Raw genomic sequence first — 56,950 nt, forward strand, 5'->3', positions numbered from 1 at the left:
TGCGCCTGCTGGTCACCACCTCCCGGCTGGCGCCCAACATGTTCGACCTGCACCCGCCCTTCCAGATCGACGGCAACTTCGGCGCCACCTCCGGCATCGCCGAAATGCTCCTGCACAGCCACACCGGGGAACTCCACGTCCTCCCGGCGCTGCCCTCGGCCTGGCCCAGCGGCAAGGTCGCCGGGCTGCGCGGGCGCGGCGGCTACACCCTCGGCGCCACCTGGAGCTCCGGCCGGGCCACCGAGATCCTGATCAGGTTCGACCGGGACGGCGCCGTCCGGGTCCGCAACGCCGTCTTCACCGGCACCGTCGACGTCACCGACAACGGCACGGCGGTGACGTTCACCAAACCCGAGTCCGACGTGGTGTCCTTCACCGGCCAGGCCGGGCGCACCTACCGCCTGACCGGCACCGGCACCCCCCAGCAGCCGACCTCCTGGGTCCGGATCGTCAACGGCACCACCGGGCTGGCGCTCGACAGCGGCGGCAGCGTCGCCTCCGGCTCGGTGGTCAAGCAGTGGACCTCCGGCAGCTCCACCAACCTGCAGTGGCAGCTGGTCGACCTGGGCAGCGGCTGGTACCGGATCGTCAACCGCACCAACGGGATGGTCGTCGACAGCTGGGGCAACACCGCCAACGGCGCCAACGCCCGCCAGTCGGCCTGGAACGGCGGCAACAACCAGCAGTGGCGGCTGGCCGCCACCGGCAACGGCCGCTACCAGATCATCAACCGCGGCACCGGCACCGCCCTGGACGGCATGGGCAACGCCACCTCCGGCTCCACCGTCTGCATGTGGGCGCCGAACACCAACACCAACAACCAGTGGACCCTCGTCCCCGTCTGATCGGGAACCGCCGACTCCTCGCCGCCGCGGGTGCCACCGCGGCGGCGAGGCCGTTCACGGGAGCGTCAGGTTTCGCGGTTGTTACGGGATCTTGCTCGGAGACTCTTGTCTGAAGTGTCCGGTCACTTTACAGTTTCAGACGAAAGGTTCAGAAAATAACCCGAAAATAACTGCCACCTTCTTGACCGCATGCCCGGTTGAGGCATTCCCCGCCTCCCGTCCATACGAAGGGTGCTTTCGTGTCCTGACCGAATCCACGCGCGTACATCCGCCCCGATTTGTTAGCGATAACACTTCATGTACGTGCGCCGATCCCAACAGGAGCATCACCGCCGACCATCGGCAAAGGTGGATGACGCATGCCCGTACGCGAATGAACAAACGTCCCCTCTCCCCGAAATGTTAGCGATAACACCTTCGTAACCTTTCCGTCGGTAACCGACGGGCGCCCGCTCTACCTCCGTGTCTGGAGTTCGCAATGCCCGTGTCCCCCCGCCTCCGCTTACGTTTCCCCGCCGCCTCGAGAATCGCGGTGGCGCTCGTCGCCGTGCTCGCCTGCGCCGGCCTGGTGACCACGAGCGCGACCGCCGACGCCTGGTCGCCCGCCTCGTCGTACACCTCCACCGACAAGGGCGACGGCACCTACACCGTCCCGCTCCTGCGCTCCGACGTGCCCGACATCAGCGTGGAACGCGTGCCGGCCGCCGAGAACGACGAGGGCCGCGACCTCTATTACATGATCAGCACCACGATGCACATGAGCCCGGGTGCGCCGATCATGAAGTCGTACGACCTGGTGAACTGGGAGATCGTCAACTACGTCTTCGACCGGGCGAGCATCGGGGACGCCTTCTCCCTGCGCAACGGGCAGAACTCCTACGGACAGGGCCAGTGGGCGTCGTCGCTGCGCTACCACGACGGCATGTTCTACGTCGCCTTCAACACCAACAACCTCGGCGGCGCCTACCTCTACCGGACCGACGACATCGACGACGGGAAGTGGGAGCGCACCGCCCTCGGCCGGGGCCTGCACGACCCCTCGCTGTTCTTCGACGTCGACGGCACCGCCTACATCTTCTACGGCTCGGGCGGGACGAGCGCCGTGCGCCTCAACACCGACCTGACGGCCATCGCGCAGGACTACCCGAACATCTTCACCGCGAACGACTACGCGGGCCGGCCCTTCATCGGCGGCCTGTTCGAGGGCGCGCAGTTCTACCACATCGACGGCTGGTACTACGCGGTCATCATCACCTGGCCGTCCGGGCAGGGCCGCCAGGTCGTCATGTTCCGCTCCAAGGACCTGCTCGGCCGCTACACCTCCGCCGGGGGCGTCAACACCTACGAGGCGCGCGGGGTGCTCAACTCCAACGGCTTCGCCCAGGGCAGCCTGGTGCCCATCTCCCGGGAAGGCGGCCGCACCGACTGGTGGGGCATGTTCTTCCGCGACACCTTCCCCGTCGGCCGCATCCCGGCGCTGATCCCCGCGACCTGGCAGGACGGCTGGCCGACCTTCGGCGACAACGGCGTCGTGCAGGTGGACGGGGCGTTCCAGAAGCCGATCGCGCTCGACCCGGCGCAGGAGACCTTCGAGCGGCAGAAGAGCATCGTCGCCTCCGACGACTTCGCCAACGACGCCCCCGAGCGGGCGTACACGGACGAGAACTGGACGATCCCGGAGCCGCCCGACGTCGACGAGTCGCTGATCGGCGTCGAGCTCCTGCAGAACCCCGGGTTCGAGGCCGAGGCGACCGCGCCGTGGGCGGCGCAGTTCGGCGCGACCCTGAGCCGGGACACCGGTGACCCCGCCGCGGGTTCGGCGGCGCTGAAGGTCGGCGGCCGGACGCTCAACGGCTCGGGCCCCAACCAGTTCCTCAACGGCAGGATGCAGCACGGCGTGACCTACACCGTGTCGGCGAAGATCAAGTACACCTCCGGCCCGAGCAGCGTGCGGTTCAACCTCGTGGCCGACTGGGGCAGCGGCGTCCAGGTCATGACGTTCGGGAACGTGCCGAGCGGCCAGTGGACGACGGTCTCCGGGCGCTTCACCGTGCCGACGACGGCGAACCTGAACAACTTCAAGTTCGCGGTGGAAACGCCGTGGGCCAACCCGCAGCCGCCGTCGTCCAGCGTGGAATACCTGATCGACGACGTCTCGGTCGTCGGGCTCCCGCCGACGGCGGAGTACCCGACCGAGGCGGAGATCGCCCCCAACGGATCGCGGCTCGACGTCGCCTGGGAGTGGAACCACGCCCCCGACAACCGCAACTGGTCGCTCACCGACCGGGACGGCTGGCTGCGGCTGACCACGGGCAAGCCGGTGACCGGCCAGTACGTCTACACCAAGCTCTCCAACCGGGCCGAACTGGCGTGGCTGGAGGAGGCGCGCAACACCCTGACCCAGCGCACGTTCGGGCCGCGCCAGTCGGCGGAGACCCGCATGGACGTCTCGGGCATGAAGAACGGCGACGTCGCGGGCCTGGCCGCCTTCAACCGCGGCTTCTCCTACGTGGCGGTCAAGCGCTCCGGCGGCGTGAACACGCTGGGCGTGGTGAACCGGCCGCAGCCGTTCGGGGTCGACCTCGACCAGGCCGCCCTGGAGGCCTTCGTCCCGGGCACCACCGTGCCGCTCGGTGACGCCACCGAGGTGTCGGTCAAGGCCGACCTCGACTTCGCCGCGCCGGTCGGGCAGCTCTGGACGACCTTCTACTACAGCCTCGACGGCCTGACCTGGACCCGGCTGGGCAACCGCGTCGGCCCGCAGACGCTCGACGGCAGCCTCGCCCACTTCATGGGCCACCGGGTCGCCCTGTTCAACTACGCCACGCAGGAGAAGGGCGGGCGGGTCGACTTCGACCACTACCTGCTCAGCGACACCCTGACCGCGCAGAACCTCCCCCTCGACACCACCCGCCTCGACGCGGCCATCGCGCACGCCGGGACGCTGAACGAGCACTCCTACCCGGCCGGCGCCTGGGCCGACGCGCAGAAGGCGCTCACGGCGGCGAAGGTGGCCCGGGCCGGCGCGTTCGGCACCCAGAACCAGATCGACGCGCCGGAGCGGGCCCTCAGCTACCAGCTGGCCCGGCTCGGCACGCTGGAGATCGAGGACGTGACCGGCCCGGTCGTCGAGGTCTCGGGTGTGGCGGACAGCGGCGACAGCCGGGATCTGCGCATCGGCTGGGAGGCCACCGACGCGGGGTCCGGAGTCGCCGCCACCACCGCGACCCTCGACGGGCAGCCGGTCCAGCCCGGCACGCTCACCCTCTACGAACTGACCCTCGGCGAGCACGTACTCGTCGTCACCGCCGTCGACCACGCCGGGAACCAGACGGTGGAGACCGTCCGGTTCACCGTCTCCACCTCGGTCGAGGACGTCTCGGCGCTCATCGACCGGTTCGCGGCCGAGGGCAAGACCAACGCCGGCAGCGCCGTACGCCTGCACAAGGAGCTCGACCGCGTCGTCGCGGCCATCGAGAAGGACAAGGACCCCAAGAAGATCGTCAAGGTGATCGAGAAGTTCAAGAGCGGGGTGCAGGACCACCGCGTCGAGGCCGACGAGATCGTCCGCACCACCCTGCTCCGCGACGCCGACGCCCTGATCGTCCAGTGGGGCGGCACCCCGAGGAACAAGGAGAGCATCTCGTGAAATTACGCTCGCGCTTCGCCGCGATCGTGACCGCCGGAGCGATGCTGGGCGCGGTGGCGACCGTCACGGCGGCGCCGGTCCAGGCGGCCGGCCCGGACATCATCGTGAACGGCGGCTTCGAGTCGGGCCTCACCGGCTGGTTCCCGAACAACGGGAACGCGGCCGACACGGCCACGCTGACCCCGACGACCGACGCCTACTCCGGCTCGGCCGCCGTCGCGGTCAGCCAGCGGATGACGACCGGCTCAGGTCCTATGCAGGATCTGTCGGGCAAGGTGCAGGCGGGGAAGACCTACTCGGTGACGGCCCGGGTGAAATACGAGAACCCGAACAGCCCGGCCACCAAGCAGTTCTTCATCACCATGCACTACGGCGGGGGGACGTACACCAACCTCGGCACCGTGACCACCCCGCGCGGACAGTGGGGCCTGATCCAGGGCACGTTCACCATTCCGGCCGCGCAGAGCGTGGCCACCGCGCGGATCTTCGTCGAGACCCCGTGGACGCAGACGCCCTCGTCGGCGCCCGACACGCATCTGATGGACTTCAAGGTCGACGACGTGACCCTCCGGGAGTTCACCCCGTCGACCACGATCGAGGTGCTCGGCAAGAACCCCGGTGAGGGCAACCCGCTCATCTCGCACAAGTTCGGGGCCGACGGCAACGCCTTCGTCCACGACGGCCGCGTGTACCTCTACATGACCAACGACACGCAGGTGTACAACCCGGGCCCGAACGGGATCTCCCCGACCAACACCTACGGCGGCATCAACACCATCACCGTCATCTCCTCCGACGACCTGGTCAACTGGGTCGACCACGGCGAGATCCCGGTGGCCGGGCCGAACGGCGTCGCCAAGTACGCCGGCAACTCCTGGGCCCCGGCGATGGAGAGCAAGGTCGTCGACGGCGTCGAGAAGTTCTTCCTCTACTTCGCCAACAACGGCGCCGCCACCGGCGTCATCGTCGGCGACTCGCCGGTCGGCCCGTGGCGGGACGAGCGCGGCAGCCTGCTGATCACCGGCGCGACGCCGGGCGCGTCGAACGGGATCAACTGGCTCTTCGACCCGGGTGTCTTCATCGACGACGACGGCCAGGCCTACCTCTACTTCGGTGGCGGCGGCGACGACAACTCCGACAGCTACGAGAACACCAACCACCCCAAGTCCACCCGGGTCATCAAGCTCGGCGACGACATGACGAGCACCGTCGGTTCGGCCGAGGTCATCGACGGGCCGCTCATGTTCGAGGCGGGCCACGTCTTCAAGCGCGAGGGCAAGTACTACTACTCGTACTCCTCGAACTTCGGCTTCGGCGGTCCGATCGACCCCGCCGGTCCCCCGACCGGGGCGATCGCCTACATGGTCGCCGACCACCCGATGGGCCCCTGGACCGCCGACAAGTACAAGGGTGTGATCTTCCGTAACCCCGGCAACTTCTTCGGGGCCGGCGGCAACAACCACCAGTCGGTGTTCCAGCTCGGCGGAGAGTACTACTTCACCTACCACGCCCAGACGCTGAACCGGCGGATCACCGGCGGCGCCACCCAGGGCTTCCGCAGCCCGCACATCGCCAAGCTCGAGTTCAACCAGGACGGCTCGATCAAGGAGGTGCTCGGCACCTACGACGGCGTCGAGAAGATCCGCGACCTGGCCCCCTACCGGGTGATCGAGGCCGAGACCATCGCGTGGCAGCAGGGCATCGCCACCAAGAAGGTCGAGGGCTCCTCGGCGGAGTTCGGCGCCCAGGCGCCCAACCTCGTGCTGCACGACGTCGACAACGGCGACTGGACCTCGCTCGCCTCGGTCGACTTCGGTGAGAAGGGTGCCACCGCGCTCACCACGAAGGTGCGCCCCCTCGTCGCCGGCGGCCGGATCGACGTCCGCCTCGACAACCGCACCGCGCCGGTGGTCGCGACGATCCCCGTCGACGCCCCGCTCAACGCCTGGACGGAGCTGACCGCCGAGGTCGACGGCCTCACCGGCGTGCACGACGTCTACTTCACCTACGCCGGACCCGCCAACGCCGACCTGTTCGAGGTCGACTCGTGGGCCTTCGAGAGCCAGGCCGAGGACGAGACCGCCCCGTCGGTCGAGATCACCGGTGTGACCGACGGCGGCGAGTACGGCGACAGCGGCGACCTCACCCTCGGCTGGACCGCCGAGGACAGCGAGTCGGGCGTCGCCACGACCACCGCGACCCTCGACGGGCAGCCGGTCCAGCCCGGCGCGATCACGCTCTACACGCTGGCCCTGGGCGAGCACGAGCTGGTCGTCACGGCCGTCGACCACGCCGGGAACCAGACGGTGCGGACCGTCCGGTTCACCGTCACCACCTCGGTCGAGGACGTCTCGGCGCTCATCGACCGCTTCGCGGCCGAGGACAAGACCAACGCCAGCAGCGCGGTCCGCCTCCACAAGGAGCTCGACCGCGTCATCGCGGCCATCGCCGAGCAGAAGGACGACAAGAAGATCATCAAGGTGATCGAGAAGTTCAAGAGCGGGGTGAAGGACCACCGCGTCGAGGCCGACGAGATCGTCCGCACCACCCTGCTCCGCGACGCCGACGCGCTGATCGTCGGTTACGGAGGAACCCCCCGGACCTGACGCTCAGCTCCAGAGGTTCAACAGGGTTCGAGCCGGGTGCGGTGGCCGTCCAGGTGCAGTCTGACCAGGGGGGCCACCGTCCCGCCGAAGTGGGCCCGGTCGGCCGGGCCCCGGTAGTCGAGGAAGCTGACCACCCGCAGGTCGTCGAGCACCATCCAGGCGTAGGCCTGGTCGGGCTGGGTCTGCGGGTTCCCGATGACCAGGCCGGAGCCGTTCAGGGGCTCGTAGGGTCCCTCCAGCGCCGCCCCGACGAAGCCGTAGAGGCCGGTCGGGGCGGCGTCCGCCGGTTCGAACGACTGCCGGTGGGTGCAGAAGAACAGGTAGTGCAGGCCGCCGTGGACCACCACGTGAGGGCGTTCGATCTCGCGGTTGATCCCGTCGGCGACGAGGAGAGGCCGGTTCCCCGACCCCGAGTCGGTGAGGGCGATCGCCCCCATGTGGCGGTCACCCCACGGGACCGAGGCGGCGATCAGCAGACGGCCCCGGAACCAGGCCGGGTCGCGCCAGCCCTTGATCTTCCCCGGCCCGCCCTCGACGTCGTTCGCGGGCAGGAAGTACCGCTCGTCCGGCCGCGTGATCTCACGGTGGACGCCGTCGCGGGCCTCGAACACCCGCTGCGCGAAGGTGGGACGCTCCTCGCCGCGGAAGCCGGCCGCCGTGTAGAAGACCGAGATCGTGCCGTCGGCCCGCCGGATCGCGGTGCCCGACCACTCACGGCTCCCGGGGGAGGCGCCGTCGGGGAAGACGTCGCCGAGGTCGATCCACTTGCCGTCGTCGAGGGCGAGCAGGCGGATGCGGGCGACGTCGTGGCGCTCCTCCGGGTGGCCGAGCGCGGGGGCGGTCAGGCCCATCCAGAGTTCGCGGCCGTCGAAGAGGGCGGTGGCGCCGTCCTCTTCCTGGATCGGCCACATGTCCCACAGATCGAAGCCCGGCAGCGCCGGTTCGACGGGGCCGAGGATCAGCGGCGCGGTCGTCGCCGGGTCTTCGGTGATCAGGTCGAGGTGGTGACGGGTCCACCGGGTCGTCGTCACGTTCATCCCTTCAACGAGCCCTGGAGCAGGGCCGTCACGAAACGGCGCTGGAAGATCAGAAAGACGAGGAGCGTCGGCGTCAGGATGAGCAGCGAGCCCGCGCAGAGCAGCGGGATGTCGGTGCCCCACTGTCCCTGGAACGCCCCGAGGGCGCCCGACATCGTGCGCTGCAACGGGTCGTCGACCAGCACGATGGCCAGCAGGAACTGGTTCCACGTCCACAGGAACAGCAGGATCGCCAGCGACGAGGTCGCCGGGGCGGCCAGCGGCACGTGCACCTTCCAGAACAGCTGCCAGGTGCTCGCGCCGTCGATGCGGGCGCTCTCCGACAGCTCCTCGGGCATGTTCACGAAGTGGGCCCGCATCCAGAACACCGAGAACGGCATGAACAGCCCGATCAGCGGCAGGATGATCGCCCACCGGGTGTTCAGCACGCCCATGTCGCGCACCAGGTAGTAGAGCGGCGTGATGATGCCCTCGAACGGCAGGGTCAGGCCGAGCAGGAACGCCACGAAGACGATCCGCCGGCCCGGGATGCGCAGGTGCCCGATGGCGAACCCGGCCATGGTGGCCACGACCAGCGAGATCGGCACGACCCCGAGCACGATCAGCACGCTCGACTTCAGCAGCTCGGTCATCCGGGCGGCGGTGAACGCGGTGGCGAAGTTGCCCCACTGCGGGTCGTCGGGCCACTCCAGGCCGAGCGGGTAGCTGCCCGACGGGTGGAGCGCGGTGACGAAGAGGCTGAGGAACGGCATGAGGGTGGCCGCCATCAGCACGATCAGCAGCACCCGGCCCGTCCAGGCCTCACGACGAGCGGTTTTCATGATGAGCGGTCCCTGGTGAGCCACTGGATCGGCAGCGCGCACGCGATCACCAGCACGGTGAGCACCACCGCGAGGGCCGAGGCGAGGCCGACCTCGCGTTCGGAGAAGGCCAAGTAGTAGATCTCCAGGCCGGGCACCATGCTGGCGTTGCCGGGCCCGCCCTGGGTGGAGATGTAGACGATGTCGAAGCTGGCCAGCGCGGCCACGACGGTGACGGTGACGCAGACCCCGATCTCCTGCCGGAGGCTGGGCAGGGTGATCGAGACGAACTCACGCAGCGGGCCCGCTCCGTCGAGGCGGGCGGCCTCGTACAGAGCCGGATCGATCTTGCTCATCCCGGCCAGCAGCAGGAGCGTGCACAGGCCCAGGAGCACCCAGGCGCCGATCACCCCGACCGCCGGCAGCGCCGTCGAGAAGTCGCCCAGCCAGGCGCGGGTGATCCCCTCCAGTCCTATGTACGACAGGAGCTGGTTCACCAGCCCGGTCGACGACAGCAGCCAGCTCCAGGTGATCCCGGCCGCGACCAGCGGGATCACCTGCGGCAGGAAGATGACCGTGCGGGCCACCAGCGCGAGACGGCTGGCGGCGATGCGCCGGATCGTCGCCGCGATGGCCAGCCCGAGCACGACCGGGACCGCGCTGAAGAAGGCGATCAGCTTGATCGCGTTGAGGATCGCGGCGAACAGGTCGGGGTCGGTGAAGACCCGCAGGTAGTTCTGGACGCCGTTCCAGGTGGCCACGCCGATGCCGTCCCACGAGTAGAGGGAGTACTGCACCGTCATGGCCAGCGGCTGGATCACGAACACGACGTAGAACGCGGCCGCGGGCAGCACGAACAACCAGCCGGCCCACCTCGACCCGCTTCGCCGTTTCACGGCCGCCTTCACGTCAGCCTCCCTTGACCTGGGACACGTAGTCGGCCTGCACGCTCTTGAGCAGGCCCTCCGGGGTCTGCTCCCCGCCGACCAGCTTCTGCAGGTTGGGCGTCCAGCTCTTGGCGTAGATCGCGCCGGTGGCGTTGGCGATGAAGTCCATCGATCCGTTGTCCTCGGCGATCTTCGCGCCCGCCGCCAGGGTGCTCTCGGTGACGGTGCCCGGTGCGATCGGCGGCATCGGCGCGTCGGCCGGGCCCATCGGGTGGGAGCCGCCGATCTGGACGCCGATCGTGCGCGCCTGGGTGTCGGTGGCGACCCAGTCGAGGAACGTGGCGGCGCAGTCGGCGTTCTTGGCGTTCGCGCCGACGCCGAAGGTCAGCGGGGCCGACATGGCCGCCTGCTTGCCGCCGGCCTGGACCGGGGGCATCAGGAAGAAGCCCACGTCGCCGGGCATCTGCTTGTCGAGGTTGCCCGACTCCCAGTCGCCGTTGAACATGAACAGGCCGTCGCCCTTCATGAAGCGGCTCATCATCGTCGCGTAGTCGACGGCGTTGACGTCCTTCCAGAAGTAGCCCGCCTTGATCCACTTCTCCAGGTGCTGGGTGGCCTGGAGGTTGGTCGGCGTGTCGATGGTCGCGCCGGGCTTCTGGAAGATCCAGTCGTTGATGGGGGCGGCCGGGCCGTAGGAGGCCATCAGGTCCTGGAGCGGGAAGGCCAGGCCGCCGGTCGCGCCGCCGTTGAACTGGGCGATCGGGGCCAGGCCCGCCTCCTTCGCCTTGGCCATGGCCGCGTCGAGGTCGGCGAGGGTCGCCGGGGGCGTGGTCATGCCGATCTGGGCGGCGAGCTTCTTGTTGTAGAAGACGCCGGTCATCGAGAAGTTGAGGCCCATGGCGTAGAGGGAGCCCTCGCCGCGCACCGCGCCGCCGGGGGCCATGCGCATCTGCTGGAGCTGGGAGGGCGGCCACTTGTCCCAGCCGAAGACCTTGGCGTACTCGTCGAGGTTCTTCAGCAGGTTGTTCTTGACCAGCTCGGAGACCTGCGGGAGGCGCATGAGGTCCGGCGGGTCGTCGGCCAGCACGCGCGGGGCGTTCTGGGTGATCACCGCGAACTGGTCTTCGCGGATGTCGAAGGTGACGTTCGGGTGCTGCTTGGTGAACTCGTCGGTGAGCGCCTTCGCGATCGGGAACCCGGTCTCGAAGTAGCCCTTCATCGTGACGGGCTCGGTGCCGCAGGTCGGCGCGGACGACAGCGCCGGGGCCGACGACGCGGCGGCCGTGGGCTGGGCGTTTCCGCTGCCCGGCGCCGCGCAGGCGGCGGCCAGGCTTCCCCCCAGGATGACCACCATCGCCACGCGGCTCCGGCGGGAGTGAACTCGATGAGACATGGTGCGTCTCCCTTTGCTAAATCGGATTAGCGATGCGATAGTCTCACCGTGCGTATCCGACGCTGTCAAGGCTCCGTAATGCTGTTGGAATGTGGAGGTCTCCCCCGTGAGTCGACGTCGGGTCACCTTGGCCGACTTGGCCCAGGCGGCCGGAGTCTCCCGCACCACCGCCTCGCTCGTGATGACGGGCAGGGCTCGTGAGCTGCGCATATCCCACGACGTCGAGCAGAGGGTACTGCGTGCCGCAGACGAGTTGGGCTACCGCCCGAACGCCGTCTCGGTCGGACTGCGCACCGGCACGAGCCGGACGATCGGCTTCGTCTCCGACACCGTCGCGACATCCCGCCTCGCCGGAGACATGATCAAAGGCGCCCTCGAAGCCGCCCGCGAACGCGGCGTGATGCTGTTCATCGGCGAGACCGAGGGCGACCCCGAGCTGGAGCGCGGCCTGCTCCACGCCATGCACGACCGCCAGGTCGACGGCCTGATCCTGGCCGCCATGTACACCCGCACGATCAAGGTCCCCAAAGACGTCGGCGGCCCCGCCGTGCTGCTCAACGCCCTGCCCAAGACCCCTTCAGACCTGCCGTCGATCGTCCCCGACGAGGTCGAGGCCGGCCGCGCGGCCGCGCGCGTGCTCCTCGACGCCGGCCACCGCGACGGCATCTACACGATCGGCGCGGGCCCCGCCCTGCGCAACGTCCCCCCGCAGAGCGTCGCGGCGGTGGAACGCCTGGTGGGCATCCGCGAGGTCCTCGGCGAGGCGGGTGTGAAGATCGCCGGCGGCCGGATGTGCGTCGACTGGCTGCCCGAACTCGGCTTCGCGGCCACCGCCGACCTGCTGAAGAAGCACCGCCCCAAGGCGCTGATCTGCCTGAACGACCGGGTGGCCCTGGGCGCCTACCAGGCGCTCGGCGACGTCGGGCTCGACGTGCCGGGCGACGTGTCGGTGGTCTCCTTCGACGACCACCCGATAGCGTCGTGGATAAGGCCCAAGCTGACGACGGTCGCGCTGCCCTACTACGAGCTGGGCCGCAAGGCGGTGGAGGTGCTGTTCGCCCAGATGGGCGAGGAGGCCAAGCCGGGCGAGGTCCACCGGGTGGCCATGCCGGTCATGCACCGCGATTCGGTCGCCACGAGGTCGTGACCCCGAGGTCGTGAGGCCGCCCCGCGTCAACGCCGCAGGCGCACCGGCTCGCCCGGACCGCCCCGGCGGACCAGCCAGGCCTCGGTGATGTGGGTGAACATCGCCTCGGAGGCGCCTTCGGGATCGGCGAGGGCGACGCGCTCGTAGATGCGCCGGTGGCCCAGGTTGGAGGCCACGCACAGCGCGCGTTCGGTGCGGCCCGTGTAGCGCGAGGTGTTGATCACCTGGCTCTCCAGCTGCCGCACGACCGCCCGCGCGATCCGGTTGCCGGACGCCCGCATGATCGTGTCGTGGAAGGCGCGGTCGTAGTCGGCGTAGGCGACCGGGTCTCCGACCAGTTCGTCCATGCGATCGACGAGGACGCGCAGGCGTTCGACGATCTCGCCGTCGGCGACGCGGGCGGCCACGTGGGCCATGTCCGACTCGAGCAGGCGCCGGGTGACGACCAGGTCGTCGAGGACGGTGATGCCGTCGTCCTGGGCGATGGTCGCGCCCAGGACGAGTTCGTCGAGCATGTTCCACTCGGTGGGCGGCGTGACGATCGTGCCGCTGCCCTGGCGGACCTGGACCAGCCCCTTCTCCTGCAGGACCTTGACCGCCTCCCGGACCACGGTCCGGCTGACGGAGAAGGACTCGCACAGCGCCGGTTCGGGCGGCAGCGGGGTTCCGGGGGCGTGCACGCCACGGACGATGCGGTCGACGAGCTCCCCCGTGAGCGCCTGGGCGAGGTTGGCCGGGCGCTTCGTCCAGTCCGGAGACGGTCCGGTGCCCGCGGACGCCCTCCGTGATGCCGCCATGTCCCCTCCAGCTGACCCCCACCGCACGTGTGCGACGAGTCTAGACGTCATACGAATCACGTGGTGGACAGGCGGTACACCCGCTCGGCCGTCCCGCTGAAAACCGCGTGCCGTTCCGCCTCCGACAGCCCGGCCAGCAGGGTCCGGACGGTGTCGGTCCACCGGGGCAGCGACCCCGCGAGCAGGCAGACGGGCCAGTCGGAGCCGAACATCAGCCGGTCGGGGCCGAACGCGTCGACGGCGACCTCCACATAGGGTCGCAGGCTCTCGGCGTCCCACCGCTCCCGGTCGGCCTCGGTGATGAGGCCCGAGAGCTTGGCGGTCACGTTGGGCTCGGCGGCCAGCTGCCGCAGCAGCGCCTCCCACGACCGCAGCTCCCCGGCGGCGATGGCCGGTTTGGCCAGGTGGTCGAGGACGAAGCCGAGGTCGGGCAGGGCGCGCACGGTCTCGATCGCGGCCGGCAGCTGGTGCGGCGCCACCAGCAGGTCGTAGATGAGCCCGGCCGAGGCCACGTGCCGCAGGCCCGCGCGCACGTCGTCGCGGGAGAGCCAGGCCGGGTCGGGTTCGGCCTGGACGAGGTGGCGGATGCCGCGCAGCGTCTCGCCGCCGGGAGAGGCGGCCAGCGCGGCGAGCTCCTCCGGGAGGTCGGGCCGGGTCAGGTCGGCCCACCCGACCACGGCGGCGATGGTCGTCGACCCGGCGGCGGTGGCGAGGAACTCGCGCGTCTCGTCGGCGTCGGCCAGGACCTGCACCAGCACCGACCGGTCGACGCCCGCCTCGGCGGCGGTGGCGTCGTAGTCGGCCGGGGAGAAGTCGCGATAAAGGATCTTCATCTCGGGGGAGGTCAGCCAGTCCTGCGGACGGCGGGACAGGTCCCACAGATGGTGATGGGCGTCGACGACGGAGTTGCTCATGCCTGCCTCACACTGAAGTCGCTGAATCCGAACCAGCCCGCGCGGGATGCGGCCATGAGGCCGGCGTCCTGCCGGTGGGCGACGCCCGCCAGGTCGGCGGTCGGCCCGACCTTGATCCATGTGGTGCCGCTGCGGGAGTAGTAGCCGCTGACCTGGCCGCCCGAGCGCACCAGCCGCACCCAGACCGGCGCCCCGATGTCCGGGACCGACCCGGCCGAGTCGAGCCGGCCGTCGCCGTCGGCGTCCCAGCGGAAGGCCACGCCCTCGCCGGGCGTGGCGACCATGGCCGCGTGACCGCGTGAGCAGCCCGAGAGGTCGTCGCGGAGCACGACGCCGGCCTCGGCCCGGGGGTCGGTGGCGTCGAGGTGAGTGACCCGGGCGGTGATGACCGCCGAGGGCCCGGCCACGCCGTCGCGGTAGACGACGCCGTACTCGCCGGACGCGTCGTCGCCGTGCGGTCCGGCGCCGGCGATCAGGATGGCGTACCGGGAACCGGCCTCGGCGAACCGGCTGGACACCGAGCCCTGCGACTTCAGCGACGTGAGCGGGTTCAGCGCGGTCAGCGTGAGCGACCGGATCGCCTCCGCCCCGGCCAGGTCGGCCCAGCCCGACACGACCGCCCTCACGACGGCCGTGCCCACCGGGACCCGGACCGACGCGGGCGCGGTCACCTTCCAGGTCTCCGTGCCGGACGCCCCTGAGTCGAGCCCGCACCTGGCCGGACGGCCGGAGCGTTCGGCCTGCCAGCCGTCGGGGACGACCAGCGCGACCGTCACCGCCGACGCCCGGCGATCACTGAGGTTCCGCACGGTCACCGTGACGACCGCCGTCTCGCCCGCGTCGAGCACGGGCTGGTCGGCCGTCAGGGTCACGCCGAAAGGGGGCCGCCCCGGGTCTGGCGCGCCGCGGTGGTCTCCGGTGGGGCCGGCGTCGTAGATCACCCGGGTGGCCTCCACGGGGAGGGTCTCGGGAGTGACGGTCACGTTGTCGCGCAGGACGTCGCCCCGCAGGCCGTCGGCGATGCCGGTGACGGCCGGGTTCGTGACGTGGTTGCCGGTCAGGGTCAGGTCGCCGGTGCGGTTTCCGTTGGCGATGTTGGCGTGCGCCCACGGGCCTGCGGTGTTCACGAAGACGTTGCGGCGCACGGTCAGGTGGCGGGAGGCCTCGTCGAAGTAGATGCCGTACTGGCCGCTGTTCTCACAGTAGTTCTCCTCGATGACGCCGCCCGGGATCGAGGAGAGGGTGTAGAGGGCGCCCCCGCCGGACATCGCCCGCACCACGTCGCGCACGTGGTTGCCGACGACGTGGACGTCGCTCATCGTCGTCGGGGTGTCGTAGACGGGGCGGTGGTCGTACAGGCCCCGGGCGAGGTAGTCGGGGCTGCCGCCCGGGTCGTTGGCGCCCCAGCCGTAGCCGAGGGCGATGCCCGAGTAGGGCAGGTCGGCGACGTGGTTGTGCGCGATGGTCAGCCGGGTGACGTAGCTGGCGAAGACGCCGGCGTGGTCGAGGTAGTCGACCGCCGTGGCGAAGACGCGGTTGTCGCTGATCACGATGTCGCTGTTGACCATGCGGGGGTCGGCGGGGTGGTGCGCGTCCGGGCGCACGCCGCCGACCGTGATGCCGCCTCCGGCGTTGGCGGTGAAGGTGCCGCCGCTGACGGTGATCCGGCGCGCGCCCAGCCCGACGCCGGTGGCGTGCGCGTTCGCGTCGTTGCCGATGCCGAGGGCGACCGAGCCGAGGTTGACGAACGCGCATCCGGCGAACGCGACGTCCTCCGCCGCCGACACCTGGACGGCTCCGGGCACCTGGAACCAGCCGTCGCGGGAGGCCTCGAACCCGGCGCAGCCGACCGCGCACGAGGCGAACGCGTCGGCCGGGCGGTGCGGCTGCGGGCCGGCGATGTAGGCGCCGGTCTGCTGGTTGGCGTACCCGTCGGAGGACGACGGGCGCAGCCACGTGGTGCCGGTGAAGGTCAGGTTCTCGAACCGCAGGTGGCGGGCGGGTTCGTCGTACGTGCCGCCGACCTCCAGCAGCGACTCCAGGCGCGGCAGTTCGACCCGCGCCGTGGTCAGGTCCTGCCCCGGGAGCGGCCGGTAGTAGAGCGTGCCCGAGGTGGGATCCAGGTACCACTCGCCGGGTTCGTCGAGGAAGCTCCGGGAGTTGACCAGGAAGTACTCCGGGGTGCGCATCGGCGCCTGGAGGGTGTCGTAGCCGTAGGTGTTGTTGTCCCACGCCGGCTGCCGCATGACGACGGCGGTCGCGGTGATGCGCTCGACCGGGGCGAACCGGTTGGTGAACGCCGACGTCGCCTGGAACTCGACGCGCCCCTGATCGGGCAGGTCGGCGAGCCACGCCAGCGCGGGGTCGTCGAGGGTGAAGCCGGTGGCGGTCAGCGTGACGTGCTCGCGCGGCAGCGCGATCCGGGCCCGCCGGGCGAGCGCGCCCTCGACGTAGAGCTGGCGGGTGTCGAGACCGGCGTCCACGCGGGCCCGGAAGACGCCGGTCGCCGGGTCGTCGGGCCGCCACCCGGTGACGGAGACGGCGCCGCTGATCACGGGTTCGGCGCCGCGCGCCGCCGTCCAGGTCACGGGGTGGCCGTCGCGGCCGGAGTCGGCCGCGTCCAGCCGGAGGGGCTCGGTCAGCCGGTGGACGCCGTCGAGCAGTTCCACGGTCACGTCGAGATGGCCCTGGGCGAGGGCGGCGCGCACCCGCCGCCGCGCCTCCCCCAGTGTCGCGAGCGGGCGGTTCCGCCTGCCGGGCCCGGCGTCGTCGGCGTTCCCGGCGCCGGTGGGGGCGACGGTGACGACCACGGGTGAGAGAGACACGGCAGATCCTTTCTTCCGGCGCGGACGCGCGGACGTCAGTGCACGCGGGGAGCCAGCAGCCGCAGACCGGCCTGCCCGGGACGGACGGCCGGGCTGTCGTAGGCGCGGGTGACCGGGCCGCCGGTGATCGCCTTGATCGCGTCCTCGTCGAGCGTCAGGCCCGCCCCCGGCGTGTCGCCGAGGATGAACGCGCCGTCCTCGACGGACACGTCGAGGACGAACCCGGTGGGCGGGCGGAGGTCCTGCAACTCGGTGGCCAGGTGGTTCGGCACCGCCGTGGCGGCGTGCAGCAGGCCGAACGGGGTGGTGCCGATCGGGCTGACGGGCAGGTCGTAGGCGTGCGCCAGCGCCGCCACGCGCAGGAAGTGGGTGACCCCCCAGACCGCCGCCGTCTGGACGACGTCGACGGCCCCGGCCGCGATCAGCGGCCGGAACTGCTCCAGCCCCGTGAGGTTCTCCCCCGTGGCGACGGCGGCGCGCACGCCCCGGCCGACCGCCGCGAGGCCGTCGGCGTCCCAGCGCCGGACGGGCTCCTCGATCCAGGTCAGATCGAGGGTCCGTTCCAGTTCGGCCACGTGGCGGACCGCTTGCTTGCGCGACCAGGCCTCGTTGGCGTCGAGCATCAGGCCCGGCCGGGCGCCGTTCCCGGCGTCGGCGAGCACGTCGCGGACGAGGGTCAGGCGCTCGCGGTCGCGGTCGACGTCCAGGCCGCCCTTGAGCTTGGCGGCGCGCAGGCCGCGTGCGGCGTACTCCTTGTACAGGCTGACGAGCCCGGCGTCGTCCACGCCGATGTCCAGGCCGGAGGCGTAGGCGGGCACGCGCCGGTCGCGCCCGCCGAGCAGCCGCCAGAGCGGTTCGCCGGCCGCCTTGGCCTTGATGTCCCACAGGGCGGTGTCGAGCGCCCCGATGGTGCCGAAGACGGTCCCGGCGTGACCGGCTTTGAAGGTGTGGCGCAGCATGCGGTCGTAGAGCGCCGTCACGCCACGCGGATCCTCCCCCTCCAGCGCGGTGAAGATCGAGTCGATCTCCACGTGCGGGCCCATGCCCACGCCCGTGATGCCCTCGTCGGTCTCGACGACGACGAGCGGGACCTTGACGACCCCGTCGGCGTAGAGACCGTTGGCGTCCCCGACGGGACGCCCCCAATCATGGACGGTGGTCAACGCGCGATACCCCGAGATGCGCATGTCAGCCCTTCGTGGAACCGGCGGTCACACCGTCGGCGATCTGACGCTGGAGGAACAGGTAGACGAGAAGTACGGGTACGGCGGCGATCAGGACCCCGGACGCGAAGGTGGGAATGTTGTCGGTGTACTGACCGCGCAGGGAGGTGACCCCGACCATGAGTGTCCGGTGGTCGGCCGACGGCATCATCAGCAGCGCGATGAGCACGTCGTTCCAGCAGAACAGGGCGTCCAGGATGCCGACCGACAGCAACGCCGGCCGGCCGATGGGCACCATGATCCGGCGGTAGACGCCGTAGACGGTGTTGCCGTCGATGCGGGCAGCGTCCACGATCTCCCTGGGGACCGATCGGTAGTAGCTGGTCATCAGGAACACGGTGAACGGGAGGAACTGCGCCACGTACGCGAGGACCAGCCCCGGATAGGTGTCGATGAGGCCGGTGTCGGCCATGACCCGCGAGAGCGGCACCATGATCACCTGGAACGGGATGAACAGCGCGGCCAGGCAGCCGATGAACAGGGCCTTCGACCCGCGGAACGGCAGCCTGCTGAGCGCGAAGCCCGCCATCGAGCCCAGCCACAGCAGCAGGAACACCGACGTCCCCACCACGAGGAGCGAGTTGGCGAAGTAGCGCGCCATGCCGACGCTGTTCCACGCCGCCGCGATGTTGTCCCAGTGGAGCGTGTCGGTCAGCGAGAAGCGGTCGAGCACGTACTCGCGCCGGGTCTTCATCGCCACGTTGGCGGTGAAGATGAGGGGATAGATCGTGGCCAGGGCCAGGATCGCCATCGGAACGGCGACCACCCACTTGGCGACGCGCCGCATCAGTCCTCCCGTCCCGCGCGGCGCAGCACGCTGATCTGCAGCAGGCCCACCACGAGCATGATGAGGAACAGGACCGTGGAGGCCGCCGAGGCGAGCGCGGGCCGGTTCATCTGCCCCTGCTGAATCCAGATGTAGTACTCCGGCAGGTAGGTCGACCCCTCGGGCCCGCCGCTGGTCATCACGTAGAGCAGGCCGAACATCGAGGTCAGCATGCCGATCATCGTCGTGACGAAGACGAACTGGATCGTCTGGCTCAGGCTCGGGATGATCACGTGCCAGATGCTCTGGCGCAGCGACGCGCCGTCGACCCGGGCGGCGTCGAGCAGCGAGGCATCGAGGGTGGCGAAGCCGGCCAGGAAGACCACCAGGGCCATGCCGAACGTGGCCCAGATCTGCACCCCGACGACGGCGAACTTCGCCACGCCCGGGTCGCCCAGCCAGTCGACCGGCCCCAGGCCGATCACGCCGAGGAACTCGTTCAGCGGCCCGTCGAAGGCGAGCATGAGGTTGAAGATGGCCCCGACGATCACCGGCGACAGCACTGCGGGGAAGAAGTACACGCTGCGGAAGAACCGGTGGCCCGGCACCTTCAGGAAGATGAACGTCGCCAGCAGCCCCGGGATCGCGACCGCGACCGGCAGGAGCAGCACCAGCAGCCCCACGTTGCCCAGCGCGGTCTGGAACAGCGGGTCGTCCAGCAGCTCCAGGTAGTTGGCGAAGCCGACCGCCGTGCCGTTGGCGTCGCCGTCTCCGGTGAAGGAGAAGTTGACGCCCAGCGCCAGCGGGTAGAGCCGCAGCGCCACGATGATCAGGACCGCCGGGGCGATCAGCACGTACGGCGCGAAGCGTTCGGAACGCCCTCTGCGGCGGGCCGCGCCGTGGCGGGACCGCTCCTTCGTGCCTCCCGCGGCGGCCCGCCCGGATATTTCCGGGCGGACCGTCGGTGAGGTGTTCCTCGTCGACACCGGCTCAGTTCTCCTGGTCGGAGGCGGCCAGTTCCTCCACCGCCTCGTCGACGGTCGCCGAGCCGCTCAGCAGCTTCTGCGACAACCGGCCCATCAGGTCGATGGTCTTGGAGTCCATCGCGACGTGCAGCGCCGGCTTGCCCGCCTTCAGCTGCGCCACGATCTCGCCGACGACGGGGGCGTCCTGCGGCGCGGAGATGGTGGTGTCGGAGGCGATCGCGCCCGCCTCGGCGGAGAAGGACGACAGGGCGTCGGTGGTGGTCAGCGACCGGACCAGATCAGCGGCGGCCTTGGGGTCCTTGGTCCACTTGGCGACCGCGTAGCCGATGCCGCCGTCGTAGGGCAGGCTCGGCGTGGCCCCATCGGTGACGACCGGGGCGAGCATGATGCCGACCTTGTCGGGGCCGATGAACTCGCCGAAGTCCTTCCAGTGACCGATGTCGGACATCAGGCCGATGATGTGGGCGGCCTTGCCGGTGTTGAACACCGAGAAGATGTCGGTGAACATCGCCGTGGAGTTGGCGCCCTCGTTGTTGAGCTTCTTGTCCCCGGTCTCCTTGAACATCTCGAAGATCTTCTTGACGTGGGGGGACTTCCAGTCGCGCTTGCCGGCGATCCAGTCGTCGTACTCGGCCGGCGTCAGGACGCCCGAGCCCATACCCGAAAGCCAGAACTGCGGCCCGATGCCCTCCTTGTTGCCGAGGGCGAAGCAGGCGGCGCCGGTCGCCTTCTTGAGCTTGTCGCAGTTGGCGAGGAACTCGTCCCACGTCGTGGCGGGGGCGGTGATGCCGGCCTTCTCGTAGAGGGCCTTGTTGTAGTAGATCGGGTGGCCCTGGAGGGTCACCGGGGCGCCGTAGGTCTTGCCGTCCTTGGCGAAGGCCTCCCAGCCGGCCAGGCGCGACTTGTCTTCGGCGACGTACTCGTCGAGGGGCAGGAGCGAGTCGGCGCGGTCGCGGATCTGGCCGCCGCCGTTGAAGAGCATGACGTCGGGCCCGGTCTTGGTCTGCATCGCCGCGCCGAGCAGGGTGTAGTACTGCTCGAACGGCTGCGGCACGAACTCGACGGTGACGTTCGGATGTTTCTTGGCGAAGTCGGCCTTCGCCTTCTCGATGTATGTCTTGGCGTACGGCTCACCGGACTTCCAGTCCCAGACCACGAGCTTGCTCGCGGGGGCCGCTGCGGCCGATCCGGTCGGCGTCGACGCGGGACGCGTCGCACTGCCGCATGCGGCCACAGTCAGCGCTAGGACCACGACGCCCGGCCAAAGGGTTCGCTTCATCGCTGTTCACTCTCCCGGCGGCGGCCGGTCGGCCCGGCCGCTCATGTGAACCGGAACGTAATTCGTATGACGTCTTACGTCAATACTTATTCGGTCGCCGAGAAGATGCGTTGCTGAATCTCCTTGCGGTAGTCCTCCAGCGTGTTGTCGATGTGGGCGGCCGCCGCCTTCGCCGCGGTCTCGGCGTCGCCGACGCGAATCGCCTGGAAGATCGCCTCGTGCTCCTCGACCGCCTTGGCCGCGTGGCCGCCGATCGAGCCGCTCATGCCGATCAGGCTCGACTGCGCCTGGAGCCGTCGAGCCTCTCTGACCGCCACCTGAAGGAACATGTTGTGCGAGGCGGTCGCGATGGCGGTGTGGAAGGCGTCGTCGCCCTCGTTGAACGTGGCCTCGCGCCCCGTGTCGAACCCATGCCGACAGAGACCCGCGGCCTTCTCGATCTCGTGCAGCTCCGCGGGCGTGGCCCGGTGGGCGGCAAGGCGGCTGGTCTCCATCTCCTGGGTACGCCGGAATTCGAACAACATGTAGACGTGGTCGAGGTCGGCAGGGAGGAAGAACGGCGCCCACCGGCCGGTGCCGAGCATGCCCTCGTCGTCGGCCACATAGAGGCCCCGGCCCTTGTGCGCCCGCACCCGGCCCAGGGCGGACAGGATCTTCACCGCCTCACGGACCACCGTGCGGCTGGTGCCCAGCCGCTGCGCCAGGTCTATCTCCGTGGGCATGCGGTCACCCGGCCGCAGCCGCAGCCGGCTGATCAGCTCCAGTACCTGTTCCGCCGCCACCTCGTATCCGGGCCGATAAGGACCCGTCGCCCGCTCCACGCCGCTCGTCTGCTCTGCCACACCCCCAAGAGTACGACTGATCGACCTCACTATGAGGCCGCACATCCCAGGCCAGAGGGGGGCCGGGCGCCGAGTCCGGCCCCCCCGGTCCTGGCTACCCCCGCAGGGTCCAGCGCTGGTTGGCGCCGGCGTGGCAGGTCCACAGCGCCAGGCGGCTGCCGTTGGCCGTGGCGTTGCCGGACACGTCCAGGCACAGTCCCGACTGGACGCCGGAGATGGTGCCGTTGGCGTTGACGGTCCACCGCTGGTTGGCGCCGCCGTTGCAGTCCCAGATCACCACCGGGGTCCCGTTGGCGGTCCCCTGGCCCGAGGCGTCCAGGCACTTGTTCCCGAACACCGTGAACTGGCCGGACGACGTCCGCGACCACCGCTGGGTGGACACCCCGGAGCAGTCCCAGATGTGCGTCGGAGATCCGTTGGCGTTGCTGTTGTTCTGGACGTCGACGCACCGGTTCGATTGGACGCCGACGAGCTCCACGGTCTGCGGATTGGTGGTGCCGCCCTGCGGCCCCGCGGCGTTCATGACGGCCTGCGCGCCCGAGGGCCAGGCGCCGTTGGAGACCACGACGTTGTTGTTGACGACGTTGCCCCGGTCACCGTTGGTCACGTTGGTGGAACTGCTGCTGGTCCAGTTCCCGGTGACCGTCCAGTTGCCCATGTTCTCTCCACCCCAGTAGTTGGCGGTGGCCCACACCCCGATGGAGGAGAAGACGTTGTTCCTGACCGTGTAGTACTTGGACCCCTCGTCGAAGTAGACGCCGAAGTGCCCGTTGGTGCGCAGGCAGTAGTTGTCGCTGATGACCGCGCCCGGGTTCCACGACAGGGTGTAGATGCAGCCGCCGTCGTTCATCTGCTGCATCACGTCGTGGACGTAGTTGCCGATGAGCCGGTTGTTCGAGGCGGTCGTCGGGGTCGTGTAGCGGGGCTGGTAGTTGTACAGGCCCCGGTTGGCGTACTGGGTGTTGCCGCCGGTGTCGTTGGCGCCCCAGCCGTAGCCGATCGACATGCCGGTGTAGGGCATGTTGTAGACCTCGTTGTACGACACCGTCGCGTCGCTGACGTAGGTGGTCAGCACCGACACGATGCCCCGGTAGTCCAGGCCCAGGTCGTGGATGCGGTTGTTGCTGATCGTGATGTTGCGGTTGACCATGCGCTGGTCGCTGGGGTGGTGGGCGTCGGCCCTGACCCCGCCGACCACGACGCCGCCGGCCGAGCTGCGGGCGATCTCCGACCGGGTGATCGTGATGTTGCTGGCGGCCAGGCCGACGCCGCTGGTGTTGGCGTTGGCGTCGTTGCCGATCCCGATGGCGGTCTGCCCGAGGTTGACGAACTGGGAGTCGCCGAAGGTGATGTTGTCGGCCGCCGAGATCTGCACGGCGGCGGGCATCTGGTTCCAGTTCGGACGGGCCGCCTCGAACTGCGTGCAGCCGTTGTGGCAGGTCGAGAAGCCGGGCCAGTTCCAGTTGCCGTAGATGTAGGAACCGGTCTGCTGGTCGACGAAGCCCTGGTTGCTGCTCGGCCCGAGCCACGTCGTGCCGGTGAAGGTGATGCCGGAGAACGCGATGTGGTGGGCGGGCGCGGACAGGGTGCCGCCCACCGACACCAGCGACTGCAGCACCGGCATCTCGACGCTGACGCTGCTCATGTTCTGGCCGGAGGCCGGGATGTAGTAGAGGACCCCGGTGCCGGTGTTCAGGTACCACTCGCCCGCGGCGTCGAGGAACTCGTAGGCGTTGGCCAGGTAGAGCGGCCCGGCCCGGTGGGGCTGGGTGAAGGTGTCGTAGCCGAAGTTGTTGTTGTTCCAGGCCGGCTGCTGCATCGTGATCTGGCCGCCGCTGATGCTCTGCACCGGGGAGTACCGGTCGGTGAACGACCCGACGCTCTCCATCTCGACCCGGCTCTGGTTGGCCAGGTTGTTGAGGTAGTTCAGGGCGCTGTTGGTGAACCGCATGCCGGTGCTGCTCGCGGTGAAGTCGGCCCGGTTCACCTGGGTGCGCGCCCTGGTCGCGGCGGCGCCGTTGACGTAGAGCTGGCGGGTGTCGACGCCGGTGCCCACGTTGGCGCGCCAGATGTTCCTGCCGGAGTCGGCGAGCGTCCAGCCGGTGACGGCGCGGGCGCCGGTGATCACCGGCCGGGCGCCGGCGGCGGCCTGCCAGCGCACGGTGTATCCGTTGTTGCCCGAGTCGGCGGCCGTCAGCCGGAGCGGCGCGGTCAGCCGGTAGGTGCCCGCGGCCAGTTCGACCACGATGTCGCCGGACATGGCGGCGTTCTGCGATCGCACCGCCGTCTGGGCCGCCGAGATCGAGCACGGCTGCGCCGAGGTGCACGCGGTGCCCGAACCGGTGGCCGAGACGTACAGGGTCGTGGTCGCCGCGGCGGCCGGGGAGACCGGCGCCGCGACGGTGACCGCGACGGTCAGCCCGAGCGCCGTCGTCGCGGTGGACAGCACCCTTCTCAGGGCGGCTAAGGAGCGTGGGAGCATGGGATCTTTCCTTGATGGGGGGTGTGTTCGGCGGGAGGCCGCTTTCTCAGGCGCGCGTCCAGCGCTGGTTGGTGCCGCCGTGGCAGGCCCAGATGTGGACCCTGGAGCCGTTGGCGGTGCCGTAGTTGGACACGTCGAGGCACTTGTTCGCCCCGAGGGCGGTGATGCTGCCGTCGGAGTTGAGCCGCCACTTCTGGTTGTTCTGGCCGTTGCAGTCCCAGATGATCACCGCGGTGCCGTCGGCCGTGCCCGCGCCGTTCACATCGAGGCACTTGCCGCCGTAGACCCGCAGCTCACCGGCGGCGGTGGCGGTCCACTGCTGGTTGGCCTGCCCGTTGCAGTCCCAGAGCTGGATGGTCGCGCCGTTGGCCTGGGAGGCCCCGCTGACGTCCAGGCAGCGGCCCGAGCCGACCCCGCGGAGGGGAGCCGTGGTGCCGGGAGAGGTCGTGGGCGTGGGAGTGGGCGACGGCGAGGGGTTGGGGCCGCTGCCGAACTGGGAGAAGAACTTCCACACCTCGCCCTTGGTCCAGGTCGTGATACCGCTCTCCGCGTAGGTCCCGTCGACCGGGCCGGGCATGTGCCCGTTGTCGAAGGCGGCCCACACGACCGGGTAACCGGCGCGGCAGCCGGAGTAGGACGTGAGGGTGTGGGTGCGGCTGCCGGAGGCGGGCTCGGGCGGGTTCTGCGCGGTGCATCCGTTGTTGCGGACGAACCGGTCGCGCAGCGACCGTCCCTGGGAGATGTTGAGGACGTTGTCGGTGATCCCGTGCAGGCCCATGTACGCGATGGGCTGCGTGCCGCCCTCACACCCGCTGAGCTGGGCGCCGGCGAAGACGGCGACCGCCCGGAAGACCGTGGCCCGCGTGCAGGCCAGGGCGTAGCTCATGCCGCCGCCGTAGCTGAACCCGGTGGCGAAGCGCTGGGTGGTGTCCACGCAGAGGTCGCCCTCGATGCGCGTGATCATGTCGTCGACGAAGCGCACGTCCTCGCCGCCGGAGTTGGCCCAGCCGTTGCCGAGGCCCTGCGGCGCGACCAGGATCGCGCTGTTGTTCGACTGCTCCTGCTGTCCGTAGTAGGACCACGCGGTCCCGCTCGTGCCGCCGGAGGCGACGTCGTTCATGGTGCCGCCCCGCCAGTGGAAGGCGAAGATCAGCCGGTACTGCCGGTTGCTGTCGTAGCCGTCCGGCACCCGCAGGATGAACTGCCGGCTCTTGCCGCCGCTCGTGATGGTGTGGGTACCGCTGCGGAGCGTCGGCGCCTTGCCGCACCCCGCCGTCGCGGCGGCGCCGGCCGGCGGCGCGAGTAACCCGGTGGCCAGCACCAGCCCGGCGGCGGCCACGATGGCCGCGAAGATCGATCTGTGCTTTGACATCGTGCGACTTCCTCTGCGCTCGGGTAGGACGATGAGGTCGCTCAGGACCGGCTCAGGGCAGGAGAACAGGGCAGGCGAACAGGGCCGGTGCGTCCGGCGTGCCGTTCAGGGAGATGGAGCGGCCCAGCCGGTGACCGGAGTGGCACCACCGAAAACCGGCGAGGGCCGCCATGACATCTGTGTGGCGCATATCGGTCTGATCAGGAACCCGGGAGACAGAAGAGCCTTCTCACCAGGCAGCTCCTCATCGACGACCTCTGCGGAGGGATGCGGCGTCCATCCTCAGACGATGCACAGTTCACCGATATGTGAGCGCTAACAAGCGCACACGTCGCCACCGCTCCTTTCTTCCTGTGAATCCACCCTGACAGGTCTTGCGTAGCAAACAACAGTCGACACGGCAGCGTCAAGAGTATGAAACATGCAGACAATCTCGGTGGCGTGCCGCCGGCCCGTGGGCGCTGGGCTTTCGGGCTCCGCCGCGCCGCCCGCGGAGATCGCGGCCTGCTGAAACCTTCATCTGGGGACGCCGAGAGCGCGGAGTTCCGGTTTACGAATCTTGCCGGAACCCGTCTTCGGAAGGGCGTCGACGACGTCGAAATACACGGGGATCTTGTATTTCGCGAGCCGGGCGCGTAGAAAGGCGGTCAGCTCCCCGGCGGTCACCTCCGCGCCCGCCGCGGGCACGAGGAAGGCGCGGCCCACCTCGCCCCACCGGGGGTCCGGCACGCCGACCACGGCGGCCTCCGCCACCGCCGGGTGGGTGAACAGCACCGCCTCGACCTCGGCCGGATAGACGTTCTCGCCGCCGGAGATGTACATGTCCTTGACACGGTCGACGATGGTCAGATGGCCCTCGTCGTCCATGACCCCGATGTCGCCGGAGTGGAACCAGCCGTCCTCGGTGAGCGCGGCGGCGGTCGCCTCGGGGTTGCCCCAGTAGCCGGGGGTCACGTTCGGCCCCTGGATGAGCACCTCTCCGGGCGTTCCGGGGGGAGCGTCCACCCGCACGTCGGCGAAGAAGACCGGGACCCCGGCCGAGCCGGCCCGGCGTTCGCTGTCGGCCGCCTCCAGGAAGGTGGCGCCGGGGGCGGTCTCGGTCAGGCCGTAGCCCTGGCAGAACACCAGGCCCCGTTCCTGGTAGGCGCGGATCAGCGCCACCGGGATCGGCGCCCCGCCGGACATGAGGGTGCGCAGCGACGACAGGTCGGCGTCGGCCCAGCGGGGTGAGCGGGCGAAGGCGGCGAACATGGTGGTGACGCCGAACATCCAGGTGACGCGGTGTTCCTCGATGAGGTCGTAGCAGCGGTCGACGTCCCACGACGGCATGATCACCGAGGTGCCACCCTTGAGGAAGGTCGGCAGGAGGGTCTGGTTCAGCGCCGCGACGTGGAAGAGCGGCGCGCTGATCAGCGTCACCTCGCTGCTCGTCAGGTCCACCCCGATCATCATGTTGACGCAGTTCCACACCAGGTTGGCGTGGGTGAGCATGGCGCCCTTCGGGCTGCCGGTGGTGCCCGAGGTGTAGAGGATCAGCGCCACGTCGCCGGGCGCGACCGCGACGTCGATCGGATCGGGGTCGCCGCCCTCGATCCACGTCTCGAGCTCGTCGAGACCCACGGCCGGCACGTCCATCTCCGCCGGGGCGAAGGCGGGGTCGTAGACGAGGAGCGAGGCCCCCGAGTCGCGCAGCATGTACGCGATCTCGGGCGCGGCCAGGCGGAAGTTCAGCGGGACGAACACCCCGCCGAGCAGGTGCGTGGCGAACATGGTCTCGGCCAGCGCGACGTGGTTGGGGCCGAGGTAGGCGACCCGGTCGCCCGGCCGGATGTCCAGCCGGGAGGCCAGGCGGGTGGTTCTCTCGTGGAACTCGGCGTAGGTCACCGGCCGGCCCGCCTGCACGAACGCGGTCCGGCCGGGGCTCATCCGGGCGCGGCGGGCGGGCCAGCCGCCGAGCCCGGCGTTACGCATCGGTGGCGGCGAGGTCTCGGGTGCTGGTCTCCCGCAGCGCCAGCACGCAGCCGACGGTCACCAGGCAGCAGACCGCGATGACGATGGAGATCGCCGTCGTGCCGCCGCCGCCCGACGAGGCGTCGAGCTGGGCGAACAGCAGCGGTCCGAGACCGGCGCCGAGCCCGGCGAACTGGTAGCCGAGCGAGGCGCCCGTGTACCGGTTCCTGGTGGGGAAGAGCTCGGCGTAGAGGGCGGCTAGCGGGCCGTACATGAGCGGGTGGATGATCGCCTGGCCGAGCACCAGCGCCAGGGTGAGAACGACCACGCTCCCGGTGTTCACCATCGGGAACAGCACGAAGGCGAAGACGGCCATCAGCAGCGCGCCGACGAGCACGACCGGCCGACGCCCGGTCCGGTCGGAGAGCGCCGACCACCCGATGATGCTCACCACGGCCAGCGCCGACGAGAGCGTCAGGCCGTTGAGCACGTCCTGGCGGGCGAAGCCGGTCCGCACCCCGTAGGCGATCAGGTAGGTGGTGAGGGTGCCCTGCGCCACGAAGGCCGACAGGCCGACGCCCACGCCGAGCAGCAGGGTCCGGGGATGGTCGCGGAGGACCTCCAGCAGCGGCATCCGGGTGGTGCGCTCGGCCGCCGCGAACACCGGGGTCTCCTCGACCCGCAGCCGGACGAACAGCCCGACGGCCAGCAGCAGGATGCTCAGCAGGAACGGCACCCGCCAGCCCCAGCTCAGGAACGCCTGCTCGTCGAGCAGGGCGGCGGTGCCGCTCAGCGCACCGGTCGAGAGCACCATGCCGAACGGGGCGCCGGCGTTGGTGAAGCTCGCCCACAGGCCGCGCCTGCTGGTCGCGTGCTCGGCCGACATCAGCACGGCCCCGCCCCACTCGCCGCCGATCGCCAGGCCCTGCACGATCCGCAGCGCGACGAGCGCCACGGGGGCGAGCACGCCGATCTGGTCGTAGGTGGGCAGCACGCCGATGAGGAAGCTCGCCAGACCCATCAGGGTCATGGTGAGGACCAGCATGCGCTTGCGGCCGAGCCGGTCGCCGAAGTGACCGAAGATCATCCCGCCCAGGGGCCGGGCGAGATAGCCCGTGGCGAAGGTGCCGAAGCTGGCGACCGTCGCCGTGAGCGGGTCGAGGGTGGAGAAGAAGACCTTCCCGAAGACCACCGCCGAGGCGGTGGCGTACAGCAGGAAGTCGTAGTACTCGATGACGCTGCCCAGGAAGCTTGAAGCCACCGCGCGGCGGAGCTGAACCTGGCTTCCGGGTAAGACCGATGGGTCCGACATGACTGAGCTCCTCGATCAGGAGAGTGAGCCGCTGCGCCTGCTGCCCGGAGGTTAGGCACATTCATGACGGACGTCAATCCTTTGCCCACTATCAACTCAGGCCGAGCAGCCGGGCCGCGTTCTCCTTGAGGATCTTCGGCCGCACCTCGGGCTTGATGTCGAGCTTGTCGAAGTCGGCCAGCCACCGGTCGGGCGTGATCATCGGGTAGTCGGAGCCGAACAGCACCTTGTCCTTGAGCAGTGTGTTGGCGTACCGGACGAGGATCGGCGGGAAGTACTTCGGCGACCAGCCCGACAGGTCGATGTAGACGTGGGGCTTGTGCGTGGCGACGGCCAGGGCCTCGTCCTGCCAGGGGAACGACGGGTGGGCCAGGATGATCCGCAGCTCGGGGAAGTCCACGGCGACGTCGTCGACGAGCATCGGGTTGGAGTACTTCAGCCGGATCCCGCCGCCGCCGGGCAGGCCCGCGCCGATGCCGGTCTGGCCCGTGTGGAACAGCGCCGGCACGCCCAGTTCCTCGATCGCCTCGTAGAGGGGGTAGGCCGCCCGGTCGTCCGGCGCCATGCCCTGGACGCTCGGATGGAACTTGAAGCCGCGCACCCCGTACTCGCCCACCAGCCTGCGGGCCTCCCTGACCCCCGCCCTGCCCTTCCACGGGTCGACGCTGGCGAACGGGATCAGCACGTCGGGATGGGCCGCGCAGCTCTCGGCGACCTCCTCGTTGGAGATGCGCGGATGCCCGGTCGCGTGCTCGGCGTCGACGGTGAACACCACGGCGGCCATGCGGCGTTCGCGGTAGTGGGCGGCCATCTCGGGGATCGTCGGGCGGGCGCCCTCCTTGAAGTACTTCGCCGAGGCGGCGTTCAGGTCGTCGCTCAGCGAGGCGTGCCCGTCGGCGGAGACCTCGGCGTGCGTGTGGACGTCGATGGCGACGAGTTCGCCGACGTTCATGAGCCCTCCTTGGGCACAAATCTGACTTTCGTCAATTATGTGCCTGACATCTGGCCCGTCTACGCTTTCGCTGTGACCATCGGCGGTGACGACGAACCGGCCGCGCCCTCCGCGCGCCCCCAGTCCCTGATCTTCAGCTTCCTCGGCGTCTACGCCCTCGACCGCGGCACCGCCATCTCCTCGGGCAGCGTCATCGAAGTGTTCGCCCGCCTCGGCGTCTCAGAGGAGGCCGTCCGGTCGACGCTCGCGCGCATGGTCAAACGCAACCTGCTGGTGCGTCACCGGCTGGGCCGGCGGGTCTACCTCGGGCTCACCCCCCACGCCGAGACCGTGCTGCGCGACGGCCGCCGCCGCGTCTGGGAGACCGGCGCGGTCAACCGCGACTGGGACGGCACCTGGACCGTCGTCGGCTTCTCGCTGCCCGACAGCCGCCGGAGCACCCGCCACGACCTGCGCTCACGTCTCGTCTGGGCCGGATTCGGGCCGCTGCAGAGCGGGCTGTGGATCACGCCGGGCACCAAAGACGTCACGGGCGTCCTCGACGGGCTCGACGTCGACGACCACGTCACGGTGCTGACCGCCCGCGCGTACACGCCGACCGAGGCCGCCGACCTGGTCGCCAAGGCCTTCGACATCGAGCAGATCGCCCGCCGCTACCGCGCCTTCCTGGCCCGATGGGACGTGCCCGACCCGCTCCCCGACGCCCCCGACGACCTCGTGCGGCAGCTCCTGCTGCACACCGACTGGCTGCAGCTCGTCCGGCAGGACCCGCACCTGCCGGCCGAGCATCTCCCTGACGACTGGCCGGCCATCCGGGCGGAGCAGGTCTTCCACGCGCGCGCGGAAGAATACGTGCGCCCCGCCCGGACGGTCGCCGACGGCGTCCTGGACGAACTCATCCCATGACGCAGGCCGTGCCGTTGAGCGTGAACCCGGTCGGGTTCGCGTTGGTGCCGCTGTAGGTGCCCTGCACGCCGAAGCCGGCCCGGCCCTGCGGCGCGATGGTGCCGTTGTAGTTGACGTTGCGCGCGGTGACCTGCGTGCCCGACTGCGTCACGGTGGCGTTCCACGCGTTGGTCACCCGCTGGTTGCCGGCCCACGACCAGGTCACGGTCCAGCCGTTGACGGCCGTGCTCCCGGTGTTCGTGACGCTGACCTCGGCGGTGAACCCGTTGGGCCACGTGTTCGGCACGTAGGTGACCCGGCAGCCGGAACCGGGGTTCGGCGAGGGACTGGGCGACGGCGACGGGCTCGGGCTCGGCGACGGCGACGGGCTGGGCGACGGGCTGGGCGACGGGCTGGGCGACGGGCTGGGCGACGGGCTCGGCGACGGGCTCGGTTCGCTGGTCAGGCCGAAGAACTGGATCGCGGCCGCGGCCATGCCGCCGCTCGGGAGGCTGTGCCCGGCGCCCTGGATGCTGTAGGCCTCGACCCGCACCGTGCCGGACGAGTCGGCGTAGCGACGGCGGTTCCAGTTGGCCTGCGGCGTGTCACTGCTGGTGGGCGTCTGGCTCAGCCCGAACACGTTCGTCCACTGGTCGATCGCCTGCTGGTGGGTGGCGTAGAAGACCAGGTTGTCGTTGGTGCCGTGCCAGAGCTGGACCCTCGGGCGAGGGCCGCTGTAGCCCGGGTAGGCCGCCCTGACCAGGTCGCCCCACTGCTGCGGCGTCTTGTTGATGCGCCCGGAGGCGCAGTCGCTGACCCCCGGCGAGGGGACGTAGTCGGCCTCGTTCGGGAAGCACGCGAACGGCACCCCCATGAACGCCGCTCCCGCCTTGAACACGTCGGGGTAGTTGCCGAGCATGATGTTGGTCTCCATGCCGCCGGCGGAGCTGCCGGTGACGAAGAGCCGGTTGGCGTCGCCGTTGTGGCGCTGCCGGGTGTAGTTGACCATCGACAGCAGCGAGACGGGGTCGCTGCCGCCGTTGCGCACCTGCGAGGCCGCCGACCACGAGTCGAAGCAGTTGCCCTTCTTCGACGCCGACGGGTAGATGACGATGAAGCCGTACTGGTCGGCGAGGGACCGGAACTCCGAGCCCGAGAAGAACCCCGGTCCGGAGCCTCCGCAGCCGTGCATGGCGAGCACGATCGCCGGGCTGGGCCGCACGTTGTCCGGCACGTACAGATGCATGCGCAGGTTGCCGGGGTTGCTGCCGAAGTTGGTCACCTCGGTCAGCGTGGCAGCGGCCGCTGGCTGTCCGGCCGCCAGGATCGTGGCGGCGTACACCACTCCGGCGGCGACGACGGCGGTCAATCGCTTCATCGGCCCTCCTCTGGTCGACGTCCTGACGCCAGCCGGTATACGAGCGGCACGAAGGGCCGGTCAAGCTTCGCCTGAAAGGGATCACGAACGAACGATCATGGAAATGCGCTGCTCATGCTGGTCATCGGGCCATTGCTTATCAAGTAGCTTGATATAGAGGCCCGGAAACTTACATCGCCCGTTATGGTCGTGCGGTGACCTCGCGCCCCATCGCACCGGACGCCCCTCGGCTGAGCTATCTGGTCTACCGGCTGGAGCGGCGCATCCGCGCCCGGCTCGACGAAGCCCTCGCGCTCTACGGCATCACGACGACCGAATACATGGCGCTGGGAGAACTGCGCGTACGTGACGGCCTGTCCTCGGCCGAACTGGCCCGGATCGCCTTCGTCACGCCGCAGGCGATGAACCTGGTGGTCCGCGACCTGGAGAAACGCGGTCTCATCCACCGTGACGCCCACCCCGACGGCGGGCGGATCCTGCGCGTCCATCTGTCGCGTCAGGGCCGGGCGGCGCTGCGGAGGTGCGACCGCGCGCTCGACGGCATAGAAGACGACATGCTCGCCGACCTCGACGACAGCACGCGCGTCACACTGCTGGAGGCACTCATGCGATGCACCCGGGCCCTGCACCCGCCCGGGCCTGGGTGATCTCCCGAAATCACCCAGACCCGGTGGTGGACTCAGGCGCCAGTGGCGCGGCCTCGCCGTCGTCGCCTGGGGTCCTCCAGGCGGGTCAGGATGGCGATCGAGGCCGCGCTCACCGATGCGATCAGAAGCGGGTCGTGCTCAGGTGCGGGACCACCTCTGGTTGGCGCCGCCCCAGCAGGAGTAGAGCTGGATCAGCGCGCCGTTGCCGGAGCCGGCGGCGTCGAGGCACAGACCCGACTGCACGTTCCTGATCGAACCGTCGGAGTTGAGGGTCCACTTCTGGTTGGAACCACCCCAGCAGGAGTAGATCTGCACCTTCGCGCCGTTGCCGGTGCCGGCGGCGTCGAGGCACTTGTTGCCGTAGACCCGCAGCTCCTGGGCCGAGGTGTAGGTCCACTGCTGGTTGGAGTTGGTGTGGCAGTCGTAGAGCTGGACCTGCACGCCGTCGGTCGTCGATGCGCCCGGCACGTCGACACACCGGTTGGACTGCTGGCCGCGGATCTGTGTCCCGGTACCCGTGGTGGGCGTGGGGGTCGGCGTCGGCGAGGTGCCCGGGCTGGGCGAGGTGGTCGGCGAAGGCGACGGGTTCGGGGTCGCGGCGTTGAGCGCGTTCAGAACCGAGTTGTACGCGGCCTTCTTGTTGCCGCTGGTGTCGAAGAGCAGCGGGGAGGTGTTGGCGCCGAGCCAGGAGTCGCTGTCGCGCACGCCCCAGACGGTGATGCCGGTGCAGCGCGCGACCGCCAGGCAGTCGTTCACGACCGCGGCGTAGGTCTGCGCCGAGCCGCCCTGGATGTCGAGCTCGGTGATCTGCACGTCGACGCCGAGAGCCGCGAAGCTCTGGATGGTCGTGCGGTAGTTGCTGTTGTAGGGGCTCTGGCTGTTGAAGTGCGACTGCAGGCCGACGCAGTCGATCGGCACGCCGCGCTGCTTGAAGTCGCGGACCATGTTGTAGACGCCCTGCGTCTTGGCCCAGCTCCAGTTGTCGATGTTGTAGTCGTTGTAGCAGAGCTTGGCGGCCGGGTCGGCGGCCCGGGCGGTGCGGAAGGCGACCTCGATCCAGTCGTTGCCGGTCCGCTGGAGGTTGGAGTCACGGCGTCCGCCGGAGTTGCCGTCGGCGAAGGCCTCGTTGACGACGTCCCAGGCGTAGATCTTGCCCCGGTAGTGGCCCATCACGCCGTTGATGTGGTCGATCATCGCCTGGCGGAGGGAGCTCCCGGACGTCTGCTCCATCCAGGTCGGCTGCTGGGAGTGCCAGGCCAGCGTGTGGCCGCGGACCCGCTTGCCGTTCTGCACCGCCCAGTTGTAGATGCGGTCGCCCTGGGTGAAGTTGAACTGCCCTCGGTTGGGTTCCGTGGCGTTGATCTTCATCTCGTTCTCGGCGGTGATCATGTCGAACTCGCGGTTCGCGATCGTCGTGTACTGCGAGTCGCCCAGTTTGCCCGCGGCGATGGCGGTGCCGAAGTAGCGTCCGCTCTCCTGCGCGGCGGCGGCCAGCGTGCTTCCGTCCGCTTCCGCCGGAACTGTCACCATCAGCGCCGCGCCCACGATTCCGACGACGCTCACGACACCGGCGCCGAAGATTCTGCGAAGGCCGAATGAGGGTAATGCGTTCATACCCATGCCTGACTCCATAACTGAAATCACCGAAAGAGGGATATGCGGGAACCCGGCGGACGACGCCGCACCCAGACCGCTGGCGCGCACCACGATGGCGTCATGGCCGGCGACCCTCTGATCACCACATCAGGCTGGGCCGACCGCCTCGGAGACTTAGTGTGGAAACCCAACCGAAACATGTCAACACCGGAGCGAAATTTTCGGCGGCCATGCCGCCTGGCCTGATGGGCCACACATCGGTCCGGACAGGGAGCGACGAGGCATCCCGATCCCGGCGGGCGGCGAAAATTTAACGACGACGGACCGCTGCAAGTTTCATGCTCACGCCGTAATTTACGGAAGCCGAAACGGCTTGTCAGCACGCGGCGGCGCGCCGTCAAGGCCCCGGGAGGCCCTTGACGCCGTCTCGCCCGCTGTATTTACTCACCGCCAGCACCACCAGACGCCGGGACGCCGAAGGGAGGTCGCACTACGATGTGCTAGCGCTAACAGGGCCGAGCCTGTTCAGCGCGACGTCGTAGGGCCTGGGTGGCACCACACTCCTGGGTCCCCGTGTCGGTCGCTCTGCCTTCGCGAAGAAGGCAGAGCGACGCAAGGACCGTCAGCCGCCGGCGACCAGCCGGCCGCGGAACTCCGCGGTCGCGCTCTGCAGCAGCTGGTTCAGGTGCTCGATCTCGGCCTCGGTCGGTTCGCGCCTGAGGTCGACGTTGATCGCGAAGTCCCCGTTCTCGACGGTCACGGCGAGATCGGCCAGCAGATCCCCCGGCAGCCTGCCGAGGACGAACTCCCGGAACGCGTCGGCGATCGCCCCCTGGACGTCGCCGCAGCCGCACGACCGCCCGGCCGCGATGGCCGTGAGATGGCTCCGCCCGGTGATCGCGTCGGGATGGGCGACGTCCAGCGTCGCCAGCCCGGCCTCCACGACGTGCCGGGCCTCGTCGAGCCGGTCGGCGTGCTGCAGGAAGAGCCCGAGCGCGATCCGCGATCGGCCGAGGATCTCGTGGTCGGTGCCGAGGTCGGCCACCCCGACGGCCGCCCGCAACCGTTCCTCCGCCTCGGCGGGCCGACCGGCCGCCGCCAGCGCCAGCCCCCAGTTGCGCAGCAGCTGGGCGTGGTACTCGGGACGGCCGAGGCCGTCGGCCCTGGTCTGGACCCGGGCGTAGGTGTCGAGCGCCCCGGTCGTGTCCCCCGCGTCGTCCTGCGCCATGGCCAGGGCGAGCGCCGCCATGAACGCGTCGTGCTCGCGGCCCTGCCGGTCGTAGGAGGCGAGCACCTTCTTGATCGTCTCGATCCGTCCGGCCTCGTCGCCGGCGTCGCCACCGATGTTGGCCAGCTGGGAGAGCGCGTTGAGCGTCGCCTGGTGGTCGGGCCCGAGACGCGCCTCCAGGGCGTCGACGAGCCGGGTGAGCACGGCCTTCCCCAGCACCGGGTCGCGGCCCGACCGCTCGACGGCCGCGTACGCGATGCCCTCGACCACCTCGTCGGGCAGCTGGTCGAGCGCGGAGAACGGGGGCTCATCGGCCCCGCCGAGCACGATGATCTCCCCCCGCACCGCCAGCGCGGCGGCGACCCGCTCGTGGCCGCTGCGCCAGAAGTTGCCGACCGCCTCCTCGATCACCTCACGGGCCCGCGCGACGTCGCCGCGGCGGAGCAGGAGGTCGGCCAGCGGTTCGAGCGCGAAGGCGTAGCCGGGGTGCTCCCGGCCGTAGAAGTCCTCGCGCTCCTGAAGGTTGCGACGCAGCTCGGTCTCGGCCTCGTCGAGCCGGTCGGCGACGGCCAGCACCATGCCGAGGTTGAGCCGGTAGGTCAGCTGCTCCTTGCGGGTCTCGTGGTCGGCGGACGGCGTACCGGAACAGGCGGTTCGAAAACAGTCGACCGCCCGGTCCAGCTGGCCGGAGGCGAAGAAGACGTTGCCGAGATCGCACTGGACGGAGGCCCATTCGTGGCTCCCCCTGCCGTGCCGGCGCTCGACCTTCAGCGCTTCCTTCCGCATGACCTGCTCGGCGTCGACCAGCCGGCCCTCGCGCAGCAGCCCGAACGCGATGTCGAACGACGACGGTGATCTTGACATGCCCGGGAGTATAGGGACCCCCGTTCGCGCGCCTCAGCCTGATCGCGGGCGCCCACACGGTCCACAGCATGTCGGGGGCCCGGTCGCCGGGATGAAACTTTCACGCCGCACGGCCGCCGACCTCGCGGGGATTCGACGGGTTCGCCACCCCGCCGCAAAGGTAATGCAAACTTCAACCATGAGCGACGAGTGGGCGGCCGCCCGGGAGCTCGGCAGGTTCCTCCGCTCTCGGCGCGAGAAGACGGCGCCGGGAGACCTCGGGCTGGAGCCCGGCCCGCGGCGGAAGGTCGACGGACTCCGCCGTGAGGAGGTCGCCGTGCTGGCGGGCCTGAGCACCGACTACTACCAGCGCCTGGAACAGGGCCGGAGCGCCCACCCCTCCGACGCCGTCCTCGACTCGATCGCCGACGCCCTCGACCTGGACGAGGTGGAGCGACGCCACCTGATGAGACTGGCGCGGCTCACGCGCCGGACGCGGCCGTCGCCCGGCCGCGCGGCCGACCGGGTGCCGAGGAACGCCCGGCTGCTGCTCTCGGCGGTCGACCTGCCCGCGTTCGTCGCCAGCCGGCACCTCGACATGCTCGCGTGGAACGGCATGGCCGCCGCGCTGCTGGGCGATCCGCGCCGGCTTCCGCCCGACCGGCGCAACGTGCTCCTCACCCTGTTCCACGAGATCCCCAGGCCGCGGTGCCCGGCCTGGGAATCCGTGGCCCTCGACTACATCGGCATCCTGCGCGCCGCCGTCTCCACCGACCCCGACCACCCCAGGGCGCGTGCGGTCGTGGACGAACTCAGCGTCACCAGCTCCGAGTTCCGCCGGATGTGGGCCCGCCACGACGTCAGGGAGGGCGTCCACGGCACCAAGACCTTCCGGCACCCCCACGTCGGCGACATCGCCGTCGAGTGGGACGCCTACCCGCTGGAGCCCCCGCCCGGCCCCCTGATGGTCGTGTTCACTCCCCAGCCAGGCCACGAGGAGCGGCTACGCCTCCTGAAGGTCGTCGCGGACGCCGACGGGTCAGCGCTCCCAGACCTCCCACGCGGTTGAGGTGTTCACGCAGTAGTACCAGTCACCCACGTGACCCTCCTGCTCCGCCTTCCGGTTCTCGTAGTAGCGCTCTACGCCCACGCAGTAGAGCTCGCCCACGTAGGAATTGACGAAGGAGTGGAGCAACGTGGCGGCCTGCGCCGGGGCGGCGGACAGGCCGACGCCGGCGAAAGCGGCCACTGCCATGACGGCGACGCGTGTTCTGAGCTGCACGGTACGGCTCCCATCTGGATGTCGTACCGCCGACCGTAGGCCCGGCGTCCGGACGCTCCCTGGGTCTGGCGCGCCCACCCACGGTCACCCGTTCTGCGCTATGGCCGCCAATTGCGCGGCGTCGCGGCCGGGGGACGCGCCGAACGCCTTGCGGTATTCGCGGCTGAACTGAGACGCGCTCTCGTAGCCGACGAAGTAGCCGACCTCCGCCACGTTCCCCGCCCTGGTCATCAGCAGGGTGCGGGCCGCCTGGAGCCGGATCTGCTTCTGGAACTGGACCGGCGTCATCGACGTCGCCGCGCGGAAGTGCCGGTGGAAGGACGACGCGCTCATCTCGCACAGCCCCGCCAGGTCGGCGACGACCAGGTGCTCCCGGTAGTGCTCGCGGATCCAGCGGATCCCCCGGGAGATGAGGGCGAGATTCCCGTCGACGAGGCCGATCTGCCGCACGAGCGCGCCCTGGTCGCCGCTGAGCAGCCACCAGAGGATCTCCCGCTGGTATCCGGGCGCCAGCACCCGCAGGTCGTCGGGGCGGTCGGCGACGCGCAGCAGACGTACGACCGGATCGAGCAGTTCCGGTGTCGCGTCGCTCACCGCCAGGCCGGTGAAGGCCGGGGGCGGCCCGGTCACGGCGGCCTCCAGCAGCAGCGGCGCGACGACCGCCGGGCTCAGCGACATGCTGAAGACCGCGAACGGCTTGTCCCGCGTGGCCTCCAGGGCCTGGCCGACCACCGGGAGGTCGACCGACACGACGACGTACTGCCCGGCGCGGTAGTGGTACGGGACGCCGTTGAGTACCGTGCGCTTGACCCCCTGCGCGACGATCGCGAGCGACGGCTCGGAGATCGTGGCGACCGGCTCGGGCGAACACGCCACCGACGCGATGGTCACCCCGCCCGTGATCGTCCTCTGACGGCCGTCGGCGGTGTGGCGCATGATCAGGCGCCGCATCTCGTCCAGGAGCTCCATGCGCGCCAGTCAACCACCTCGATTGACAGGATCGGGCAAGGCGGCGGCAGGATCGGGCTCACGGCCCGGCCGCCCCGCTTGGTGGACTGACCACATGAAACGCAGAACTCTCGGCGCGACCGGGATCTCGGTCAGCGAACTCTCCCTCGGCGCGATGATGTTCGGCAGCATGGGGAACCCCGACCACGACGACGCGATCCGCATCATCCACCGCGCCCTCGACGCGGGCGTCAACGTGATCGACACCGCCGACGTCTACTCCAACGGCGAGTGCGAGGAGATCGTCGCCAAGGCCGTCAAGGGCCGCCGCGACGACCTCGTGATCGCCACGAAGTTCGGGCTGCCGATGGGCGAGGACCCCAACCACCGGGGCGGCTCCCGCAGGTGGATCGTCAAGGCGGTCGACGACAGCCTGCGCCGCCTGGACGTCGACCACATCGACCTCTACCAGATGCACCGCCCCGACCACGAGACCGACGTCGGCGAGACGCTCGCGGCGCTTACCGACCTCGTCCGCGCCGGCAAGATCCGCGCCTTCGGCTCCTCCATGTTCCCCGCCGAACTGATCACCGAGGCCCAGTGGTCGGCCCAGCGCGCCGGGACCCACCGGTTCCTGACCGAGCAGTCGATGTACTCCGTCTTCACCCGCAAGCCCGAGGCGGCGGTCTTCCCGACCGCCCAGCGCCACGGGCTCGGCGTCCTCACCTTCGGCCCCCTCAACGGCGGCTGGCTCTCGGGCCGCGCCGACCTGGAGTCGGGCCACCGCGCCACGCTCCTGCCGGGCCGGTACGACCCGACGAGCCCGACCGGCCGGCTCAAGGCGGCCGCGCTGGCCGAGCTCTCCACGCTCGCCGCCGAGGCCGGCCTGACCCTGCCGCAGCTCGCGATCGCCTTCGCCCGCGCGCACCCGGCGGTGTCGTCCGTGCTGATCGGGCCGCGCACCGCAGAGCAGCTCGACGGGCTGCTGCCCGGCGCGGACGTCGACCTGACCGACGACGTCCTCGACCGCATCGACGCGATCGTGCCGCCGGGGATCGACCTCAACCCCGACGACAACTACGGCACCACCCCGCCGGCTCTGCAGGACGCCCGGCTCCGCCGCGTCAGAAGGTGAAGACGGCCCCCGTCACCGCGATCATCTCGCACCGGTTGCCGAAGGTCTTGGCGTAGCGGATCGGCTTGCCCGCCCAGACGCCGACGGCAATGACCTGGTGCGGCAGGTACTCCTTCGTGCAGATCCGGTGGGGGTCGTACGCCAGCCTGCCGGGGTCACCCTGCACCGGCCGGAGCAGGTCGCAGGCCTGCTTCGGGGTGGTGTGCGTGCCCCCGTCCGGATCGCAGAAGAGCGTGACGATCGTCTGAGGTCCCCCCGCGACGCTCCTGCTGAGCGACAGGGCCCCCACGGGTGTCTCGGCCACGGCCGGGCCGGCGGCGAACAGCGGGACGGCCGCGACGGCCGCGGCGAAGAAGGCACGCATGTGAACTCCCCATTCCTTGATCACCACGAATCGTATCGATCAAGGCACGGAGAGTCACTCACCGGCCGACGCCGAAGGCCCGTGGCCGGGATCGGCCACGGGCTGACGGACGCACCTATATATCAGGTGGCGGTGCAGGTGACGGTGGCCCCCGCTCCGGTTCCGGTGCCCTGGAAGCCGAGGGTGGCACTCTGCCCGGCCGGCAGTCGCCCGTTGTAGCTCTGGTTGGTGATGGTCACCGACCCGCTGGTGCCGGTGTTGACGCCGTTCCACAGCGAGGTGATCGTCGCGCCGGAGGGCAGGGTCAGGGCCAACCTCCAGCCGTTGATCGCGGCGCTGCCCGCGGTGACGTTGATGGACGAGACGAACCCGCCGCCCCACTGGTCCTGCACCGTGTAGGTCGCCGAGCAGCCCTGGCCGCCGGGCGACGGGCTGGGGCTGGGACTCGGGCTGGGACTGGGACTCGGGCTGGGGCTCGGGCTGGGACTCGGCGACGGGGAAGGACCGCCGTCCAGCACGAGGTTCTTCCGCTGGATCTGCCACTGCGTGTTGCACAGGCCGCAGTTGTTGCCCACGAAGGCCGCGCCGGCCGTGGTGTCGCCCTTCAGGCGCCACTTCAGCCACAGCACCGCCACCCGGCCGAACTCGCCGCCGTTGGTCTGGCCGTAGGTGCCGCCGTGTCCGACGTTCAGGTTGCCCATGAACGCGGGCAGCCCCGAGGGCAGCTTGCCCCAGTCGTCGATGGCGTTCGGGTAGGCGATGTCGCCGGTCCCGCCGATGAAGTAGGCGATCGGCTTCGTCAGCCGCCTGAGCTGGTAGTCGTCACCGTCGTTCAGCAGCCCGCTGCTGAAGATGGTGGTCGTGGAGATGCGCGAGTCGTTGGAGACCGCGTAGGCCTCCAGCCCGCCGCAGGAGAAGCCGCCGACGGCGATCTTGCCGGTGTCGAGCTTGTTGTAGAAGACGCTGCCCTGGCGGCCGTTCTCCGAGATCGCCCAGTCGATCGACTGGGTGAGCATCTGGGAGGTCGTCGAACCGGAGCCGTTCGGGCTGCCGTTCGCGATGACCAGGAACCCGTGCGAGGCGATCTCGCGGAGGAAGTTCGCCTGCGACAACCCGTTGGCGGAGCAGGCGCCGTTGCCCCACACATATATAGGGAGTCGCTGCGACGGGATGGTCACCGGCCGGTAGACGGTGTGGTTCGACAGGCTGCCGTCCCAGTCGGCGGGGTAGGGGCCCGAACCCCCGACTGCGGCGGAGGCCGGCGACATGGTGAGCGCCACTATTCCGGCCAATAACGGAACGACCGCGGCCGCCAATCCCGCGCTGATGATCGAGCGTTTTCTCATCTCACCCTCCGAAGGTGTCACATACGGCGCCCCGTCGGGGGTGGCACGCGACGGAGCCCGAGAACGTGCAGTTACTATCACTGCGGTGATAAAAAGTGTCAAACAATCGCACTCGGCCCGTTGATCGATGGTCTGTTCTCGTGGACGGGCAAAGGCGAGCACACGCAGATCACCCTGCCGACGGGCCCGAGTCCGGTGATGTTCCGGCGGCCGGGCGGGCAGCCGCCCGGAGAATGAAAGTTTCTCGGCCGCGCTCGCGGGCCGAAACGGAGAGGGAGTCCGCCGACGCCCGGAAATGGGTGATCCAGGACGCGGCGTCCGGCCAGTATGGCGTGGCGATCTCGACGAGCCGCGCCTCGGCGAGCGAGCCGAGAGCCGAGTGGATCTCCAGCAGCAACTCCCTGGCGGCCTGGCGCGGCCACCGCGCCGGCAGGAGATGCTCCGGCAGGTCAGGGTCGACGTCGGGGAACTTCCGCCAGGAATCCATCACCGAGGTCCGGGCCACCAGCGCCCGGGTGGCGTCGATCCGCCCGTCGCGGACGGCCACCCGCAGGTCGGAGTACCGCTCGATGAACTCCTCGTACGCCGAGGCGAGGCCGGCCAGGTCATAGGCGGCGGCCGGACCGTGCGGCCCGGCCTCCTCGTCGAACCGGGTGTGCATCACCGACCACCGGCCCCCGTCGACGCCGTCGAGGATCTCGCGCAGCACCGTGTTCACCGCGCCCGACTCGGACCCGGGCCGGATCCACACGCTGTCGTACAGCCGGGCGAACCCCAGCGCCCCCAGCGCCTTGCGGATTGCGTGCCGCTGCGCGTGGCCTGACTGGGGGAGCGAGAAGGAGACGGTCACCCAGTCGCCGGTCCACTGGGGCGGCCGCGCGCCGAAGCTCAGGAAGTGGTCCATCCGGGAGCGATGCCGGGCGATGGCCTGCGGCGTGAGGTGGTAGACGGGCGGCCGTGCCGATCCCCGTACGGCGATCAGCCCACGCTTTGTCAGCCGGGACAGCGCGGCCCGCGCACTCGACTCGCTGATGCCGAACTCCGCGAGCATCGCGACCACCGCCGCCGACGGCAGATCGGCCTCCGAGGAGTCGAGGTACTCACCGAGCAGGGTCGTGAGCAGGTGTTGCGGGTTGGGGCCGGCCTGCGTCCGCGGGGCTCTGAGGTCGTCCGCAGGTGTCGGGGCAGTCACGCCACAAGCTTGCCGCACGGCGCGACCTATGGCCGCAAGACCAAACCGCACTGAGCGCCACGGCGACTTTCAAGCCCGGATCACGTGCTCAGCAAGTACATTCCCGAGGCCCCGCAGGGCAACGAGGAGGTTCCGGTGAGCTGGGTGCTGCAGAACGGCTACCTCCCCGGTGACACATATCCTGTTGAACAGGATATGCTGCCTTGCATGAACTCACGGGGCATGACGGAGCAGGCGTTCCTCGTCCTCACCACGCTGGCCGACGCCGCGCGCCACGGCTACGGGATCGTCCAGGAGGTCGAGCGGCTCTCCGAAGGTCGCGTCCAACTCAAGATCGGCACCCTGTACGGCGTGCTCGACCGGCTGGCCGCCGACGAACTCGTCACGCTCGACCGCGAGGAGGCCCATCAGGGACGGCTGCGACGCTACTACCGGCTCACCGACCAGGGCGTTCACGCCCTGGAGGCGGAGGCGGCCCGCCTCACCGCGACCGCCCGCTATGCGACGGAGCGGCTGCGCGCCCGCCACGCGGGAGGGACGGCGTGACCGCCCTGGAGTCTCGCTACCGGCGCGTGCTGCGGCTGCTGCCGGCGGCCTACCGCGCCGAACGCGAGGAGGAGATGGTCTCGGCGTTCCTCGACGGCGCCGGACCGGCCGACGACGACGCGCGGCCACGCTGGCCGGAGATCGCCAGCGTGGCCGCGCTCGCCCTGCGCATCCGCCTAGGCGGCACGGGATCGACACCGCGAAGCCGGGCCTGGGGCCGGACCGTCCGGCTGACCGCCCTGATCGGTCTGGCCTTCCAGGCGGCGATGAGCTGCGTCTACCTGGCGCAGACCCTGGCCGTCTACGGCGTCCTCCCCCTGCCCTACCCGACCGGCGAACTCCCCCTCGGCGAGCCCGCGTCGGCCGAACGGCTGTGGCACCTGACCAGGGATCTCTCGTCCGCCCTCTGGATCGTCGCCTACGTCGCGCTGGTCCGCGGCCGTCCCGGCATCGCGAAGGCGACATCGGTCCTCGGCCTTGTCGTGTACGCCCTGTCCTGGACGGACGCGCTCCTGCTCGTCATCCCCACGCTCGCCCTGCTGACCGGCTATCACCGGGACGTCCCCGCGCACCGCCATCGGCGACGACTGGCGGCGCTCCCCCTGGCCGCCGGAGCGGCGCTCTTCCTGATCATGACGACGGCGACCTGGGCCATGACGACGTCGCACCGCTCGCCGCAGTGGCCCGGCACGTGGGTCTGGGCCTGGTCATGGCTGCCGCCTTCCGGCCTGTTCTGCCTGGCACTCCTGGTGGCCTGCGCCGGATACGTCGTGACACACCTGACGGCACCCTCGCGGCGCTCCCCCTCGGTGCCGCTGGCCCTGGCGATCCTGACCGTGCCCGTGATCCTGTCGCGCCTCTCGTCCCTGAACCCGGCCGCCGACCAGGTCACCGAGACGCTGAACGCCGTGACCGTCGCGCAGGCCGTCGCGCTCGTGGTGAGCGGCGTCATCCTCGCCGTGATCGGCGCCAGGACACTGCCCGCGACGGTCCGCGAAGCAGCGGAATGACCTCGGCGAACGCTGATGCAGCTGATGCCGGGTCACCAGCGGATGTCGGAGATCTGCTCACCCGCCGCACCCGGGCGACCCACTCCGAACGGGAGAAACCGGAACTGACGCGAGCGGCTCCGAAACGGAACGAAGAAGAGCTCACGGCGCGAGAAGACGATCTGGCGGTCTGGCTCAGGCCATGGATCGTTCCTGCCCGTTCAGAAGGGCTGCATCTGATCCACTACCTTCGCTGCGATCTCGATGATCGCTTCTACTTTCGGGATATCCCTCTGCACGTCTACCTCGCGGACGGGACCGCACAGATGCCCAGGAACGGATCGCCGTCTGCGGACTCCCAGTAGACCCGGCTCATCCGGCGGATGTTCACCTCCCGGCCGAGGCTCCGCTCCGCCTCCCGGGCGACGCCGTAGAGGTCGTCCTCGTCCGCCTCACCGACGACGAGGACGTCGAGGTCTCTGGGAACCCTGCCGGGCTCGCCGCTGTAGCGCGCCGCCCAGGAACCATAGATGTACGCCTCCTCCACCCCGAATACGCCGCCGAGTAGTTCGGGCAGAACCGCCAGGCCAGCAGTTCTCCCTGGAAGGCCGAACGCAGCAGGGGAAGCAAGACCGAAGGCGGCTGTTTCATAAACTGAAACGTATATTGCAGCTTACGCAGGTTCCACGCGTGGCCTCAGCGAAGAGGCGTAGACGGCGCAACAGTCTCATGGGTCAGAGCCGAGAACGCGTACCGAGCCGAAGCCATGGGGCACCTGATGTTCGCACCCGAACTCGCCAACGGCGGCCGTGCCGGTCGGCGGACGCCCCGCGCCGCGTCGTCCGGGAACCGGCCCAGGCCGCAGCCGGGACGGCTGAGGGCCGAATACGGGTCAGTATTGGATGTCGACCCCTGCTTGAGATGCGATCAGCATCTTCAGGGTCTTCGCTCGGCGCCATTCGAGGCTTTCCATTCATTTCGGAAGTCTTCAAGCGACTCGTTCGGCAACCGAGCGGGCGTCCTTCCAGCTTTCGAACACGGGGCCGGGCGGGTAGCCATCGACATCCGTCCAGGTCATTCCACGCGGCCCGGGCCGCTCCATCCTATGGAGAAACTCGTCGCCGCCAACACGTCCGGCCAAAGATCGTCTCCCCGGGGGAAGCCAACCAAGGACCAGCAGTTCAGGCCACAGGCAACCCCCGCCCCGATCCCGCAGATCCCCGGGTTTTCGATCGAGGTACTGCTGGTCGCGGTGCACCTCACGCAGAAGATTCGCTACAGGCCCGCCTTCGGAGCGCGGGGTGGCAGATTGACCGGTCCTACTGATGCACCTTCCGTGTTCGCACCGACCAAGGACAACGGAGGCATGGGAAGAATTTCGTGTTCCTCTTCGGACTCTGGCGTCCAAGCGTAAACACCATGGTAGACAGCATCAATATGAAGAACTTCGCCAGGGTCGAGCGGAGAATGTCGGACCGATGCAATGACGTCGTCGATCATCGCATGGCGGCCCGGCGGTTCCAGAATCCCAATCATCGGAATCCCGTTGAGTGAGCGCGCATACTCGTGCCACTGCCGGGCGACATTCGTCGAACCCGCAAAGGCATAGCCGATTCCCACTCGACGACAGATATCCGATGGAATGCGTCCATATAGCTGCTCGTCCTCGCGAAGCCTGAGAGTCAACTGGAGGCGATCATCAAGGCCGGCCGCCTGTTGCAGTGACTCCGAGCCTTCCGTTCGCAAACCTCGCAAGAGCAGAAGTATCCCCAGCTCAAAGGCGGCGAGGGGTTGACCCCGCTTCGCCCAGTCAAGAAGCTCCGCCCCCCTCGGACCAAACCAGCGGTTTACCCGTATGTGCTCGTATGTTGCAAGGAGCCTTGAGTCGGAGGCATGCCTGGGGACGTACGCGACCTGGGACTCGGCGCTCAGCCCGTTGACCGAAGCAGATTGCCCGATGGCTGCAGTGGCATTGCCAAGATGAAGATCATTAAGATGCTTCCAGCGGGCATGCCACTCCTCCAAGGTCCCGATCTCGACGTCAGCGTTCACATCGGTGCTCTCCAGGGAGTCCCGGCAGACTCGGATGAAGTTGGCGACCGTTCGCCAACGCGGAAAACGAACACACTGCCCTTTTAGCAGTCGCGTGAGCGTGGCATTGCTCATCTCGTGAGGATCCGGCCAATCTCGGACAATTTGCCTATATGTGAGATTTCCGGATCTTTGATAGATATCGCGAAGCTCCGCGCTCAGCTGGCTGAGCGCGGAGCTAGAAGAAGGAGCGTCCACTTGGCGCACCGCCTGTAGTCGTCGCCGATGACGAAGTACCAATTGTCTCGTAAGTCACGAGTGGTTCAGCACGCCTCGCAGGCGTCAGAACTCGTCGCCATACACCTTCATCTTGTTCCAAGTTGTTCCGCGTGGACCCGCCTTGCGCCAGAGTAGCCATCCCGCAACCTTGGCCCCATCTCCCCTGGTAGATAAATCGCCAAAAAACGGAACACGGGCCGTTGGCCCCATACTTCGGGAGTTGTCGTGAACTGGACCATGGTGATCAAGATCTGCATCGCCGTAGTCTTCGCCGTTCTGACCGGAGGCGCCACCGCCATCGCGGCGCGCCGCTCCGGCAAGACCTCGCCGGCCGCTCTGCTCGCAGGCATGACGGTCGGGACTGCGGCCCTGGGCGGCATTACACCGATCCTTTTCAGCTGACCAAATCCCGCCGCTGAACTAGCCGATACGCCGCCGACGATCTCCTCAGATATCTGCGGCCATCATTTATTCAAAGCACTGAGAAGACGGAAGGCCCGCGATCAATCTCGGTCTGACCGAGAGATCACGGGCCAACCTATCGACCTTCTGTAGGGGTTATGCGTCGAGCGCGAGGAATGGCACGTCTTCCGGACCGATCCTCTTGCGTTGCGCCTGACGAACCGCCTGGCTGGGTCATGATCGGCTGTCTCGTCCAGGTGAGACTTCGCGCAGGTCGGGCGAGGTGCCGCAGGCGCCTTCTCGCGGGCCGTTGCTCAGCCGTGGGCGGGGCCCGAGGTCGTGTACCTTCTGGGCGAGTGCCCGGATCAGGTCGGTTTCGGCCTCGGTCGGCCGTATGAGGGCGCGGGTCAGGTGCGGCATGTCCGGCATGGGCGGCCACTGCAGGTGTGCCATCGCTCCCGGGGCGCCGACCAGTCCTACGCGGAGTGGCCGCGAACGTTGTCACGAAGGCGCGGAAGGAAGATCACCGCGACAGTGCCCAGAAGGATCAACAGGAGCGGCAACGCCGTCTGCGCCCACGGCCACGCCGGGCCGTCCAGTCGCAGGCCGTCGGTCGGCAGTTCCATGGTCTCGGCGGCCCAGCGGGCGGTGGCCACATCCGTCGTCCGGGCCAGGTCCCGCACGGCGTCGTCGTAGGCGAAGTCCTGTCCGGAGTGGACGTACACCGGCTTCAGGCCGTCGGGGACCCGGCCCACGCGGACGCCCGCTCCGGGCACGAGCAGGCGGTCCAGGTCGGGGGCCGCGCCGGCGAGGTCGGCGCGCGGCAGGAACGTCAGGCCGTGTCGTGACCGGATCGGGCCGCCGTCCGCGCTCACGGCCAGCGTCCGGTCCGCGAGCGACTTGTCGTGCACTTCGAACACCGACGCCAGGTCGATCTCGCCGACCCCCGGAGTCAGCAGCACGCCGACGGTCGGCGGCGCCCACGTCCACGCCGCGTTGACGACCGCGGCCGGGGCCGGCACGGGGATGCCGGTTACGACCGGTGGCGGGTCGCCGAAGTACCGCCAGCCCACAGCGTCAGCCGCGTTCGCCGCCACCGTCGGACCGGCCAGGCGCTCGATCACGTGCAGGGTTCCGTCGATGCCGGACAATACGCCCGCGGTCGTGACGACGGTGCCGCTGTCGACGAAACGTTCGCCGTGCACCCAGTTCACCGCGGGATAGTCCGACTCGAACGAGCCGATCCGCATCCAGTGCGCGGTCGCGGACCGGCCGTCAAGCAGACCCGCCGAGGCCAGCACACCGGCGCCGTTGCACACGCTCAGCAACAGCGTGCCGCGGCTCGCCTGATCACGCAGCCACGACGTGACCGGACCGGTGCTGGGCCTGCCGACGTCCGGCATCGCCGGGATGACCGCGAGCGTCGGCGCGGCGCCGCCGGTCAGTTCGGCGAGCTCCGCGAAGCTCAGATCCGGCACCAGATCCAGTCCACCGGTCAACGGCAGTGGACGTCTTCGCGGCGCGACGGTGTAGACGTTGAACCGGCCCGAGGCGACCAGGATCTCGTAGGGGGCGAGGGCATCCGACACGACGGCCCCGTTGTCGCCGATCACCACGACCGCGGTCGGTTTGGCGGGGTCGAAAGCCGGGGCGGCGGCGGGAACGGGCCGGTCCGGCCCGTGTGCGTACTGGGCGTCGAACGTGGCGAAGGCGGAGATCGCCCCGCCCGCCACCGGAACCAGCAGAACCGCGATCACCGCGAGCGCGCGGCGCAGGAGGGTTGGCATCTCAGTGCCAGTAGTGGTCGCGGCGCCACACCATGGCGGCGAGCATGAGCGGGAACATGATCACGTGCCCGGCCGTCATGAGCGCCATGGCCGACAGCGCCCCGAGCCAGTACGGCACCAGCAAGACGAGGAACGGTAAGTACATCGCAGCCGCCATCTCACCGATCAGCGCCCACGAATGCCCGCGCAGCAGCATCGCCACGCTCATTCCGATGGTCATGTCGGTCGCCATGACGAGCGCGTCGACCTCCGGCAGCGCCAGCCAGGCGTCCGGCCACAGCGGTGCGAGGACGAACATCCCGGCGAGCATGGCGATCACCATCTCGACGTAGTGCCAGGCGAACCGGCCCAGCTTGCGACTCGTCGTTCGCAACATGGCGTCTCCTTTGATTCGGTATCGGCTGATACCGACAAGAGTCGCCGCAAGCCTTCGTCCTGCCATGTGCCGGAAGTCATGCCCGCGGTCACGACGTGGTCATGACCGGGAAGGTTCAGAGCAGACCGAGCGACCGTGCGCGTAAGGCGGCCTGGGTGCGGTCGCGGGCGTTCAGTTTGGCCAGGACGTTGGTGACGTGGTTCTTCACGGTGCCCTCGGCCAGGTGAAGCGCCGAGGCGATCTCCCGGTTGCTGTGGCCGGTGGCGAGGAGGCGGAGGACGTCGAGTTCACGGCCGGACAACGGCACGACCAGCGGCTGCGCCTCCGGAACGCCGTCCGAGGGCAGCCGGACGAACTGGGCGACCACCTTCGCGGCGACCGACGGCTGCAACACCGACTCGCCGCGCGCGGCGGCCAGGACGGCCTCCATCAGCTGAGCCGAGGAGACGTCCTTGAGCAGGTAGCCCAGCGCCCCGGCGCGAAGGGCGGCGAACACGTTCTCGTCGTCGTCGAACGTCGTCAGCGCGATGATGCCGATGCCGGGGTGTTCGGTACGCAGGCGGCGGGTCGCGGCGACACCGTCCATGACGGGCATGCGCAGATCCATCAGGACGACGTTCGGGGCGAGCTCGGCGGCCCGCCGGACCGCCTCGTCGCCGTTCCCCGCCTCGCCGACGACCTCGATGGCGGCGTGCGTGGCCAGGAGCGTGGCCAGGGCCTCGCGGAACAGAGCCTGGTCGTCCACCAGCAGGACACGGACCGGGCTCATCCGGGCACCTCCATGCTCAACGTGTAGCCCGCCCCCGGCGCCGACTCGACGCTCAACCGCCCGCCCAGGTGCTCGGCCCGTTCCCGGAGCCCGACCAGACCGAACCCGGACGCAGCCGTCGAAGCGGCGCCGCTCCCGTCGTCGCGGACGGCCAGCCGGACGGCGGCGTCGACGTAGTCGAGCACCAATTCGGCCCGGGTCGCCCGGGCGTGCTTGCGAACGTTGGTCAGCCCCTCCTGTGCCGCACGGAACAGAGCCTCGTGCGTCTCGTCGGCCAACGGCCGCCGCTCACCGGATATCGCGACGCTGGTGGTCACACCCGAGGCGGAGGTCAGTTCGGCCAACGCCCGCAAGGCGTCCGGCAGCGGAGGAATCTCGCGTGGTTCGCGCAGTGTACGCACCGAGCGACGTACCTCGGCGAGTGCGGCCTCGGCCTGGTCCTGCGCCTTGGCCAGCACCTCGTCGGCCTTTGCGGCGTCGGTCGGCAGGACCGCCCGCGCGGCCTTGACCTGCATCTGAACGACGGTGAGAGAGTGCCCGAGCCCGTCGTGGATGTCGCGTGCGACCCGGTTGCGTTCCTGCACGGTCGCGAGCCGCTCCGCCTGCGCGGCGTAGTCACGCAACCGCTCGTGCGCCTCGGCCAGCTCGGCACGGGCACGCTGCTCACGCTGCAGCAACTCCGTCACGATCGCGGCGAACACCGCGGAGACCAGTGTCCCCAGCCCTTCCCGCAGCCCTTCGCCCCACGACATGCCGAGGTGGACGAACGGAACCAGCCCGACCACGACCGCCGTCGCGGCGATCGGCAACCGCAGCAGCACGCACTGGCTGACCAGCACGACGAGCAGCAGAGTCGCGCCGACCCCCGCGTTCAGCGAGAACACCACGAACGCAATCGGCAACTGCACGGCCACATACCCGAGTGACCAGGCCGGCCGACCGCGCGCCCGCACCCACGAGAAACCGGCGGTGGCCGATGCGGTGAACACCGTGCCGAGCAGGAGCGCCGGCAAGGACTCTCCGGATGCGACGACCCCGATCAGCAGCGTGAGCAGCGCACCGAAGGTCAGCACGGCCAGAGCCCTGTTCATGCGCTCACTGTGGCCCGTCCGGCGAAGCACGGTCAATACACGTCTGGCCCAAGATCAGCTCCACGGAGGAAGCCGACCAAGGGCCAGTCATTCAGGCCGAAGCCGCAGCTCTACGCCTCACCAGAAGTAAGACCGACCGGACAGGCGACACCCGTCCCTACGAGCGTGTCCTTGTGTGCCCGGAGAACTGCCGGGTCAGTCAGGACCGGAGTTGGGGCCGTTCCACATCAAGGTGATCGTGGCTCCAGTGGGCAAGGTGAGGGCGAGCCTCCAGCCGGTGATCGCACGGTCTGCGGTCACGTTGATGGCGGAGACAAACCCTTCGCCCCATTGGTTCTGCACCGAGTAGGACGCCGAGCAGGGTCGTCAGCAGGTGGTGCCGATTCAGCCCGGCCTGCGCCCGGGGGCTCTGACATCGTCCGTGGGTACGTGGACATTCACGCCCCAAGCTTGCCTTACGACTCAGGCACGGCCATCTCGCCGAGAAGTGACCAGTCGTCCTGCGGAAGCGTCGCGTTGACGATCCGGGGGGTCTCGGCGAGATGGCGGGGCAACGTCTGCTGCGCCTTCCTGAAGTGATCGGACTGGACGTGCGCACCTCCCGCATCGCCATCCCGAAATGCCTCGATGAGGACGTACTCCGTCGGGTCCTCGACACTGCGCGACCAGTCGAACCACAAGCAGCCAGGCTCACCGCGAGTGGCCTCGGTGAACTCGCGTGTGATCTCCGGCCACTGGTCGGCATACTCGGGCAGCACGTGGAATTTCGCCGTGATGAAGATCATGGAATGTCTCGCAAGTCAGTGAGATGGCATGGTACGACCGGCATGACCGGCGCGTGATCCGTCGAGTCTAACCAGACGGCCTCCGCCCGATGGAGACCGCGACCCCCAACCCGCCAACGCCGAGGGGTGGGCCCAGTTCCGTCCTCCATAGTGAGCACCACAGCTCGACTGGAACTCGTGAAGAAACTCGTCGCCGAACACACATCTGGCCCGAGATCAGCTCCCCGCAGGGACCCGACCAAGGGCCAGTGGTTCAGGCCGAAGCCGCAGCTCTACGCCTCACCAGAAGTGAGACCGACCGGACAGGCCACACCCGTCCCCACCGGTGCGCAATGCTTGGGCTCAGCGGCACCGGCTCCCGAATCGGGTCAAGCGGCCGGGGCTCGCGGACTGATCCGCACCTCAAGGTCAGCGTTCAACGCCCTCGCCAACCGCTCGAGCACAGGAAGGGTCGGAACCGTGCCGCCAGCTTCGAAGCGTGCCACAGCGGATTGCGTCATATCCGCGGCGACGGCCAATTCCGCCTGACTCCACCCGTATCCTTCTCGCATCCGCCGTACGGCTTTCCCGAGCTCGAACGCCAGACGTGCCGCCTCATAAGCTTCACTCGCGCCAGGCTCAGCCAGCCGTCGCCGCCGGAGTTCCTCCCACGTCGTGTCCTCACTCATGCCGGCTCCTCATCCACATCCACCGTGTGCGCCTGATCGACACAGCGCAGCAATGCCCGCCGAGCTCGATCCACTTCTCGATCTTCCCGCATCCGCGTTTTGTGGAAGACCGTCAGCAGGACGATCCGTCTGTGCGGGGCGATCCAATAGCTCACCCGCATTGATAGATCATCCAAGTGGAACCGCAGCTCGCGAAGCTTGCCGTCGAGTTGCCGCGTGTACGGCTCTCCGAGCAGTGGGCCTTCAGCCGCCAGGAGGTCGATATAGAAGGCGGCTTTCGCGAATGAGGCCACCGGCAACTTTTCGAGCCACTCGCGAACCTCAGGCTCCAGCTCCACCGTACCCCAGGTCATAGCGATGATGCTATATGCGTGGCTTGCTGGCCGTCCGGAGGTTGAAGACATGCCTGCGCAGCGATCCTCCAACGAAAGAGACCCCCGAGCGGCCATGCCGCCGGAGGTCTCACCCGAACCGCGAACTACTCCTCAGACGAGGAGCTGGTCAGCCCCGTAGGGCACCAGTTGGACGGGTCACCTGCGTTGACACCGGTCCCACCGATCCCGCAGTATCCTCCGGGATTCTTCTCGAGGTACTGCTGGTGGTAGTCCTCCGCGTAATAGAACTCCGGCGCCGCCCGCACCTCAGTGGTGATCTCTCCGTACCCCGCCGAAGACAGCACCTCCTGGTAAGCCGCCAGCGACGCCGCCGCCGACTTCTCCTGTGCCTCCGAGTGCGTGTAGATCGCCGACCGGTACTGCGTCCCGACGTCGTTGCCCTGGCGCATCCCCTGCGTGGGGTCGTGCGCCTCCCAGAACACCTTGAGGAGCTCCTCGTAGGAGACCCGCGAAGGGTCGAAGGCCACTCGCACGACCTCGGTGTGGCCGGTCAGCCCGGAGCACACCTCCTCATAGGTCGGGTTGGGCGTGTACCCGCCCTGGTATCCGACCGCGGTCGACACGACCCCGGGGGTCTGCCAGAACTTGCGCTCCGCGCCCCAGAAGCATCCGAGTCCGAAGTCGGCGACCTCGGTTCCCTCGGGCCACGGCGGGGTCAGCGACGCTCCCAGGACAAGGTGCCGGTCGGCCACCGGCATGGTGGCGGACCGTCCCGGGAGCGCGTCGTTCTCGCTCACCATGGAAGCCTTGTTCGTACCGAAGATCCAGCCCATGTCTACCTCCTGACCTCCTCAACCAAGGTGCGCCAAGCTTTGTTCCGTTAGGACCACTTAATCATCAACCCAACATCACTTATTTGTAATAAACAAGGTAAGCAGCCAAACTAGGGTTCATGCCTGATTTGCGCCGTGGCGTCTGGTACGGCATCGCCGCCTACGCCCTCTGGGGCCTGTTCCCTCTGTACTGGCCCCTCCTCAAGCCCAGCGGCGCCGTCGAGATTCTCGCCCACCGCATGCTCTGGTCGCTCGTCGCCGTCGTGGCCATCCTGGCAGTGCGGCGGCACTGGACGTGGATCAGGAACCTCACGCGCAGGCAGGTGCTGCTCCTCGCGGGCGCGGGGGCGCTCGTGTCGACCAACTGGGGCGTCTACATCTACGCGGTCAACTCCGGGCACGTCGTCGAGAGCGCCCTGGGCTACTTCATCAACCCGCTGGTCAGCATCCTGTTCGGCGTGGTCATCCTCGGTGAGCGGCTGCGCCGGTGGCAGTGGGTCGCGGTGGGGCTGGGCACGACGGCGGTCGTGATCCTCACCGTGGGCTACGGACAGCTGCCCTGGATCGCCCTCACGCTGGCCTTCAGTTTCGGGCTGTACGGCCTGGTCAAGAAGAAGGCCCAGGTCGGGGCGGCCGAGAGCCTCACGATCGAGACCCTGGTCATGCTGGTCCCGGCCGCGATCTACCTGTTCACCCTGGGCGGGGACAACACCTTCGGCAACCACGGCGCCGGGCACGCCCTGCTGCTGATCAGCTCCGGCATCGTCACCGCCGTCCCGCTGCTGTTCTTCGCCGCCTCGGTCATCACCGTGCCGCTGACGATCGTGGGGCTGCTGCAGTACATCGCGCCTGTGCTGCAGTTCCTCTTGGGGGTGCTGATCGTCAAGGAGACCATGCCGGCCGAGCGCTGGATCGGGTTCGGGGTGGTCTGGCTGGCCCTGGCCGTCTTCACGTGGGACAGCCTCCGGTACGGCCTCGCGAAGAAGCCCGTACCGGAGAAGGAACTGGCGTCGGTCGGTTAGGCCGAGCGCTCCACCACGAAGTCGCACAGCGACAGCAGGGCGGCGCGGGCGGGGATGTCGGGCAGCTCGGACAGCTGCTCCTTCGCACGCGCCGACCAGCGCTCCAGCTCGGCCCGGGCCATCTTCAGCGACTCTGACTCGCGCAGCAGCCGCAGCGTCTCCTCGATGTCGGCCTCGGGCACCGGGCCGGAGACGAGGGAGCGCAGCCGGGGGTTCTCGTCGGAGCTGAGGGCGTAGAGGACGGGCAGGGTGCGGATGCCCTCCCGCAGGTCGGTGCCGGGGGTCTTGCCCGAGGTGTCGGAGGCGACGTCGATGATGTCGTCGCCGAGCTGGAAGGCCACGCCGATGGCCTCGCACGCCGCGGTCAGCCGGAGCACGACGTCCTGGGGCGCGCCGGCCAGCATGGCGCCCAGCCGGGCCGAGGTGGAGATCAGGGAGCCGGTCTTGTCGGCCAGGACGTCGATGTAGTGCTCAATCGGGTCGACGCCCTCGGCGGGGCCGACGGTCTCGCGGATCTGGCCGCGGACCAATCGGGCGAAGGTCTTGGCCTGGATGCGCACCGGCTCCGGCCCGAGGTCGGCCATGATGTCGGCGGCCCGCGCGAACACGTAGTCGCCCGTCAGGATCGCCATGGTGTTGTTCCATCGGGCGTTGACCGACGGCTTGCCACGGCGCTCGGACGCCTCGTCCATCACGTCGTCGTGGTAGAGCGTGGCCACATGGGTCAGTTCCATGACGACGGCGCCCGGGATGACCCCGGGCGCCGTGTGGTCGCCGAACTGGGCGGCGAGCAGGACGAGCATCGCGCGGAAGCGCTTGCCGCCCGCCTCTATGAGGTGTTTGGACACGTCGGTGACGAACGTGTCCTCGCTTTCCACCGCCGACCTGAGCTGCTTCTCCACAGCCGCGAGGCCGTTGGAGAGGTCCTCGGCCAGCCGCTCGTCGGCGACGGGCAGGTCAACAACGGGCGGCGCGGCCATAGCAAAGCTCCCTTATTGCACGAACAATGACTTCGCAGCCTTTTCCGCCAGATCGAGGACAGGCTGCGGGAAAACCCCCAGGGCTACCGTAGCGAATGCCGAGAAGCCGACCACAGTCGACGTGGCCCACGACGGCGTGACGACGGTCGGGCCGTCGGCCGAGGGGTCGCTGAAGAACATCAGCACGATCACCCGGACGTAGAAGAACGCCGCCGCGGCCGAGGCCACCACCGCGAGCACGACCAGGCCGGTCAGCCACGCCTCGCCGAGGGCGACGGCCGACCTGAAGACGGCGTACTTGCCGAAGAAGCCGCTGGTGAGCGGGATTCCGGCGAACGCCAGCAGGAAGAAGGCGAACAGGCCCGCCAGCTTCGGCGAGCGCTTGCCCAGGCCCGCCCAGCGCGACAGGTGCCACGCCTCGCCGCCCGGGTCGCGCACGAGCGTCACGATGGCGAACGCGCCGACCGTCGTGATGCCGTAGGTGACCAGGTAGAACAGCAGGCCCGACAGCGCCAGCGCGTTCTGGCCCCGCTCGCCCACGGCCATGACGCCGACGAGCAGGAAGCCCGCGTGCGCGATGGAGGAGTAGGCCAGCATGCGCTTGATGTCGGTCTGGGTGATCGCCAGGATCGAACCGGCCACCATGGTCAGGGCGGCGACGCCCCACATGATGGGCTCCCAGTTCCAGCTGTCGTTGCCCAGCGCGACCCAGAAGACCCGCAGCACGGCGCCGAAGGCGGCCACCAGGGTTCCGGAGGCCATCAGCGCGGTGATCGGGGTCGGGGCGCCCTGGTAGACGTCGGGCTTCCACGCCTGGAAGGGCGCGGCGCCGATCTTGAAGAGCAGGCCGACGCCCAGCATGGCCGTGCCGACGAGCAGCAGGGTCTCGGTCCCTCCGCCGCCGACGGCGAGCCGCTCGCGGATGCCGAGCAGGTCGACGGTGCCGGCGAAGCCGTACAGGAGAGCGGTGCCGTACAGGAAGAAGGCCGAGGAGAACGCGCCGAGCAGGAAGTACTTGACCGACGCCTCCTGCGACAGCAGGCGGCGGCGACGGGCCAGGCCGCACAGCAGGTAAAGCGGCAGCGACATGACCTCAAGAGCGACGAACATGATGAGCAGGTCGTTCGAGGCCGGGAAGAGCAGCATGCC

General features: G+C 69.3%; 49 protein-coding genes and 1 pseudogene (1 of these 50 cut by a window edge). 12 read left to right on the plus strand and 38 right to left on the minus strand.

Annotated features, from left to right (window positions below):
• The 3 genes from FDA94_RS07405 to FDA94_RS07415 form a co-directional block, all read left to right on the plus strand.
• A partial coding sequence (locus tag FDA94_RS07405) for an RICIN domain-containing protein (RefSeq protein WP_137246301.1) occupies window positions 1-845 on the plus strand: 845 nt, incomplete at its 5' end.
• Window positions 846-1,323: 478 nt separating this feature from the next.
• On the plus strand, window positions 1,324-4,494 hold the full coding sequence (locus FDA94_RS07410; RefSeq protein WP_212735218.1) for a family 43 glycosylhydrolase: 3,171 nt from the start codon (window positions 1,324-1,326) through the stop codon (window positions 4,492-4,494).
• A complete protein-coding gene (locus tag FDA94_RS07415) occupies window positions 4,491-7,100 on the plus strand; it encodes a family 43 glycosylhydrolase (protein WP_212735219.1) in 2,610 nt (869 codons plus the stop codon). The genes FDA94_RS07410 and FDA94_RS07415 overlap by 4 nt, the downstream gene beginning before the upstream one ends.
• 17 nt (window positions 7,101-7,117) lie before the next feature.
• Here FDA94_RS07415 and FDA94_RS07420 read toward each other — a convergent pair whose 3' ends face one another.
• From FDA94_RS07420 to FDA94_RS07435, 4 genes are read right to left on the minus strand one after another with little or no spacing between them, the layout of a single operon-like run.
• The gene (locus FDA94_RS07420) at window positions 7,118-8,131 is read right to left on the minus strand and encodes a glycoside hydrolase family 68 protein (protein ID WP_212735220.1); all 1,014 of its coding nucleotides are present in this window, start codon (window positions 8,129-8,131) and stop codon (window positions 7,118-7,120) included.
• Between the two features lie 2 nt (window positions 8,132-8,133).
• Window positions 8,134-8,958: a carbohydrate ABC transporter permease gene (locus tag FDA94_RS07425; protein ID WP_137246303.1), complete on the minus strand. Its 825-nt coding sequence runs from the start codon at window positions 8,956-8,958 to the stop codon at window positions 8,134-8,136.
• Window positions 8,955-9,845, minus strand: coding sequence for a carbohydrate ABC transporter permease (locus FDA94_RS07430; protein ID WP_212735221.1), 891 nt, complete (start codon window positions 9,843-9,845; stop codon window positions 8,955-8,957). The genes FDA94_RS07425 and FDA94_RS07430 overlap by 4 nt, the downstream gene beginning before the upstream one ends.
• 1 nt (window position 9,846) lies before the next feature.
• A complete protein-coding gene (locus FDA94_RS07435) occupies window positions 9,847-11,217 on the minus strand; it encodes an ABC transporter substrate-binding protein (protein ID WP_137246304.1) in 1,371 nt (456 codons plus the stop codon).
• Between the two features lie 106 nt (window positions 11,218-11,323).
• Between FDA94_RS07435 and FDA94_RS07440 the strand changes: the two genes are divergently transcribed.
• A complete protein-coding gene (locus tag FDA94_RS07440; RefSeq protein ID WP_137246305.1) occupies window positions 11,324-12,364 on the plus strand; it encodes a LacI family DNA-binding transcriptional regulator in 1,041 nt (346 codons plus the stop codon).
• Between the two features lie 26 nt (window positions 12,365-12,390).
• Here the strand turns inward: FDA94_RS07440 and FDA94_RS07445 are convergent, their stop codons facing one another.
• The 13 genes from FDA94_RS07445 to FDA94_RS07510 form a co-directional block, all read right to left on the minus strand.
• Entirely contained in the window at window positions 12,391-13,161 is a 771-nt protein-coding gene (locus tag FDA94_RS07445; protein WP_137246306.1) for a FadR/GntR family transcriptional regulator, read from the minus strand.
• Between the two features lie 56 nt (window positions 13,162-13,217).
• Window positions 13,218-14,075, minus strand: a complete 858-nt coding sequence (locus FDA94_RS07450) for an amidohydrolase family protein (protein WP_137246307.1) — start codon at window positions 14,073-14,075, stop codon at window positions 13,218-13,220.
• Window positions 14,072-16,900 carry a right-handed parallel beta-helix repeat-containing protein gene (locus tag FDA94_RS39035; RefSeq protein ID WP_170990823.1) on the minus strand — a complete coding sequence of 943 codons (2,829 nt, stop codon included), beginning with the start codon at window positions 16,898-16,900 and terminating at the stop codon, window positions 14,072-14,074. The genes FDA94_RS07450 and FDA94_RS39035 overlap by 4 nt, the downstream gene beginning before the upstream one ends.
• A 35-nt stretch (window positions 16,901-16,935) precedes the next feature.
• Window positions 16,936-18,087 carry a mandelate racemase/muconate lactonizing enzyme family protein gene (locus FDA94_RS07465; protein ID WP_137246308.1) on the minus strand — a complete coding sequence of 384 codons (1,152 nt, stop codon included), beginning with the start codon at window positions 18,085-18,087 and terminating at the stop codon, window positions 16,936-16,938.
• 1 nt (window position 18,088) lies between these two features.
• Window positions 18,089-18,910: a carbohydrate ABC transporter permease gene (locus FDA94_RS07470; RefSeq protein ID WP_137246309.1), complete on the minus strand. Its 822-nt coding sequence runs from the start codon at window positions 18,908-18,910 to the stop codon at window positions 18,089-18,091.
• Window positions 18,910-19,875: a carbohydrate ABC transporter permease gene (locus FDA94_RS07475; protein ID WP_212735222.1), complete on the minus strand. Its 966-nt coding sequence runs from the start codon at window positions 19,873-19,875 to the stop codon at window positions 18,910-18,912. Before FDA94_RS07475 ends, FDA94_RS07470 begins: the two co-directional genes overlap by 1 nt.
• 4 nt (window positions 19,876-19,879) lie before the next feature.
• Window positions 19,880-21,154 carry an ABC transporter substrate-binding protein gene (locus tag FDA94_RS07480; protein WP_137246310.1) on the minus strand — a complete coding sequence of 425 codons (1,275 nt, stop codon included), beginning with the start codon at window positions 21,152-21,154 and terminating at the stop codon, window positions 19,880-19,882.
• Between the two features lie 86 nt (window positions 21,155-21,240).
• Window positions 21,241-21,996: a FadR/GntR family transcriptional regulator gene (locus tag FDA94_RS07485; RefSeq protein WP_212735223.1), complete on the minus strand. Its 756-nt coding sequence runs from the start codon at window positions 21,994-21,996 to the stop codon at window positions 21,241-21,243.
• 94 nt (window positions 21,997-22,090) lie between these two features.
• The gene (locus FDA94_RS41015; RefSeq protein ID WP_137246312.1) at window positions 22,091-24,478 is read right to left on the minus strand and encodes an RICIN domain-containing protein; all 2,388 of its coding nucleotides are present in this window, start codon (window positions 24,476-24,478) and stop codon (window positions 22,091-22,093) included.
• A 46-nt stretch (window positions 24,479-24,524) separates the two neighbouring features.
• A complete protein-coding gene (locus tag FDA94_RS07495) occupies window positions 24,525-25,850 on the minus strand; it encodes a lectin (RefSeq protein ID WP_137246313.1) in 1,326 nt (441 codons plus the stop codon).
• A 516-nt stretch (window positions 25,851-26,366) separates the two neighbouring features.
• On the minus strand, window positions 26,367-27,821 hold the full coding sequence (locus FDA94_RS07500) for an acyl-CoA synthetase (protein ID WP_137246314.1): 1,455 nt from the start codon (window positions 27,819-27,821) through the stop codon (window positions 26,367-26,369).
• On the minus strand, window positions 27,814-29,112 hold the full coding sequence (locus FDA94_RS07505; protein ID WP_137246315.1) for an MFS transporter: 1,299 nt from the start codon (window positions 29,110-29,112) through the stop codon (window positions 27,814-27,816). The genes FDA94_RS07500 and FDA94_RS07505 overlap by 8 nt, the downstream gene beginning before the upstream one ends.
• A gap of 91 nt (window positions 29,113-29,203) precedes the next feature.
• Window positions 29,204-30,064, minus strand: coding sequence for an amidohydrolase family protein (locus tag FDA94_RS07510; RefSeq protein ID WP_137246316.1), 861 nt, complete (start codon window positions 30,062-30,064; stop codon window positions 29,204-29,206).
• 72 nt (window positions 30,065-30,136) lie between these two features.
• On the opposite strand from FDA94_RS07510, the gene FDA94_RS07515 reads away from it, so the two are divergent.
• Window positions 30,137-30,970, plus strand: coding sequence for a PaaX family transcriptional regulator (locus tag FDA94_RS07515; RefSeq protein ID WP_246059616.1), 834 nt, complete (start codon window positions 30,137-30,139; stop codon window positions 30,968-30,970).
• On the opposite strand, the gene FDA94_RS07520 is transcribed toward FDA94_RS07515, so the two are convergent.
• The gene (locus tag FDA94_RS07520) at window positions 30,960-32,327 is read right to left on the minus strand and encodes an extracellular catalytic domain type 1 short-chain-length polyhydroxyalkanoate depolymerase (protein WP_137246317.1); all 1,368 of its coding nucleotides are present in this window, start codon (window positions 32,325-32,327) and stop codon (window positions 30,960-30,962) included. The two genes, FDA94_RS07515 and FDA94_RS07520, sit on opposite strands and share 11 nt — an antisense overlap.
• A 194-nt stretch (window positions 32,328-32,521) precedes the next feature.
• Between FDA94_RS07520 and FDA94_RS07525 the strand changes: the two genes are divergently transcribed.
• Window positions 32,522-32,974 carry a MarR family winged helix-turn-helix transcriptional regulator gene (locus tag FDA94_RS07525; RefSeq protein WP_246059618.1) on the plus strand — a complete coding sequence of 151 codons (453 nt, stop codon included), beginning with the start codon at window positions 32,522-32,524 and terminating at the stop codon, window positions 32,972-32,974.
• 138 nt (window positions 32,975-33,112) lie between these two features.
• Here FDA94_RS07525 and FDA94_RS07530 read toward each other — a convergent pair whose 3' ends face one another.
• A complete protein-coding gene (locus FDA94_RS07530) occupies window positions 33,113-34,537 on the minus strand; it encodes an endo-1,4-beta-xylanase (protein WP_246059619.1) in 1,425 nt (474 codons plus the stop codon).
• Window positions 34,538-35,192: 655 nt separating this feature from the next.
• Window positions 35,193-36,662: a tetratricopeptide repeat protein gene (locus tag FDA94_RS07535; protein ID WP_137246319.1), complete on the minus strand. Its 1,470-nt coding sequence runs from the start codon at window positions 36,660-36,662 to the stop codon at window positions 35,193-35,195.
• Window positions 36,663-36,840: 178 nt separating this feature from the next.
• Here FDA94_RS07535 and FDA94_RS07540 point away from each other — a divergent pair, with 178 nt between their 5' ends.
• Window positions 36,841-37,710 carry a helix-turn-helix transcriptional regulator gene (locus FDA94_RS07540; RefSeq protein ID WP_137246320.1) on the plus strand — a complete coding sequence of 290 codons (870 nt, stop codon included), beginning with the start codon at window positions 36,841-36,843 and terminating at the stop codon, window positions 37,708-37,710.
• On the opposite strand, the gene FDA94_RS07545 is transcribed toward FDA94_RS07540, so the two are convergent.
• Together FDA94_RS07545 and FDA94_RS07550 are read right to left on the minus strand one after the other, a co-directional pair.
• The gene (locus FDA94_RS07545) at window positions 37,681-37,923 is read right to left on the minus strand and encodes a hypothetical protein (protein WP_137246321.1); all 243 of its coding nucleotides are present in this window, start codon (window positions 37,921-37,923) and stop codon (window positions 37,681-37,683) included. The genes FDA94_RS07540 and FDA94_RS07545 overlap by 30 nt on opposite strands.
• Window positions 37,924-38,007: 84 nt before the next feature.
• Window positions 38,008-38,892, minus strand: a complete 885-nt coding sequence (locus FDA94_RS07550) for an AraC family transcriptional regulator (RefSeq protein WP_137246322.1) — start codon at window positions 38,890-38,892, stop codon at window positions 38,008-38,010.
• A 94-nt stretch (window positions 38,893-38,986) separates the two neighbouring features.
• Between FDA94_RS07550 and FDA94_RS07555 the strand changes: the two genes are divergently transcribed.
• The gene (locus tag FDA94_RS07555; RefSeq protein ID WP_137246323.1) at window positions 38,987-40,006 is read left to right on the plus strand and encodes an aldo/keto reductase; all 1,020 of its coding nucleotides are present in this window, start codon (window positions 38,987-38,989) and stop codon (window positions 40,004-40,006) included.
• Here the strand turns inward: FDA94_RS07555 and FDA94_RS07560 are convergent.
• The 3 genes from FDA94_RS07560 to FDA94_RS07570 all read right to left on the minus strand — a co-directional run bounded on the left by FDA94_RS07560 (window position 39,996) and on the right by FDA94_RS07570 (window position 42,908).
• The gene (locus FDA94_RS07560; RefSeq protein WP_137246324.1) at window positions 39,996-40,370 is read right to left on the minus strand and encodes an SSI family serine proteinase inhibitor; all 375 of its coding nucleotides are present in this window, start codon (window positions 40,368-40,370) and stop codon (window positions 39,996-39,998) included. The two genes, FDA94_RS07555 and FDA94_RS07560, sit on opposite strands and share 11 nt — an antisense overlap.
• Before the next feature lie 122 nt (window positions 40,371-40,492).
• Entirely contained in the window at window positions 40,493-41,716 is a 1,224-nt protein-coding gene (locus FDA94_RS07565; protein ID WP_137246325.1) for a cellulose binding domain-containing protein, read from the minus strand.
• Between the two features lie 169 nt (window positions 41,717-41,885).
• A complete protein-coding gene (locus tag FDA94_RS07570; protein ID WP_137246326.1) occupies window positions 41,886-42,908 on the minus strand; it encodes a PaaX family transcriptional regulator in 1,023 nt (340 codons plus the stop codon).
• A gap of 207 nt (window positions 42,909-43,115) precedes the next feature.
• Between FDA94_RS07570 and FDA94_RS07575 the strand changes: the two genes are divergently transcribed.
• Both FDA94_RS07575 and FDA94_RS07580 read left to right on the plus strand, forming a co-directional pair.
• Window positions 43,116-43,454 (plus strand): PadR family transcriptional regulator, encoded by a 339-nt coding sequence (locus FDA94_RS07575; protein ID WP_246059620.1) that lies wholly within the window; start codon window positions 43,116-43,118, stop codon window positions 43,452-43,454.
• A complete protein-coding gene (locus tag FDA94_RS07580; protein WP_137246327.1) occupies window positions 43,451-44,464 on the plus strand; it encodes a hypothetical protein in 1,014 nt (337 codons plus the stop codon). Before FDA94_RS07575 ends, FDA94_RS07580 begins: the two co-directional genes overlap by 4 nt.
• Before the next feature lie 280 nt (window positions 44,465-44,744).
• On the opposite strand, the gene FDA94_RS07585 is transcribed toward FDA94_RS07580, so the two are convergent.
• Entirely contained in the window at window positions 44,745-44,990 is a 246-nt protein-coding gene (locus FDA94_RS07585; protein ID WP_137246328.1) for a nucleotidyltransferase family protein, read from the minus strand.
• A 728-nt stretch (window positions 44,991-45,718) separates the two neighbouring features.
• A complete protein-coding gene (locus tag FDA94_RS07590; protein ID WP_137246329.1) occupies window positions 45,719-46,609 on the minus strand; it encodes a hypothetical protein in 891 nt (296 codons plus the stop codon).
• 369 nt (window positions 46,610-46,978) lie between these two features.
• Here FDA94_RS07590 and FDA94_RS39040 point away from each other — a divergent pair, with 369 nt between their 5' ends.
• Entirely contained in the window at window positions 46,979-47,155 is a 177-nt protein-coding gene (locus tag FDA94_RS39040) for a hypothetical protein (RefSeq protein ID WP_170990824.1), read from the plus strand.
• Window positions 47,156-47,631: 476 nt separating this feature from the next.
• On the opposite strand, the gene FDA94_RS07595 is transcribed toward FDA94_RS39040, so the two are convergent.
• The 9 genes and pseudogenes from FDA94_RS07595 to msrA form a co-directional block, all read right to left on the minus strand.
• Window positions 47,632-48,942 carry a DJ-1/PfpI family protein gene (locus FDA94_RS07595; RefSeq protein ID WP_137246330.1) on the minus strand — a complete coding sequence of 437 codons (1,311 nt, stop codon included), beginning with the start codon at window positions 48,940-48,942 and terminating at the stop codon, window positions 47,632-47,634.
• A gap of 1 nt (window position 48,943) precedes the next feature.
• Window positions 48,944-49,318 carry a hypothetical protein gene (locus FDA94_RS07600; protein WP_137246331.1) on the minus strand — a complete coding sequence of 125 codons (375 nt, stop codon included), beginning with the start codon at window positions 49,316-49,318 and terminating at the stop codon, window positions 48,944-48,946.
• Between the two features lie 115 nt (window positions 49,319-49,433).
• Window positions 49,434-50,087, minus strand: a complete 654-nt coding sequence (locus tag FDA94_RS07605; protein ID WP_137246332.1) for a response regulator — start codon at window positions 50,085-50,087, stop codon at window positions 49,434-49,436.
• Complete coding sequence (locus FDA94_RS07610) at window positions 50,084-51,178, minus strand: sensor histidine kinase (protein ID WP_137246333.1); 1,095 nt, start codon at window positions 51,176-51,178, stop codon at window positions 50,084-50,086. Before FDA94_RS07610 ends, FDA94_RS07605 begins: the two co-directional genes overlap by 4 nt.
• Window positions 51,179-51,373: 195 nt before the next feature.
• Window positions 51,374-51,526 (minus strand): annotated as a pseudogene (locus tag FDA94_RS41485) (cellulose binding domain-containing protein); the annotation flags it as partial.
• A gap of 107 nt (window positions 51,527-51,633) precedes the next feature.
• Window positions 51,634-51,963, minus strand: coding sequence for a putative quinol monooxygenase (locus FDA94_RS07620; RefSeq protein ID WP_137246335.1), 330 nt, complete (start codon window positions 51,961-51,963; stop codon window positions 51,634-51,636).
• A gap of 368 nt (window positions 51,964-52,331) precedes the next feature.
• Window positions 52,332-52,631 carry a helix-turn-helix domain-containing protein gene (locus FDA94_RS07625; RefSeq protein WP_083974027.1) on the minus strand — a complete coding sequence of 100 codons (300 nt, stop codon included), beginning with the start codon at window positions 52,629-52,631 and terminating at the stop codon, window positions 52,332-52,334.
• Window positions 52,628-52,984, minus strand: a complete 357-nt coding sequence (locus tag FDA94_RS07630; RefSeq protein WP_062340586.1) for a type II toxin-antitoxin system RelE/ParE family toxin — start codon at window positions 52,982-52,984, stop codon at window positions 52,628-52,630. Before FDA94_RS07630 ends, FDA94_RS07625 begins: the two co-directional genes overlap by 4 nt.
• A gap of 125 nt (window positions 52,985-53,109) precedes the next feature.
• A complete protein-coding gene (gene msrA / locus FDA94_RS07635) occupies window positions 53,110-53,799 on the minus strand; it encodes a peptide-methionine (S)-S-oxide reductase MsrA (RefSeq protein ID WP_137246336.1) in 690 nt (229 codons plus the stop codon).
• Between the two features lie 119 nt (window positions 53,800-53,918).
• Here msrA and rarD point away from each other — a divergent pair, with 119 nt between their 5' ends.
• Window positions 53,919-54,821 carry an EamA family transporter RarD gene (gene rarD, locus FDA94_RS07640; RefSeq protein ID WP_137246337.1) on the plus strand — a complete coding sequence of 301 codons (903 nt, stop codon included), beginning with the start codon at window positions 53,919-53,921 and terminating at the stop codon, window positions 54,819-54,821.
• On the opposite strand, the gene FDA94_RS07645 is transcribed toward rarD, so the two are convergent.
• Both FDA94_RS07645 and nuoN read right to left on the minus strand, forming a co-directional pair.
• On the minus strand, window positions 54,818-55,801 hold the full coding sequence (locus tag FDA94_RS07645) for a polyprenyl synthetase family protein (RefSeq protein WP_137246338.1): 984 nt from the start codon (window positions 55,799-55,801) through the stop codon (window positions 54,818-54,820). The two genes, rarD and FDA94_RS07645, sit on opposite strands and share 4 nt — an antisense overlap.
• Before the next feature lie 12 nt (window positions 55,802-55,813).
• Window positions 55,814-56,950 carry the 3' portion of an NADH-quinone oxidoreductase subunit NuoN gene (nuoN, locus tag FDA94_RS07650; protein ID WP_137246339.1) on the minus strand. It continues 417 nt past the right edge of the window, so only the last 1,137 of its 1,554 coding nucleotides appear in the window; its start codon lies off the right edge, out of view; the stop codon is at window positions 55,814-55,816.

The sequence above is a fragment of the Herbidospora galbida genome (assembly GCF_005233835.1).
In the GTDB taxonomy this organism is placed as follows: Bacteria; Actinomycetota; Actinomycetes; order Streptosporangiales; family Streptosporangiaceae; genus Herbidospora; species Herbidospora galbida.

What these genes read in the sequence shown, in the direction of transcription:
- FDA94_RS07575 (WP_246059620.1), top strand. Translation starts at nt 43,116, where the DNA reads ATGAACTCACGGGGCATGACGGAGCAGGCGTTCCTCGTCCTCACCACG.
- FDA94_RS07605 (WP_137246332.1), bottom strand. Translation starts at nt 50,087, where the DNA reads ATGAGCCCGGTCCGTGTCCTGCTGGTGGACGACCAGGCTCTGTTCCGC.
- FDA94_RS07435 (WP_137246304.1), bottom strand. Translation starts at nt 11,217, where the DNA reads ATGTCTCATCGAGTTCACTCCCGCCGGAGCCGCGTGGCGATGGTGGTC.
- FDA94_RS07465 (WP_137246308.1), bottom strand. Translation starts at nt 18,087, where the DNA reads ATGCGCATCTCGGGGTATCGCGCGTTGACCACCGTCCATGATTGGGGG.
- FDA94_RS07610 (WP_137246333.1), bottom strand. Translation starts at nt 51,178, where the DNA reads ATGAACAGGGCTCTGGCCGTGCTGACCTTCGGTGCGCTGCTCACGCTG.
- FDA94_RS07425 (WP_137246303.1), bottom strand. Translation starts at nt 8,958, where the DNA reads ATGAAAACCGCTCGTCGTGAGGCCTGGACGGGCCGGGTGCTGCTGATC.
- FDA94_RS07620 (WP_137246335.1), bottom strand. Translation starts at nt 51,963, where the DNA reads ATGATCTTCATCACGGCGAAATTCCACGTGCTGCCCGAGTATGCCGAC.
- msrA (WP_137246336.1), bottom strand. Translation starts at nt 53,799, where the DNA reads ATGGGCTGGATCTTCGGTACGAACAAGGCTTCCATGGTGAGCGAGAAC.
- FDA94_RS07630 (WP_062340586.1), bottom strand. Translation starts at nt 52,984, where the DNA reads ATGACCTGGGGTACGGTGGAGCTGGAGCCTGAGGTTCGCGAGTGGCTC.
- FDA94_RS07410 (WP_212735218.1), top strand. Translation starts at nt 1,324, where the DNA reads ATGCCCGTGTCCCCCCGCCTCCGCTTACGTTTCCCCGCCGCCTCGAGA.
- FDA94_RS41015 (WP_137246312.1), bottom strand. Translation starts at nt 24,478, where the DNA reads ATGCTCCCACGCTCCTTAGCCGCCCTGAGAAGGGTGCTGTCCACCGCG.
- FDA94_RS07595 (WP_137246330.1), bottom strand. Translation starts at nt 48,942, where the DNA reads ATGCCAACCCTCCTGCGCCGCGCGCTCGCGGTGATCGCGGTTCTGCTG.
- FDA94_RS07445 (WP_137246306.1), bottom strand. Translation starts at nt 13,161, where the DNA reads ATGGCGGCATCACGGAGGGCGTCCGCGGGCACCGGACCGTCTCCGGAC.
- FDA94_RS07520 (WP_137246317.1), bottom strand. Translation starts at nt 32,327, where the DNA reads ATGAAGCGATTGACCGCCGTCGTCGCCGCCGGAGTGGTGTACGCCGCC.
- FDA94_RS07625 (WP_083974027.1), bottom strand. Translation starts at nt 52,631, where the DNA reads ATGAGTGAGGACACGACGTGGGAGGAACTCCGGCGGCGACGGCTGGCT.
- FDA94_RS07470 (WP_137246309.1), bottom strand. Translation starts at nt 18,910, where the DNA reads ATGCGGCGCGTCGCCAAGTGGGTGGTCGCCGTTCCGATGGCGATCCTG.
- FDA94_RS07540 (WP_137246320.1), top strand. Translation starts at nt 36,841, where the DNA reads ATGAGCGACGAGTGGGCGGCCGCCCGGGAGCTCGGCAGGTTCCTCCGC.
- FDA94_RS07510 (WP_137246316.1), bottom strand. Translation starts at nt 30,064, where the DNA reads ATGAACGTCGGCGAACTCGTCGCCATCGACGTCCACACGCACGCCGAG.
- rarD (WP_137246337.1), top strand. Translation starts at nt 53,919, where the DNA reads ATGCCTGATTTGCGCCGTGGCGTCTGGTACGGCATCGCCGCCTACGCC.
- FDA94_RS07550 (WP_137246322.1), bottom strand. Translation starts at nt 38,892, where the DNA reads ATGGAGCTCCTGGACGAGATGCGGCGCCTGATCATGCGCCACACCGCC.
- FDA94_RS07480 (WP_137246310.1), bottom strand. Translation starts at nt 21,154, where the DNA reads ATGAAGCGAACCCTTTGGCCGGGCGTCGTGGTCCTAGCGCTGACTGTG.
- FDA94_RS07565 (WP_137246325.1), bottom strand. Translation starts at nt 41,716, where the DNA reads ATGAGAAAACGCTCGATCATCAGCGCGGGATTGGCGGCCGCGGTCGTT.
- FDA94_RS07505 (WP_137246315.1), bottom strand. Translation starts at nt 29,112, where the DNA reads ATGTCGGACCCATCGGTCTTACCCGGAAGCCAGGTTCAGCTCCGCCGC.
- FDA94_RS07645 (WP_137246338.1), bottom strand. Translation starts at nt 55,801, where the DNA reads ATGGCCGCGCCGCCCGTTGTTGACCTGCCCGTCGCCGACGAGCGGCTG.
- FDA94_RS07600 (WP_137246331.1), bottom strand. Translation starts at nt 49,318, where the DNA reads ATGTTGCGAACGACGAGTCGCAAGCTGGGCCGGTTCGCCTGGCACTAC.
- FDA94_RS07560 (WP_137246324.1), bottom strand. Translation starts at nt 40,370, where the DNA reads ATGCGTGCCTTCTTCGCCGCGGCCGTCGCGGCCGTCCCGCTGTTCGCC.
- FDA94_RS07535 (WP_137246319.1), bottom strand. Translation starts at nt 36,662, where the DNA reads ATGTCAAGATCACCGTCGTCGTTCGACATCGCGTTCGGGCTGCTGCGC.
- FDA94_RS07500 (WP_137246314.1), bottom strand. Translation starts at nt 27,821, where the DNA reads ATGCGTAACGCCGGGCTCGGCGGCTGGCCCGCCCGCCGCGCCCGGATG.
- FDA94_RS07555 (WP_137246323.1), top strand. Translation starts at nt 38,987, where the DNA reads ATGAAACGCAGAACTCTCGGCGCGACCGGGATCTCGGTCAGCGAACTC.
- FDA94_RS07495 (WP_137246313.1), bottom strand. Translation starts at nt 25,850, where the DNA reads ATGTCAAAGCACAGATCGATCTTCGCGGCCATCGTGGCCGCCGCCGGG.
- FDA94_RS07590 (WP_137246329.1), bottom strand. Translation starts at nt 46,609, where the DNA reads ATGAGCAATGCCACGCTCACGCGACTGCTAAAAGGGCAGTGTGTTCGT.
- FDA94_RS07450 (WP_137246307.1), bottom strand. Translation starts at nt 14,075, where the DNA reads ATGAGCAACTCCGTCGTCGACGCCCATCACCATCTGTGGGACCTGTCC.